Here is a 57,671-nt window from a genome sequence, read left to right as displayed (position 1 = left end):
CTTCACCCGGGCCGACTTCCTCTCCGCCGTCGGCAAGCGCACCGAGACGTTCATCCGGTTCTCGACGGTCGCCGACTCGCTCGGCGGCGCCGACGCCGTGCGCGACCCGCGCGGCTTCGCCCTCAAGTTCTACACGGACGAGGGCAATTACGACCTGGTCGGCAACAACACCCCGGTCTTCTTCATCAAGGACCCGATCAAGTTCCCCGACTTCATCCACTCGCAGAAGCGCGACCCGTTCACCGGCCGCCAGGAGCCTGACAACGTCTGGGACTTCTGGGCACACGCCCCCGAGGCGACGCACCAGGTGACCTGGCTGATGGGCGACCGGGGCATCCCTGCCTCGTACCGCCACATGAACGGCTACGGCTCGCACACCTACCAGTGGACGAACGCCGAGGGCGAGGCCTTCTTCGTCAAGTACCACTTCAAGACGAACCAGGGTGTGCGCTCCCTCTCCAGCGAGCAGGCCGCCGAGCTCGCGGGCAAGGACAGCACCTCGCACCAGACGGACCTGCTGCAGGCCATCGAGCGGGGCGTGAACCCGTCCTGGACCCTGTACGTGCAAGTCATGCCGGCTGCCGAGGCCGCCGACTACCGCTTCAACCCGTTCGACCTCACCAAAGTGTGGCCGCACAGTGACTACCCGCTGCAGCGCGTGGGCCGGCTGGTCCTGGACCGCAACCCGGACAATGTGTTCGCCGAGGTCGAGCAGGCCGCGTTCTCCCCGAACAACTTCGTGCCCGGCATCGGCCCCTCCCCGGACAAGATGCTCCAGGGCCGCCTGTTCGCCTACGCCGACGCGCACCGCTACCGGTTGGGCGTCAACCACACCCAGCTCCCGGTGAATGCCCCGCGGACCGCCGTCGTCGACAACTACGGCCGCGACGGACTGCACGCCACCCGCAACGGCGCGCGCCACGACAAGAACTACGAGCCCAACTCGTACGCCGGCCCCGCCCAGACCGGCGCGGCACTCTCCGCCCCGCTGGCGATCCACGGCTGGACCGGCACCCACGCGGCGCCCGCCCACACCAAGGACGACGACTTCTTCCAGGCGGGCGAGCTCTACCGGCTGATGTCCGAGGACGAGAAGGGCCGCCTGGTCGCCAACATCGCCGGAGGCCTCTCCCAGGTCACCCGCGACGACGTGATCGAGAAGAACCTCGCGCACTTCCACGCCGCCGACGCCGACTACGGCAAGCGCGTCGAGGAAGCTGTCCGCGCCCTGCGCGAGGACTAGGGCGTGTTTCGAAAGTAGCGTCGTCCGCCCGTAGGGCGGGCCTGGCGGCGTCTGGTGCGTGCGATCGCCAGGCGGAGGGTCGCCCCGATACCGGGCGTATCGGGGCGAGCCCGACAACGCAGCGAGCGTGCGTGCCAGACGCCGCCAGGCAGGCGGAACTTTCGAAACACGCCCCAGCAGGGGGTTGCCCGGCGGATCGGGCCGGACAGCCCCCCATATCACCGAGACCGCGCAAGGAGTATGACGGGAGGTCATATCCCCTGCGCTGTCCGTCCAGCCGTCCCTGAGGGGTGTCGGCAGGACGGACGCGACCCAGGACCGCGGCGGCGTGCGAGCCAGTGCGGTGGTGAAGGCAGCCGACGGCCGCTCTCGACCTGAGAGAGCGGACCCGGCCGCCCATCGCGCGCCGCCGCGGTCCCGGCTCAACCACCCTCTCAGCCTGCGGAACTCCGCCCGGCGGCGCGAACGAAACGGTCGCGCCGGCCTCCCGCCGTCGGGCGGTCACCACCCTGGGGCGGGGGCGCGGACGGTTCCGCGCTCCCGCCCTTCGTGTACGTCAGTAGCCGGTCGGGCGCACCAGGCCCGTCTCGTAGGCGAAGACCGCGGCCTGCGTCCGGTCGCGCAGCCCCAGTTTGGCCAGGATCCGGCTCACATGGGTCTTCGCGGTCTGCTCCGCCACCACCAGCAACTGGGCTATCTCCGCGTTCGACAGCCCCTGCGCGATCAGGGACAGCACCTCTGTCTCGCGTTCCGTCAGATGACCGACGCGGTCCTTCAGCGGCGCTCGGGGGGCGGCGGTCATCCGGGAGAACTCGGCGATCAGCCGCTTGGTGATGTTCGGGGCGAGCAGCGCGTCACCGGACGCCACGACCCTGACCGCATGGGCCAGTTCCTCGACCGATGCATCCTTGAGGAGAAAGCCGGACGCGCCCGCGCGGAGCGCCTCGTACACGTACTCGTCGAGATCGAAGGTGGTCAGGATGAGCACCTTGACCCGGGCGCCGGGCGGTGACGTGATGCGGCGGGTTGCCTCGATGCCGCCGAGCACCGGCATCCTGACGTCCATCAGCACGACGTCCGGGGCGAGTTCGGCGACCTTGGCGACCGCGTCGAGGCCGTCCACCGCCTGGCCGACGACCTCGATGCCGGGTTCCGCGTCGAGCAGCACCGTGAAGCCCTGACGAACCATCATCTGGTCGTCGGCGATGAGTACGCGAATGGTCGTCACGGGGTGTCCTCGGCAGATTCGGTGGCCAGGGCAGGGGGTCTCACCGGCAGGATAGCCGTGACCTCGTAGCCGCCGTCCGGGGTCGCCCCGGTCGCGAGTTCGCCGCCCAGCATGGCAGTGCGTTCGCGCATCCCCAGCAGCCCGTGCCCCATGGACTGCGAGGGCGCGGCCGGCGCGTCGGGCGCGTTGTTGGTGATCCGGACGGTCAGCCCGGTCGCCCCGTAGGCCGTCTCCACCCGCACCTGTGAGCCGGGGGCATGTCTCATCGCGTTGCTGAGCGCCTCCTGGACGATCCGGAAGGCCGACAACTCGACACCGGGCGGCAGCGCGCGCGGCGCACCGGTGGTGACGGTGGTGACCGTGAGCCCGGCGCCGCGCACATTGGCGACCAGTTCGTCGAGCCGCTCGAGGGTGGGCTGCGGGGTGTGCCTCACCCCTTGCGACAAGGCGTCCTCGGAGCGGAGTACGCCGAGCACATGGCGCAGTTCGGTGAGCGCCTCGACGGCATTCTGCCGGATGCCCGCGAGGTTCTCCCGGAGCTCGTCGGACGGGTTCTCGACCAGGTGCGGGGCGACCTGCGCCTGGATGGAGATCACCGACATGTGGTGGGCGACCACGTCGTGCAGCTCGCGGGCGATGCGGTTGCGCTCCTCCAGGAGGGTGCGCCGGGCCCGCTCCCCGGCGGTGAGCTCCTCCTGGACGACGAGCTGGGTGCGGGCCACCCGCAGGCCGCGCAGCGCGGCGCCGAGTACCACGGCGGCGATCAGGACCGGAGCGGAGCGGTCGATGTCGTAGTTGTGCGGCGTGGTGGTGAAAAGGGCGCAGGCGAGTCCGGCGAGGAGAGTGATCACCAGCGCGCCGGCCGCGCGGCGGGGCGGGACCCGCAGCGCCAGCAGGAAGAGCACTCCGCACTGAAGCGCGAGCCCGGAAATGCTCCATGGGAACAACTGGTCCCCGCTCATATCGGGCTCGTTGAGCAGCACGGTGACGACCATGAGGACGGTCGACACCCACCAGGCCGACACCGGGCGGAACATCGCGGCGACGAGCGCCGCCCCGTGGGCGATGCCCAGCAACCCGTACTTGGGGAAGCCGCCGCCGTCGACCGGACTCATCTCGTTCAGATGGAACACGGTGAGGAAGGCCGTGTAGATGACCAGCAGCATCGCGAACACCGGCCGCCAGAGCGGCCATCCGGGCTGTCCCATGTCCGGCAGCGGGTCGGCGGGCTTCGTCAGATCCTCGAACAGGACACGCGGCGCCCTCCGCAGGGCAGCCTTCCACCGCCCCTTGCCCTCCACTGATTTCCATGTCATCCGGACCACCTTAGACACGGTCCATCACCGAGGGCCTGGTGGGACGGTTCTCGCGGACGATCCGCCCCTTCCCGCGTCGCGACCGCCCCTCCTCGTACTTACGGAACGCCGCCCAGCAGACCAGCAGCGCCACGGCGAACGCCGGCAGCCACGCCAGACGGGCGAGCACCCAGCCCGAATCCCTGGGCACGGTGTGCAGTCCCGGCAGTGCCTCTCCCGCGAGCAGCCCGATGGCGGTGACCGCCATCATCGCGGTCTGGTGCCAGAGGAAGACCGTCATCGCGGAGAGGTTGACCAGCGCCACCGCCGCCCACGCCGCGGGGCGGCGCAGGACCCGCCGCAGCGGGCCGAGCAGCAGCCGGGCCGCGCCACACTGGGCGAGACCGAAGGTGACGGCCGCGAGGGTGGGCGGGTCGAGGTTGGAGATCCTGCTGCCCGGCACCCCGACCATGGACGCGGGGTAGCCGGCCCACAGAACGAGGCCGGCGGTGACCGCGGCGCCGACCAGCAGCAGCGCCCATCCGGTGGCCCGGCTGTGCAGGCCGCCGCGGGCCCAGGTCGCGCCCAGGCAGTACGGGACCAGCCAGCCGGCCGCCACATTGATCCATCCGAGCCAGGCGGGCCCGCCCAGTCCGAACCGGATCAGGTCGACATGGAGCACGACGGCGAGCGGCCAGAGCGGATGGAGCCTGGAGACCAGCGGGGTGACCGCGGTCAGTGCCGTGAAGACGAGCAGGAACCACAGCGGTGACAGCACCAGCTTGAGCAGCGCGTGCACGGTCTCCGTGCCCACCCCGGCGGCAAGCAGCGTGCCCGCTATCACGGTCCACACCACCAGCACGGCGGCGACCGGCCGGAACAGCCGGAGCATACGGGCGCCGAGCCACTGCCCGTACGTGGTGCCGCGGGCGCGGGCGGAGGCGTAGCTCTTCGCGGCCATCTGTCCGCCGACGAGGAAGAAGACCGCAAGGGTCTGGAACAGCCAGGAGACCGGAGTCAGTTCGGGCATGTGCTGGAGGGGGCTGGCGGCGCGCACCGTGCCGGTGTCGGCGATCAGTGCGGTGACCAGCCAGTGGCCGAGCACCACGCCCAGGATGGCGAGGGCGCGCAGGGCGTCCGCGGCCCGGTCGCGTTCGGGCGGGGTGGCGGCGTCGATCCGCCGGACGAGTTCACGCATGACGGCCCTCCTCGACAGGGGTCCGGCCGGAGACGATCCGGGCGAGGTTCTTCAGGGACAAGGAGCCGCGCTTCAGGTAGTCGCTGTGGCCGCAGTCGCCCGCCGCGAAGTGCCGGGCACCGAACCCGGGCGAGACCGGGTCGGTCCCGAACCCAACGGTGACGAACGGAAGTCGGAGCTGTTCGTGCGGTACGTCGGCGATCCAGTCGCTGCCGCCCCGGCCCGCCCAGACGGTGGCCCGGGTGTGCAGCGCGGCGACGCTCCGCGCGCCGGTGCCGGGGCTGCCATACAGGACGATGCCCGCGACCTCCAGTCCGGACGCGGCCTTGGCGCAGACGACGGATCCGTAGGAGTGGCAAAGCAGCGTGATCCGGGCGGAGGGTTTGGACGTCTTCAACTCGTCCAGGAAAGAGCGCAGTTCGGGGGCGGAATGCTCAGCCAGGCCGGACGTCACCGCTTCCGGGCTCACCGTGGCAGGCGTTGCGTACCCGAGCCAGCCGATGACTGCCGATCCCTCGCCGAGCTTCCGCTGGAGCGCGACACCACCGGCCCTCAGCCGCCAGTACTTGTCGACATTGATGCCCGCGCCTGGAACCAGCACGGCGATCCGGCGCGCCGTGGACAGATCACCGAAGACCTCGGCGCCGCGGCCGCCTTCGCGGCCGTCGAAGGAGAGGAAGTGGCGCGCCGGGTCGGCCAGTTCGCGCAGCGCGGCCGCCCGCTTCCGGTCGCCGTGGTCGGTGGCCATCCGTTCGGCCGCCCGGATGGAACCGCGGTTGACGGCGTACCGCTCGTCCAGGGCGGCGGGGGTCGCACGCAGCGGGGCGAGAGCGGCGGGGGCGGGCGCCGGGACGGCGGAGGGGCGGGCCGCGCCCGAGAAGGGCACGGTGACCGCGGCGATGACGAGGGCTGCGAGGAGGGTACGGGCGCCGCGCGGGCTCGTGAAGAGGCGGCGGGTGCGGGGGCGGCTCCTGGGCTGACGGGGCGCCATAAGTGGACGGTCCTTCCGTACCGGATGTGGGTCGTGCTTCCGGTACAGAAGCTAGGGAGCGGACCGTGTCGTCGGCGTCCACCCGTGGAGGGCACCTTCCGCGTAGCTCTGAAGTACTACGGGTAGGGGTGTCGGCCGTGTTCGGCCTGGCCGGGACGGGCAGGTGGGGGGGGGGGGCGGGCGGGGGGGGGGGCCCCCCCCCCCCCCCCCCCCCCCCCCCCCCCCCCCCCCCCACCGGGGAGACGTACCGAGGAGTGGTGCGTCAGCTCGCGACGAACGGGCGGATCGCCGTCGGGGCGTGGCCCGGCTCGGTGGCAATGTCCTCCCACTCGTTGACGGCGTCGATCCCGGCGCCACTCATCGAGATGTTGGTGATGCGCTCCAGGATCGCCTCGACGACCACCGGGACGCGGAATTCGGCGGCCAGCTTCTTGGCCTCCTCGAACGCGGGCAGCAGCCGGTCCGGCCCAGTGACCCGGATCGCCTTGCAGCCCAGCCCCTCGACGACCTTGACGTGGTCGACGCCGTAGACGCCCAGTTCCGGGGAGTTGATGTTCTCGAACTCCAGGTTGACCTGGAAGTTGATGTCCAGGTTGCGCTGCGCCTGGCGGATCAGCCCCAGGTAGGAGTTGTTCACCAGGACATGGACGTACGGGATGTTGTGCTGCGCACCGACCGCCAGTTCCTCCAGCATGAACTGGAAGTCGTAGTCCCCGGAGAGCGCGACGACCTGGCCCTCGGGGTCGGCGGTGGCGACACCCAGCGCGGCCGGGATGGTCCAGCCGAGCGGGCCGGCCTGGCCGCAGTTGATCCAGTGGCGCGGCCGGTAGACGTGCAGCATCTGCGCGCCGGCGATCTGGGAGAGGCCGATCGTGGTGACGTAACGGGTCTCCGGCCCGAAGGCCCGGTTCATCTCCTCGTACACCCGCTGCGGCTTCAGCGGCACTTGGTCGAAGTGGGTGCGGCGCTGCAGCTTCGCCCTGCGCTCCTGGGTGGAGGCGGCCCAGGCGCTGCGGTCCGGCAGCTTGCCCGCGGCCTTGAGCTCCTTGGCCACCTCGACGAAGAGCTCCAGCGCGGCCCGGGCGTCCGAGGCGATACCAAGGTCGGGCGGGAAGATCTTGCCGAGCTGAGTGGGCTCGATGTCGACATGGACGAACTTCCGGCCCTTGGTGTAGACGGCCAGGTCGCCGGTGTGCCGGTTGGCCCAGCGGTTGCCGATGCCGAGGACGAAGTCCGACTCCAGGAAGTTCGCGTTGCCGTAGCGGTGCGAGGTCTGGAGGCCGACCATCCCGGCGTTGAGCTCGTGGTCGTCGGCGAGGATGCCCCAGCCCATCAGCGTCGGGATGACCGGGGTGCCGGTCAGCTCGGCGAACTCGACGAGAAGTTCGGAGGCGTCGGCGTTGATGATGCCGCCACCGGCGACGATCACCGGGCGCTCGGCGGCCAGCAGGAAACCGATCGCCTTCTCGATCTGGGCACGGGACGCGGCCGGCTTGTAGACGGGCAGCGGCTGGTACGTCTCCGGGTCGAACTCGATCTCGGTCAGCTGGATGTCGATGGGCAGGTCGATGAGGACCGGACCCGGGCGGCCCGAGCGCATCAGGTGAAAGGCCTGCTGGAAGACGCCGGGCACCTGCGCGGCCTCCAGGACGGTCGTCGCGGCCTTTGTCACGGGCGTGGCGATCGACGCGATGTCGACGGCCTGGAAGTCCTCCTTGTGGAGCTTGGCCACCGGCGCCTGGCCGGTGATGCAGAGAATCGGGACGGAGTCGGCGATCGCCGAGTAGAGCCCGGTGATCATGTCCGTGCCGGCGGGTCCCGACGTACCGATGCAGACGCCGATGTTGCCGGCCCTGCTCCGGGTGTAGCCCTCGGCCATGTGGGACGCGCCCTCGACATGGCGGGCCAGGGTGTGGTCGATGCCACCGCCGGCCTTGAGCGCCGCGTAGAAGGGATTGATCGCCGCTCCCGGCACGCCGAACGCGTGACTGACGCCTTCCAGCTTGAGGATCTCAACTGCCGCTCGGGCAGCGGTCATTCGAGGCATGTGAGTGCTCCTGCTCGGACCTGGTGGAGTCGGGCTCTGTCGCGCCACCTGAGAGCACCAATTCCGCATTACGGAAGCTTATTTCTGCTATACGGAAGCAATCTAAATGGCGGCCCGGCGGCCGTCAAGGGAGGGCGCCGGGCCGCCGCCACGCGGTGCCGGAAGAGCCGCGAATCCTCCAAGTCGCTCCCCTCGCGCCCCGCTCGTGGTGGACCATGGGGGCACGGGGCGCGGTCGGACGGTGACGGTCACGGAGCGCCGACGCGCCCGAAGGCAGGCACCGGCGGCGGCAGCGGTGCCGGAGGGAGGCCATGGGGGAGTCCGTGCCGGTACGCTGCCCGGCCTGCCGCCGCGAGCACGCGTACCTCGCACCGGTCTACCCGTGCCCGTGCGGGTCCCCCACCGCCGCCCCGATGCTGCGCGGCGCCGCGCCCGAGCCGATCACGCACCGCACCTGGAACGACGACTGGGTGACCGTGCGCTGCCGCGCCTGCGGGCGCCACGACCAGTGGCCGCAGCCGGAGCTCTGCTGCCCGTGCGGGACGGTGCTGCGGATCCCGGTCAGACCGGTCACGGCGGCCGGCGCCGACCCGGCGGACGGGGTCCGGCCGTCCCACATCCCGCTGCCGCGCACGGTGCCCGCGCCGCGCCCGCCGTTCCGGCCGCTGACGATCCGCACCGGCCGCGACGCGGTCACCGCCGCCGCCATGTATCTGCGGTGGCTGGGCTACCGCGACGTCGTCATACCGGCGGAGCGGCCCTCGTCCCGGATCGATCTGCGCGCCGCCGGACTGATCGCCCAGGTCGACTCGGCCACCCGGCCGAGCACCCTGCGCGACGTCGAATGTCTCTGGCTGAACGCCCTCAACGCATCGGTGACCAGCGTCTTCTTCTCGCTGACGGGGTATACGCAGGACGCCAGGGGGCGCGCCGACGGGCTCGGTATCCCGCTTTTCGTGATGGACCTCACCGGGACCCCGCAGCCGGTGAACAGCCCGGCGGACGAGCTGCTCTCCACGGGGGGCTGAGGGTGTCTGCGGAGTATCGCCGTCCGCCCGAGGGACGGCACCCGCGGCGACCGGTGCGGTGCATCGCAATGCGCCGGACCGTCCCGACAACGCCGCCGGCGCAGTCGCAGGGCATCGGGAGCCCACTCCCTGTCGCGGGAGTGGCCCTCAGTGGAGCACGCTGCCGCGGACACTCGGCCGGGTCACAGCCGCACGACGACCAGGGCGGTGTCGTCGGTGACACCGCCGAGCGGGAGCAGGTCGGCCAGCAGGGCGTCCGCGAGGGTTTCGGGGTCGGCTGTCCGGTGGCCCGCCAGGGAGCGGGCGAGCCGTGCGAGACCGGCGTCGATGTCTTCGCGGCGGCGCTCGATCAGGCCGTCGGTGTACAGCACGAGGACGGACCCCTCGGCGAAGGACGCGGTGGCCTGGGGCCGGGGAGCGGGTTCGGGGCGGGCACCGAGCGGGGGGTCGGTGGCCCGGTCCAGGAACTCGACGGTTCCGTCCCCGTGCAGGAGGGCCGGCGGGGGGTGGCCCGCGCTGCTGTAGGTGATGGTGTGGGTGTTCCAGTCGATGAACGTGTTGGCCACGGTGGTGTTCTCGGCGCCGTCGACCGAGCGGGCGTACAGCCCGAGGACTTCCAGGGCAAGGGCGGGGCCTTCAGTGACGCGGGAGGCGGCACTGAGCGCGCTGCGCAGTTGCCCCATCACCTGGGCCGCAGGCAGGCCGTGGCCGACGACGTCACCGACGGCGACCGCAATGCGGTCGCCGGACAGTTCGACCAGGTCGTACCAGTCACCGCATACGTCCAGCGCGTCGATGGCGGGCCGGTAGCGCGCGGCCGCCGGGTGGCGCCCGGCCGGGCGGAGGGCGGGCAGCATCGCCTCCTGAAGGCTCAGCGCCACCACGCGGGCGCGGATGAGTTCGGTGACCTCCTCCACGCGGTGCATCAGCAGCGCCACCCGCCCGTCCGAACCGAGGACGGGAATATTGATCATGGTCCAGTAGCGCTCGCCCAGCACCCCGGGCCGGTCGGGATCCTCAATGTCGTAGCGCTGCAGCTCCATGGTGTCGCGCTCACCGGTTTCCGCCGCCCGGCTGAGTGACGCCTCGATGTTGCGCACCACGGCCGCGCCGGCGTCGTTCGGTTTATGGGCAAAATCGTCGCGCAGGTAGCGGCCGATGACTTGGCTGCGGGTGCGGCCCATCACGCGCAAGAACTCTTCGTTGACGTCCGCGTAGACCAGCTGCGGGGTCAGCAGCGCCACCGCACCGGGCAGGGCCTGGAACACTGCCGCGTAATCGATCTCCGGTTCCATCACGTCTGCCCTGCCTCGACGTCGCCGCTGGTGTGTCTTTTCACGATAGGCACGGCGAGCCGAGGCAGCGGCACTCCTCTTCCCGTGGAGACGGGCAGGTCACACAGTTGGCTCTCGGCCCTGCCCGCGAAGGCAGGGAGGGCCGGATCGGCAGCCTGGCGGGCACGTCACAGAGGAGCAGCCGGTACGCGGTCGCCTGCGGCGCCCCGCCGGCCGCCCGGCGGATCGATCTGTGCGACCAGCGGCGTGCCAGATCTTCACACTGTCCGTCGTCCGCCGTGCACGACCGAACGTGGCTGGGTCCCCCGAAGGGGAGCCCAGCCACACGGTGTCAACGCCTGCCCCACGGACTCCCGCGAGGACTCAGAGGTCGTTGGGCTCCCAGACGGGCAGCCAGACGTCGTTGGTCGCGCCCTCAGCGGTGCAGTCGTACTGGATGAGGGGACGTCCAGCGCCTACTCCCCCTGCGACGTTGAGGCACTTGTTGCTGGACTTGGCGACGATCTGGTAACCGATGCCCTTGGGCACGAGCCTCCACAGCTCGTTGTCGGCGTTGCCACAGGTGTACTGGATGATCTGGGCTCCGTTGGCGTTACCGCCGCCGTTGACGTTGAGGCATTTGCCACTGCTGACGGACCTGAACCGGTAGTAGGCGCCCCGGACCGCATTCGCTTCCCAGCGCTCGTTGGGCGCGTCGGTCCACGGGTACTGGATGATCGGGACGCCGTTGCCCAGGGCCGCTCCCCGTACGTTGGCAAGCTGGCCCGGAGCGGCGGCCAGTCTCAGGGTCAGCTGCTTGGCGACGACGGACCGTGGCGCTGCCCCCGCGGAGTCGCTGGCGACGGCCGGGCTGAATGAGCCCGACATCAGCGCGCCACTGATCGCGACGGCTCCCAGGCCCACAGCCCACCGCTTGCAAGTTTTCACGTTCATTTCTCCGATCCCGCTGCTGCACACGCCAACCCCTATGTCGCCGTGTGCAATCAGCTCGCTACAGAAGGTAGCCAATCGGCTGCATGCGCCACAGATGGCATTGGGGTCGCACGGGAATCGACAAACGCCTCCACACGCCCCCTCGGTACCAGCGGCATCACCCTTGGCAGGCGTTTGGCGTGCTTGACAGCCCGCCAAGGTGCCCTACGCGGTCCGGCCCGTCCACGACGGAACCGGGCCGTGCGAGACCGAGCCCGATCCCCGGCTCCACCACGAAGACCCGGCTTTCCGGATTGCGCGGTCCCTGATGCCCGTCGCCCACTCCCCCTGACGCGCGGCGCGCGGCAGGCGCGACGCGTGCCGGGCCGGGCGGACACCAAGTGACGCGGGGGACAGCGCTCGAACGGGCGCCCGCGGGTCGGCAGTCCAGGGCCTCCGCCCCCGCGCACCGGCCGCCGGCGCCATACTGGCGGCATGCGTATCCGTCCCGCCCGCCGCTCCGATCTCCCGCTGCTCCAGGACATCGAACGCGCCGCCGGCGAACCGTTCCGCACCCTCGGCATGTCCGCCGTCTCGGACGACGACCCGCCACCCCTCGACCTGCTGGACGACTACCGCAGGGCCGGCCGCGCCTGGGTGGCCGCCGAATCCGACGACCGTCCCGTCGGCTATCTGATCGCCGACGAGGTCGACGGCGCGGCCCATGTCGAGCAGGTCTCGGTCCATCCGTCCGCCGCCCGGCGCGGTGTGGGCCGCGCGCTCATCGACCACGTGGCCGACTGGGCGGGCGACCGGCGGCTCGCCGCCCTCACTCTGACGACGTTCTCCCATGTCCCGTGGAACGCGCCGTACTACACGCGCCTCGGCTTCCGTACGCTCGCGGAGGCCGAACTCACCGACGGGCTGCGGAAGATCAGAGCGGAGGAGGCGGAACACGGCCTGGACCGCTGGCCGAGGGTCTGCATGCGACGCGAACTCTGACCGGGCGTCAACCCCCTGCCCTCGGAGCGGAACCGGTCGGCGACAGCGAGTGCAATCGGTCACGTTCACGCCAGGGGGCCACAATTGTTCGGGCTGTGTCAGTGGGCGGCCGTAAGATAGCGCCCATGGTCTTAATTCCACGGCACTCCCCTTCTTCCGACCCGCTGCACACCGCACAGCCGACGCGCCCGTCCGCCGCCGCGGCGAACGAGGCGATCCGTGCGCTGGTGGACGCGCGAGCCGGGCAGGACTGGTCGTCCGTGGAGTCCGCGGCGTACGAGGTACTGCTCATCGAGTGGGCGGCGGCGACCCGCGGCGCTGCCGGCGACATCATCGAAGCCGCCTGACCGCGCCCCGGGCGCCGCCCCCCGCGTCACCGACTATCCGTAGTTCTCCCGCAGTTCGATCTTCCGGACCTTCCCGCTGACCGTCATCGGGAAGGCCTCCAGGATCTGCAGCCTCCGCGGGATCTTGTAGTGCGCAAGCTGCTCGCGGCAGTACTCCGTCACCTCGTCCAGGCTCGGCGGGTCCGCCGGGTCCCTGGGGATGACACAGGCCAGGATCTCCTCGCCGCGCGTGGCGTCCGGTACGCCCACCACCTGCACATCCGCGACCTTCGGGTGGCCGTAGAGGAATTCCTCGATCTCCCGCGGATACACGTTCTCGCCACCCCGGATGATCATGTCCTTGATCCGGCCGACAATCTGTACGTAGCCGTCCTCGCGCATCACCGCGAGGTCGCCGGTGTGCATCCAGCGCCCCGCGTCGATCACCTCGGCGGTCCGATCGGGCTGCTCCCAGTAGCCGAGCATCACGCTGTAGCCACGGGTGCAGAGCTCGCCCGCCTCCCCGCGCTCCACGGTCACGCCGGTCGCCGGGTCGACGACCTTCACCTCGATGTGCGGCATGACGCGGCCGACCGTGCCGGTGCGGCGCTCCAGGTCGTCGTCGCGGCGGGTCTGGGTGGAGACCGGAGAGGTCTCCGTCATGCCGTAACAGATGGACACCTCCTCCATGTGCATCTCGGCGACGACCCGCTTCATCACCTCGACCGGGCAGGGCGATCCGGCCATGATCCCGGTGCGCAGCGAGGAGAGATCATACGAGGCGAAGTCGGGAAGGTTGAGCTCGGCGATGAACATGGTGGGAACGCCGTAGAGGGAGGTGCAGCGCTCCTGCTGGACGGCGGCGAGGACAGCGGCGGGATCGAAGGCGGGAGCCGGAATCACGATGCAGGCGCCGTGCGAGGTGATGCCGAGGTTGCCCATCACCATGCCGAAGCAGTGGTAGAAGGGGACGGGCAGACAAACCCGGTCCTGCTCGGTGTAGGCGATCAGCTCCCCGACGAAGTAGCCATTGTTGAGAATGTTGTGGTGGGAGAGAGTGGCTCCCTTGGGGAAGCCGGTCGTGCCCGAGGTGAACTGGATGTTGATCGGGTCGTCACAGGACAACTCGGCTTCCCGTGCTGCCAGTTGTTCGGCCGTGACCGATCCGGCCGCTGCCGTCAGCTCGTCCCAGGACGGATCGCCTATGTAGTGCACGGACCGCAGGGCGGGGCACTCCGCCCGGACCTGGCCGACGAGGGCGCGGTAGTCGCTGGTGCGGTGGGCGAGCGACGAGATCAGGATCGAGATCCCCGCCTGGCCGAGCACGTACTGCAGCTCGTGCGCCCGGTAGGCCGGGTTGATGTTGACCATGATGGCGCCGATGCGGGCGGTGGCGTACTGGACGAGCACCCACTCGGGGCAGTTGATCGCCCAGATTCCGACGCGGTCGCCCCTGGCCACCCCGGAACCCATCAGTCCGCGCGCCAACTCGTCGACCGCCGCGCCGAATTCGGCGTACGTCCAGCGCCGCCCCGAAGCGACGTCGACCAGCGCCTCACGTTCCGGGTACGCCTCGACCGCCCGGTCGAGATTGCGCCCGATCGTGTCGCCGAGCAGAGCGGTGGTGCCGGTGCCGTGCGCGTACGACAGCCCGGTCCGTCCGGTCATCGCAGGTCCCCCTCGTCGTATTCGGTGCCGGTGCCCTGGGCCGTGCGCTCGCGCAGCTCGATCCGGCGGATCTTTCCGGAGACGGTCTTCGGCAGCTCGGCGAACTCCAGCCGGCGGATCCGCTTGTACGGGGCGAGGACCGCCCGCGAGTGCGCGAACAGCACCTTCGCCGTGTCCGGTCCGGGCTCCCAGCCCTCCGCCAGGACGACATACGCCTTCGGTACGGCAAGCCGGACCGGGTCGGGCGCGGGCACGACCGCGGCCTCGGCGACCGCTTCGTGCTCCAGCAGCGCGCTCTCCAGCTCGAACGGCGAGATCTTGTAGTCGGACGCCTTGAACACATCATCGGCGCGACCGACATAGGTGATGTAGCCGTCCTCGTCGCGGGAGCCGATGTCGCCGGTGCGGTAGTAGCCGCCGGCCATCGCCTCGGCGGTACGGTCCGGGTCGCCGTGGTAGCCGGCCATCAGGCCAACCGGGTGGTACGACAGGTCGAGGGAGATCTCGCCCTCGATCGCACCGGGCTCACCGGTGACCGGGTCGAGGAGCTCGACCTTGAATCCGGGACTGGGCCGTCCCATCGAACCGGCCTTCAGTACCTGGCCGGGGGTGTTGGCGACCTGGACGGCGGTCTCGGTCTGGCCGAAGCCGTCCCGGATCGTGACGCCCCACTCGCGCCGGACCGTTTCGATGACCTCGGGGTTCAGTGGCTCTCCGGCGGCGACGACCTCGCGCGGCGGGGTGTTCAGCTGGGAGAGGTCGGCCTGGATCAGCATCCGCCAGACGGTGGGCGGCGCGCAGAAGCTGGTGACGCCCGAGCGGTCCATTTCGGTCATCAGGCGGCCGGCGTCGAACCGGGTGTAGTTGAAGATGAAGACGGTCGCCTCGGCACTCCACGGCGCGAAGAGGTTCGACCAGGCGTGCTTGGCCCAGCCCGGTGACGAGATGTTGAGGTGGACGTCCCCGGGCTTGAGACCGATCCAGTACATCGTCGCCAAGTGACCCACGGGGTAGGAGACATGGGTGTGCTCGACCAGCTTGGGGCTGGCGGTCGTGCCGGAGGTGAAGTACAGCATCAGTGGCTCGTCGGCGTCGGTCTCCCGGTCCGCCTCGAAGCTCTCCGGCTGCTCACCGGCGCCGGTGTAGGGGAGCCAGCCCGGTACGTCCTCGCCGACGGCGATCCGGGTGTAGTCGCCGGGCACCTCGTCGAACTTGGCGACGTCGGCGTCCCGCACGATCACATGCCGGACCCGGCCGCGCTCCACCCGGTCGCGCAGGTCGACGGGGCCGAGGAGCGGCGTGGCGGGGATGACGACGGCGCGCAGTTTCATCGCGGCGAGGGCCGTCTCCCACAGTTCGACCTGGTTGCCGAGCATGACGAGGATCCGGTCGCCGGCGCGCACCCCTTGGGCGCGGAGCCAGTTCGCGGCTCGGTTGGAGCGGGAGGACATCGCGGCGAAGGACACCTCGGTGCGACGGCCGTCCTCCTCCACGATGTGCAGGGCGGTGCGGTCGTTGTTCTCCGCTATGACGTCGAACCAGTCCAGCGCCCAGTTGAAATGATCGGTCCGGGGCCAGCGGAAGCCCTCGTACGCCGTCGCGTAGTCCTCGCGATGCTGCAGCAGAAAGTCCCGGGCGGCCCGGAACGTTTCCGTTGCGCTGGTTGCCGACATGTGCCCTCCTTTTTGCGGACCGGACCGGTCCTTTAGCATCATGTAAACAGTGACCCAGGTCTCACCACCCCCGAACAGGGGTACCGCAGGCGGGCAGAGAGGCGACAGCGTGCCGGAACCGGTCGATGCGGTCGAGATGCAGGCGGCCCTGCTGCGGTTGCGCCGGGCAAGCGGGCTGCCCGTGGCGTTCGGCGGGCTGCTGTCGGATGCGCGTCACGCCAGGATCGCGGAGCTCAACGGGGCACAGACCACGGCGCTGCGCGGCCTTGTCATCACTGCGGGCAGCGGACTCGGCGGCAAGTCGATCGCCCTGTCCCGGCCGTGCGCGGTGACCGACTACCCGTCGTCGCGCCACATCAGCCACGAGTACGACACCGCGGTCGCCGCGGAGGGGCTGCGTTCGGTGGTCGCGGTGCCCGTCGTCGTGCGCCGCAAGGTACGGGGCGTGCTGTACGGGGCGCTGCGCGAACCCCTCACCCTCGGGGACCGTACGTTCGACGCGGCCGTCGCGGCGGCCCGCGACGTGGAACAGACGCTCGCCGTGCGCGACGAGGTGCAGCAGCTCCTGGCCTTCACCCGGGACCAGGTGACGGACCCGCGGGCGGCGCCGGGTGCTTGGGAGGACGTCCGCGAGGCGCACCGCGAGCTGCGCGCGCTGGTCCCGAGGGTGACCGACCCGGCACTTCGCGAGGAACTCCTCTCGGTGTGCGGGCGGCTGGCCTCCGCGTCCGGGACGACGCTGCCGAGCGCCCACGGGGTGCAGCTGGCGCCGCGCGAGATCGATGTCCTCGCCTGCGTGGCCGCGGGCTCGACGAACGCGGTGGCGGCCGAACGGCTGGGGCTTCAGCCGGAGACGGTGAAGGGGTATCTGCGCGCGGCGATGCGGAAGTTGGGGGCGCACACCCGGCTGGAAGCGGTCGTGGCAGCGCGCCGGGCTGGGCTGCTGCCGTAGGTGCGCGCCGGGCGTTCACTCCGGTCGCACGCCTGACGTCCGCCGGGGGTCTGTGCCGTACGGTCGGGGCCAGGGGGTGACGGACATGGTGTCCACGCATCAATATCTTTCCTTCGCGGCGATGTCCCTGCTGGTGATCGTGATCCCGGGGCCGAGCGTCCTCTTCGTGATCGGCCGGGCGCTGGCCCACGGCCGCCGCACCGCGCTGACCACAGTGCTGGGCAATGTCGCCGGTTCGTATGTCCTGGTGGTGGCGGTCGCGCTGGGCATCGGCTCGCTGGTCGAACGCTCGATGATGGTCTTCATGGCGGTGAAGCTGGCGGGTGCGGCGTATCTGGTCCTCCTGGGGGTGCAGGCCTTCCGGCACCGCAAGGAGCTGAGGCTGGGGGCTGTCGAGGCGTCGCCGGGGCAGCCCGCGCGCGGTGATCTGCGGACGGTGGTGGACGGCGTGGTCGTCGGCGTCACCAACCCCAAGGGCATCGTCTTCTTCGCCGCGATACTCCCCCAGTTCGTGGACCCCTCGAACGGCCATCTCCCGGTGCAGATGCTGCTGTTGGGGCTGGTGCCGATCGCGATCGGGCTGGTGACGGACACACTCTGGGGGCTCGGCGCGTCGGCGGCCCGGAGCTGGTTCGCCCGGTCGGACAGGCGGCTGTCAATGATCGGCGGGGCGGGTGGCTTCGCGATGATCGGTCTGGGCGTGACGGTGGCGGCGACGGGCCGAGCCGACTAGGGCGTGTTTGCCCCGCGACGGGGCAAGCATTGCCGGGAGGCCAGGTCCTGGTCAGTCCCCGAAGTCGACGAAGGGGGCGAACCGGATGTCGTGTGCGGCCGGGTCCGCGGGTCCCATCGTGGCGAGCATCCGCAGCCCCTCCTCGGTGACGGCTTCACGCTCCGCCGCGCTCAGCCTCCCCAGCGCCTGCACGGTGACGGTCCCCTCGCCGCCGGGCTTCTGCCCGGGCGCGCCGAACCGCCAGATCGCCGCGAGGAAGCCGTCGACGAGCACGGCTCCGTACGCCTGATTGCCGTTCCCGTTGCGTCCTTTGAACCGTGGCGGGATGACGCGCGTACGGTCCGCATGGCCGAGCAGGACGTTGTCGAACTCGGGCAGGAAGCGCGGCGGGGCGGGGGTGTCCGGGTCGGGACGCGGGGCGTCCGGCAGGTCGAAGAGTTCCACACCGTGCTCGTCGCGGAAGGTGACCAGCCGCGGCCGCAGCCGCTCGAAGGCCTCCCGCAGCCGGGTCAGTCCGGCCCACATCTGCATGTCCTTCACGGAGGCGGGTCCAAAGGCGCCGAGGTAGCGCAGCACGGTTGCGTCGGGCATGGGTGTCGGCTCCGACGGCCGGCCGAGCCAGTGCTCGGCGGTGGTCAGCGCGACCTGTCCGCTCCGTCCCCAGAGCCCGCGCGGGGTGACCTGGACCAGGGGCAGGGTGCAGCGGACGGCCATGGTCAGGGCCTGCGGGTCGGCGGCCGGCCACCGCGCGAGCAGTGCCTCACGGAGTTCCTTCGGGGTGCGCGGGCGCTCCTCGACGAGTTCTCTGCCGATCGCCGCGAGCCGGTCCAGGTCCACCTCGCCGAGCCCCTGCCGGAACATCTTCAGCTCCCGACTGCGGGCCGGCTGGACCAGCGGACGCAGGGTCAGCGCGTCGTCGGCGGTGTGGGTGTGGATGGTGGAGCGGAGGGTGACGATGCGGACCACCTCACGGGACCCCATCAGCGCGGAGAGCTCGGCCGGGTCGAAGCCTTCGAGTCGGGCGAAGAGCTGGTAGTACGGCGGCTTGGTGTTCTGCGCCTGTAGCCCGACGAGATGCCCGACGGCTTCCTTCGCGGACATCGGGGTCCGGCGCAGGAGCAGTTGGCGCTCCAGGGTGGCCCGGCCCAGTGCGCGGGGCGTGAGCAGCGGAGGCTGGGCGGATGCGGTCCGTGCGGCGGGATTCGTCTTCGCGGCCATGAACGGCACGGTACGGGGATGTGCGGACAACTCCCGTCCGCAATCGCACCGTCTCGGTCCTTCCCGCGGCCGCCGCAGCGCGGCAGGACCCCGCACTGCGCGCGGGCCGCCCGCATCATGGTCGGGTGATCAGCGTCCTGTTCGCCATCCTGACCGCACTCAGCAACGGCGCCGCGTCCGTACTGCAACGCCGTGCCGCCCTCGCCGTACCCGATACGAAGGCGATGCGCCTGTCGCTGATCGGCCATCTGCTGCGCCAGAAGATGTGGCTGGCCGGAATCGGGCTGGTGATCGTCGCCGCCGTCTGCCAGGCCGTCGCGCTGGCCACCGGACCGATCGCGGTGGTCCAGCCGATCTTCGTCATCGAACTCCCGGCGGCGCTGCTGCTGGCCGGTTTCGTGATTCGGGTCCGGGTACCGGGCGGAGTCTGGTACGGCGTGGCTGCCGTGACCGTCGGGCTGGCCCTCGGCATGGCCTCCGCCGCTCCGGGCGGCGGCGGCACGTCGGTGCGGGGCGCGGTCTGGGTCCCGGCGCTGATCCTGACGGGGATCTTCGAGGCCGCGCTGATCACCGGCGCGATGAAGACCCGCGGGAACCCCCGGGCGGCGCTGCTCGGGCTCGCCGCCGCGTGTGGTTACTCGCTCACCGCCGCCCTGATGAAGGACGCCATGGGGCGTCTCAGTGACGACGGAGTGACCGCGCTCATGACATCCTGGCAGCTGTACGCCACCGCCGCCGCCGGGGTGGGCGCGCTGTTCCTCCTTCAGAACGCGCTCCAGGCGGGCACTCTGGTCGCCGTCCAGCCGATGCTGACCCTGGGCGACGCGCTGATCAGCGTCCTGTACGGGGTGACGCTGTTCGGCGAGGAGCTGCGCACGGGCTGGTGGCTGTTGCCGGAGCTGGTCGCGATCGCTCTCATCGCGCTGGGCTGTATCGAACTGTCCCGTTCGCCGCTGGCGTCCGGGAACGCCGTACCGCCGCGGCGCAGCACCCGCGTGACGTGACGGTCCGTACCCGGGCCCCGGGGTCGGGTGTCCGGGTTGCGGTGCGCCGGCGAGGTCCGCGTCGGGGCGACCGGCGAACAGCACGACGGGGCGATCAGGCCGACGAGGTGGCAGACGGTGCACGCGGTGGCGGCGTGCACCTGCTCCGTACTCACCTGTTCGGCGGAAAGCCCGCTGAGTCCGGCGCGGCGGGGAGAGTGCGAGTTCCGGATGGTCCCGGACGACGCCCGTCCGGCCTCGCCCGCCCGTGGGTGCATACGCGGTCGGTCAGCGCAGGGAGACGACATCGAGAGCGGGGTCCCATGACGGCATCCTGCCTACCGCCGCCGGCCCCTGCGTCGCCCGCCCGACGCGCGGAAGCGGCCCACGGGAAGGAATCCCGCGGGCCGGTTCCCGCCGAGTCTCTTCAGGCGGTCTGCCCGGATCCCGAGCCGGTCACGGCCGCCGCCTTGATCCCCTTGGTGATCTCGTCCATCACCGAGAGCGGGGGCGCCTTGGGGCCGGCGTCGAAGCCGGACCGTACGACCACCAACATGTCCGCGGAGTGCGGGGAGGCAAAGGCCAGCGACTGGACGTAGCCGTCGTCGCCTTCCTTCGTGGCCACCTTCCAGCGCACCAGATAGCCCTTGCGGCCCGCGACGGTGACCGCCTCGGACTTGAGCTGCTCGTGCGAGGTGATGGCGCCGTAGGCCTTGCCGCCGTACGACGATGTGGCATTGACGGAGATGTCCGCCTTCGCCGCCGCCTCCGGCGTCTTCGCCGTGATCTTCAGCGCCTGGGCCGGGGCGACGAACGCTCCTCCGCGCTCGCACTTCTGCGAGGCGTCGGCCGGGCAGGTATACGATCCCGTGCTCACCGAAGCACCGATCAGCGCCGACTGGCCGGTCCAGCCGTCGGGCACCGGCAGGCTGATACCCGTGCTGGCGTCCGTGGCATACCCCTTCTCGGACGGCGGTTGCCGCTGGTCGGGCGCCGGACTCCGGCCACCGGGACCGCCCTGGCCGTTCGGTCCCCCGGGAGGACTGGGCGCAGGCGACTCGGCACCGCGGGAGGTGTTCCCGGAACTGTGGGATCCACCAGTCAGCAGGACGGCGCCACCCGCGATCGCGGCCAGCACCACCACACCAGCGGTGACGCCGACGCCGATCCGGATCCGACGGCGTCGGACGGCCGCGGGCGGCATCCGGAGCTGATCCGTCCACTGACTCCCGTCCCACCAGCGTTCCTGGACAGGGCCTGTTCCTGTATACCCGGGGTCCGTATGCCAGCCGGGAGGGCTCATCTCGGTCACGACGCCCACCGTAGAGGCGCTCCGTGAAAATCGCATGAAACAGTGCCGGCAACCCGGTCAGGGCCGCCGGCAGTGCGCGGGCCACCGAATGGGGGCGTAATGGGCTAGGACCTCTCTTTTCGGAACAGGTTGCGACCCAGGGCCTCCCCGCAATAGGGAGTGGATCAGCGAGCGGCGTCATGCGGCTCCGATGGCAAGGCGGAGGAAGGAGTCGACGCGGAGCGTCGGCGACTGACGACAACGCCGCCGGCGGAGTTGTAAGGCGTCGGGAGCCCACTCCCTATCGCGGGGGAGGCCGCAAGAGTACGGGCAGGGCCCGGCGAGCCGCGCACGCTTCGAAGAGAGGCCCCAGGAGCCCGGACCACGACGGGACCGGGCCGTGCGATGGGAGAGCCATGCCGTACATCACCGTTGGCGAGGAGAACTCCGCCGGCATCCATGTGTACTACGAGGACCACGGGATGGGGCAGCCCGTCGTCCTGATCCACGGGTTCCCGCTGAGCGGCGCGTCCTGGGAGAAGCAGCTCCCGGTCCTGCTGCGCGCCGGGTACCGGGTGATCACGTACGACCGGCGCGGCTTCGGCCGGTCCTCGCAGCCCACCACGGGGTACGACTACGACACGCTCGCCACGGATCTCAACGCCGTCATGGAGAAGCTCGACCTGCAGAACACCATCCTGGTCGGGTTCTCCATGGGCACCGGCGAGGTCGTCCGTTACCTGGGCAATTACGGATCCGCGCGGGTCGACCGGGCGGCACTGATCGCCCCGATCCCGCCGTTCCTCCTGAAAACCGGGGACAACCCGGAGGGGGTCGACCAGAGCGTCTTCGACGGCACCATGAGTGCCATCGCCTCGGACCGTCCCGCGTATCTGACGACCTTCCTCCATGACTTCAACAACGTCGACAAGCTCGGTGGCACCCGGATCAGTGAGCAGGCGCTGCAACTCCAGTGGACGGTGGCCGCCGGTGCGTCGGCCCATGCCACGCTGGCCTGCGTGCCGGCCTGGCTGACGGACTTCCGCGACGACCTGCCCAGGATCGACGTGGAGACGCTGATCGTCCAGGGCGACGAGGACCGCATCCTGCCCATCGACTCCTGCGCGCGGCGGCTGCCCGGCCTGATCAAGAACAGCCGTCTCGTCGAGATCCCGGGCGGCCCGCACAACATCGGCTGGACCCACGCCGAAGAACTCAACGCCATTCTCATGGGGTTCCTCAACCGGACAGTCTCCTGAGCGCCGCGCGCCGCCGGGGCGTCCGGTCATGACCCGGGAGGTAATCGACGCTTCTTCCCCAGTCGGACATCGTGTTCCTCACGAGCCGCACAGGAGCCCGGCCGCAGGTCCGGGACCGTGACCGAGAGGACAGCACGATGACCGCATACGAGGACGCCGTTCAGCGCTACTTCACCGCCTGGAACGCGGCCACCCCCGAGGATCTGGCGAAGGCCGTCACCGCCGCCTTCACCGAGGGCGCCACGTACACCGACCCGCTGGCCTCGGTGCGGGGCCACGACGAGCTGGTGGCCGTGATCAGCGGTGCCCATCAGCAGTTCCCCGGCTTCGAGTTCAAGCTGACCGGCGCCCCCGAAGGACACCACGACATCGTCCGCTTCAGCTGGGACCTGGTCTCCGCCTCCGACGGCTCGGCGCCCGTGGCCGGGTCCGACGTCGTCACCCTCGACGAGGACGGGCGCATCACCTCGGTCAGTGGCTTCCTGGACCGGGTCCCCGGAGCGTGACCGGCGCGGATTTCCGGTGCGCCCGGTAGTCGGGCAGTTCGATGTTCGTCACCTTCCTGCCCTCTTCCAGCATCCAGTTGAGGACGAACGTGCGGCCGAGCATCCAGTTGCGCATGCGCAGCGTGAACGCGGAGCCGGGGGCCAGGAAGGGGCCGGTCCGGTCACCGCTTTTCTGGCAGCCCTGCGCGTAGGCACGCAGCAGGCTCTCGTAGCGGGCGAAGGCGGCGGCGTGGTCGCCGCGGTGGGCGGCCAGCTCCCCCGCGAGCACGTACGCGGCGACGATCGCGGTCCCGGTACCCATGCCGCCGATGGTGGCCCCGCAGGCGGCGTCACCGAGGAGGGCGACGCGGCCCCGGGACCAGGTGTCCACGTCGGCGCGGCTGATGGAGTCGAAGTACAGGTCGTCGGCGTCGTCCAGGGTGGCGAGCAGCCGGGGCACGTCCCAGCCGATTCCGGCGAACGCCTCGGCGATGAGGGCCTTCTGCGTCCGCTGGTCGTGCCGGTCGTGGTCCAGCCGGTCGGCGGCGAAGACAAAGAAGGCGCGGGCGGTGCCGGGGTTGCGGTTGTCGGTGCCGACGGAGGCGAGGCGGCCCGGGGTGTTGCACCCGATGGAGCCCTCACCGAAGCCGAAGCCGGCGTAGTCGGGCAGGCTCCAGGTGGCGGCGTAGTGGCCGAGGTGGCGCACGTACGCGTCCTCGGGGCCGAAGGCGAGGCGCCTGACGTTGGAGTGCAGCCCGGGGATCTTCGATCCACATTAATTGCGTCCCATAGACGCTGTTTCTTGTTGTGTACGATAGACACAGTTTCTGGTTCCGGCAAGGAGACAGCGGTGACGGACGACCCGACGAACCTGATGCGTCTGCTCTGGGGACCCGGACCACAGCCCCGGCGCGGACCCAAGCCCGCACTCACCCTCGACGGCATCGCCCGCACCGGCACCGAGATCGCGGCCGCGGAAGGCCTCGGAGCCGTGTCCATGCAGCGCGTTGCGGAGCGGCTCGGTAAGACGAAGATGTCGCTCTACCGATACCTGCCCGGCAAGGCGGAACTGATCGCCGTCATGGTGGAAACGGCGCTGGATGACACACCGGAGGTCGGGGAGGGTGACTGGCGGACGCGCCTGACGGCCTGGTCGCACGGCATGGCCGAGGTGCTCCGCCGTCACCCCTGGCTACTGGAGGCGACGGTCGGCCCGCGTCTGATGGGCCCGAAGGAACTCGGCTGGATGGAGCGGGCCCTCTCCGCGCTGGACGGCACCGGGCTCACGGGAGCGGAGCGCATGGACGCGGTGGTGCTGCTCACCAGCCATGTTCGGGGTATCACGCTCCACAGCCGCGCGGCCGCCCCCTCCGGCGCACCGGAGGCCCAGCTCCTGGCCGCGCTCGGCACGGTACTGCGGGAGCACGGTGCGGACTACCCGAACCTGGCCGCGGCGACGGCCTCCTCGGTCCGCTCCGGGCCCCGGGGACAGGACCAGGCCCTGGAGTTCGGCCTTGACCGCATCCTGGACGGCCTGGAGGTCCTGATCGCCGAGCGCGCCCGGAGGTGATCCACGCGAGGGCCCGCAGCGACGCGGCTGCCGCAGGGCCGTGACGGGCGGATGTCCTCCATACGGCCTCCGACCACCGCGGCCCCGAGCCCGGCACCGACGGGAACGCCGCGTTCCCCACCGTCCTCAGTCACATCGGGACCGGTGACTTCAAGGTCAGCGAACCCACGGTCCGGCCGTAGTTGGCGTGCGCGCCCGGGGATCGTCGGAGCGTTTTCTGGAATTAACCTCTGATGCCTTGTCACAGACGGGTCTACGCGCATAGCTTGTGGCCCCTCATCACACTTCGAGGGGCAGCTCACCGTGCACATATCCCGACCTCGTTCCATCCTGCTGGCCGGCGCGGTCGCCGTGACCCTCTCGGCGACCGCGCTGCCTGCCGCCTTCGCGGCCCCGTCCTCGACCGCCGTGATCTCCGAGGTGTACGGGGGCGGGGGCAACTCGGGTGCGACGCTCACCCGCGACTTTGTCGAACTGGCCAATGCCGGCTCGGCCGCGTACGACCTCTCGGGCTTCAGCGTCCAGTACCTGCCCGGCACACCGTCCGCAGGTTCGCTCTGGCAGGTCTCCGCGCTGACCGGGTCCGTCGCGCCCGGCGGCCGCTACCTGGTCGCCCAGGCCGCGGGCACGGGCGGCACCGTTGCCCTGCCCACCCCGGACGCGACCGGCACCGTGGCGATGTCCGCGACCAGCGGCACCGTCGCCCTTGTCGCCGGAACCACCCCGCTGACCTGCAAGACCGCGGCCGACTGCGCCGCCGACACCCGCATCGTGGACCTCGTCGGCTACGGGTCCGCGGTCGTACGGGAGGGCAGTGGCCCGGCTGCCGGTGCCTCCGCCACTGCCTCCGTGGCGCGCGGTACGTCGCTCGCCGACACCGACAACAACGCCGCCGACCTGGCCGCGGGCGCCCCGACACCGGTCAACGCGGCCGGTGAGACGTCCGGCGGAGCGGGACCCGGCGACCCCGGGAACCCGACCGAGCCCGGCACCGTGCGGGTGCACGACATCCAGGGCACCACCCGTGTCTCGCCGCTGAACGGCCAGTCGGTGACCGGGGTCCCCGGCGTCGTCACCGGCGTGCGGACCACCGGTTCGCGCGGCTTCTGGATCCAGGACACCACGCCGGACGCGGACGCCCGTACCAGCGAGGGTGTCTTCGTCTACACCGGCTCCACCGCACCCACCGTCGCGGTCGGCGATTCCGTGCTGGTCAGCGGCAAGGTGGACGAGTACTACCCGTCGGCCACCACCCAGTCGATCACCGAGATCACCGCCCCCAGGGTCACGGTCCTGTCGTCGGGCAACGCGCTGCCCGCGCCGGTCGTGCTCGACGCCGCGTCCGTGCCCGACGCATACGTCCCCTCGGCAGGCGGCGGTTCGGTCGACAGGCTGGCCCTCGCCCCGGCGGCGTACGCCCTCGACCTGTACGAGTCGCTCGAAGGCGCCCGCGTACAGATCGCCGACACCCGGGTCACGGGTGCGACGACCGCGTACAACGAGGTCTGGGTGACGGTCAAGCCGAACGAGAACCCGACGGGGCGCGGCGGCACGCTCTACTCCTCGTACACCGACCAGAACACCGGTCGCATCAAGGTGATGTCGCTGGACACCACCCGCCCCTTCCCCGTGGCGAACGTGGGCGATGAGCTGTCCGGCACCACCACCGGTGTCATGGATTACGCCTCCTTCGGCGGCTACAACCTGCAGGCGACCGAGCTGGGCACGCTCACCGACCACCACCTGCGGCGCGAGGTCACCCGGAAACAGAGGGACAAGGAGCTCGCGGTCGCCACGTACAACGTGGAGAACCTGGACGCGCTCGACGAGCAGGCCAAGTTCGACACGCTCGCCGCGGGCGTCGCGGTCAACCTTTCCTCCCCCGACATCGTGTCGCTGGAGGAGATCCAGGACGACAACGGTGCGGTGAACGACGGCACGGTCGGCTCCGAGGCGACGCTCAAGCGGTTCACCGACGCGATCGTCGCGGCGGGCGGTCCGCAGTACGCATGGCGCTACATCGCCCCCGTGGACGGCAAGGACGGCGGCGAGCCCGGCGGCAACATCCGCAACGTCTTCCTCTTCAACCCCGAGCGCGTCGAGTTCGTGGACCGCGCGGGCGGCGATGCGACCACCGCCGTGACCGCCGTCAAGACAAAGAAGGGCGTCGCTCTCTCGGCGTCGCCCGGCCGTATCACCCCCACCAACGACGCGTGGGCGGACAGCCGCAAGCCCCTGGTCGGCGAGTTCCGCTTCCACGGGAAGCCGGTGTTCGTCATCGGCAACCACTTCACCTCCAAGGGCGGTGACCAGCCCCTGCACGGCCGCTACCAGGAGCCGACGCGCAGCTCGGAGAAGAAGCGCGTCAAGCAGGCGACGGAGGTCAACACCTTCGTGACGTCGCTGCTGGCGGCGGACAAGTCGGCGCAGGTCATCACCCTCGGGGACCTCAACGACTTCGCGTTCTCGCCGACGATGGACGCGCTGACCGACGGCCAGGTACTCAAGCCGCTGATCACCACGCTGCCTACGAGCGAGCAGTACAGCTATGTGTACGAGGGCAACTCGCAGACACTGGACCACATCCTGACCAGCCCCGGCGTGATCCGCTTCGACTACGACGTGGTGCACATCAACGCGGAGTTCGCCGACCAGGCGAGCGATCACGACCCGCAGATCGTGCGCGTGGACGTGAACGCACAGCGCTGATCCCGTACAGCCGGAGGGGGCCGCCCGGTCGACGGGCGGCCCCCTCTGTTCGACCGGTCGCATCGCTGAGGACGAGTGCGGCGTTGTGGCCGCCGAAGCCGAGCGAGGTCGTGACGGCGGCCTCGAAGGCGCCGTTGCCGGCCTCCTTGTTCACCACGTCGACGGTGACGCCCGGGGCGGGTGCGTCGAGGTCGTCCCAGTGCACGACACCCCGTCCGGATGCCCGAGCAGCTCGGGCATCCGGACGCGGCACTTACAAACTGTCGCGTGTTGATCGCGAACTCACCGCGCTGGAGCGTCAGCGACCGTGGCCACCACCACCGCCGCCGTGGTCACCACCACCGCCGCCGTGGTCACCACCGAAGCCGTGGTCACCACCGAAGCCGTGGTCACCACCGAAACCATGGCCGAAACCGAAGCCGTGGTCACCGCCGAAACCATGGTCGAAACGGAAGCCATGGTCGAAACGGAAGCCATGGTCGAAACCGAAGCCATGGTCGAAGTCGTGACAGCTGAATCCCCAGCCCCAGCCTTCATCGAACTGGCAACCGTGCCAACCCGAGCCGCCGTACTGGGACGGGACGGAGGCGACGGCGGACGACGGGGGAGAAGCGGCCGCGCTGACAGCGCCGGCTCCGGCCGCGATGGCGAGGATGGGTGCCGCGCATACCGCGGCGGCTATCCGCCGCATCCTGGTCGTATTCGCGCGCATGATATGTCCCCCCTTCTGGGGGGTCGAGAAAGAGATCTCGGGCGTTCGCTGGGGACGCCCATCCGCACCAGATCCCGCGCGCGGGTCTGGTGCGCGGTGATCCACCCACCGGGATTGCCGGCAGCGATTCTCCGGCGGGCTCCAGGATCCTACTATTGAGTACAAGAGGGATCATACGATACGAAACGCCTCGTATCGCCAAGATAGGGTCACTCATAGGGCAAAGTCAAAGGGCGCACCAGTGGCTCACAAAGGAGGCACACGGTGGTTACTCCCAGGCAGCAGAACGGCCGTCAGGACCCTTTGGCTCCTGAGTACGCCGCCCAGCGCAACCGCGTCGTGCCTCGCTACGGGCGGAGGCGCCGACAGTCTCACGAAGCCGTGCTCCGAGCCACGAAAGCCCTGCTCGGCGAGGTCGGATATCAGCGACTTTCTTTCGAAGGCGTCGCACGGCGAGCCGGCGTCAGCAAGGCGACGATCTATCGGTGGTGGCCGAACAAGGCCGCGCTGGTGATCGAGGCCCTCAGCGGGGACGTCCCACTCCCTCCCATCCATGAGACCGGCGACCTGGAAGCCGACCTGCGAACCGCCGTCCGGCTGACCATCGAGCTCGTCTCCGCCATGCCGACGTGCCTGATCCTCCCGGCGCTGCTCGCCGATGTGATCGAGGATCCCACCGGTACCGGAGCCTTCGCCGAGCTCATCGAACCCCGTCGCGCGTCGGTCGTGGAAATGCTGGAGCGAGCCCGACTCGAAGGCCGGTTGCAGCCCGACACCGATACCTCACTGATGGTCGACATCTACTCCGGAACCGTCGTCTACCTGGCTGCGGTAAGCCGCGAACCGCCGGGCGAGGCGGTGGTGGACCAGATCGTCAGTCTCCTCCTGCACGGTCACCTCCCAGCCCAGACCCCTCCGACGACAACGACGGGCTGAGCACGCGGGTGCGGTGGCGAATCGCCCGCGCCCCCGCCCTTCCGGTGGACGACGGTGCGGTGCGGACACGCTCTAGGAGGGCACGGAAGATCTTGGCCGGGCTCCCGGCGCCTTGCACGCACATCTGCGGCGTTGCCAAAACGGCCTGATAGCTCCGCTATGAGGCCGCTTCGGCGCCTTGCAGCCGCACGCACCAGACGCCGCTCGCTGATCCAGCCAAGATCTTCAGCCCCCGCCTAGGATTGCCCGGGTGAGCGACAAGCCGGTTCCCGACAAGGCCTCCTCCCGCACCACCGGGTCCCAGACCCTGGCCCGCGGCCTGACCGCGCTCGGGCTGGTCGCCGGGACGCCGCACGGGCTCGCGGTGCAGGACGTGGCGGACCGCTTGGGCGTGCATCGCACCATCGCGCACCGCATCCTGACCACCCTGGCGGAGTTCCGACTGGTCTTCCGGGGTGCGGACGGCCGCTTCCGGGCGGGGTCCGGCACGGCCGCGCTGGCGCGTGGCTATGCGGCCGGGATCCGGGAGGCGTCGTTGCCGGTGCTGCGACGGACCGCAGACGAACTGAGAGCCACGGTCGCGCTGATCGCCGCGGAGGGCGACGACGCGGTGGCGGTGGCGGTGGCGGAGCCGCAGTCGGTGGACTACCACCTCTCCTACCGGGTCGGCAGCCGCAACCCGATCGGAGTCGGCGCGGCCGGTCTGGCGCTGGCCTCGTTCCGGCCGCCGTCGCCGGACGATTCGGCCGAGCTCGCCGAGGTGCGCGAGCGCGGGTACGCGATGACGTTCGGGCGGGTGGAGCCGGGTGCCTTCGGGGTGGCCGTGCCACTGCGTTCGGTCGATCCGACGATGCAGCTGTGCATCAACCTGATCACCACCCGGGAAGAGGTGGCGCGCGCCTCGGTCAAGGGAATGCTGGCCGCCGCCGAGGAGCTCTCCCGTAGCGTCTGACCTGCCGCAGTGGGAGCAGGCTGCCGTCTTCAACGAGCTGGCACTCGGCTTCCTCGGGGAGCACAAGTGACCAGCGCCACGGCACCGGACGGCTCGCGGCGCGCGGAGGCCGCCCGGCTGCTCCTCGACTCCTGCCGCAGCGGAGCGCCCGTCGCCCCGCTCACCGCGTTGGAACCGGGACTGACGATGCGTACATCCAGCTTCGCCGGGTCCGCGCCCGCACCAAGGCCGGACACCGATCGCGGGCCACAAGGGGCTCACCGCCCGCCCGATGCAGCGTCAGCTCGGCATCGACGAGCCCGACTACGGACATGTGCTGGACAGCCGCTTCCACGCCAAGCACACCCCCGGGCGCTGGACGACGCCGGCGTCGAGGTACTGGAGGTCAGTCACGGCGACGACCTGGTCAACTCCTCGTTCAACTACGGATTCTCCAGCACCGACGAGATGAAGCTGATCGCCGCAACGACCGACGAGTCGGTACGGGCGAGGATCGCGGTCCCGCGGGGTATGCCGGTCAGGAGGACGTGGTCACCGACGTCGCGCGGCAGCTCGTCACGGAGCGGAAGCGCGGTACGGTACACATCTGACGCCTAGTCACGCCGTCGCCCGACGACCGGTCGCACCGCCGGGCTGCTTACTATCTCGCTTGTCAACTCTGCCGGAGTGACAGGGAGTTCGACACGCAGGCAAATGTTTTTCATGCCCTGGACGCATGGATAGCCTGAGCCCGCTTCGCGGCCCTCGACCCACCCCACTCGGTTCCGGGGGCCGTTCTTTCTCCCCCACAGAGCAGGAGCAGGTATGCCCAGACGCGCCGCAGCCCACACGAGGGGCCGCGCATCCGTGCTGGTGGCTCTCACCGCCACCGCGCTCGCCGCGACCGGCACGCCGGTTCTCGCCGCACCCCCTCCGGTCGCCGCCGGCTCCTCCATGAACCAGGCGTTGGAGCAGGCGGCACGGGAGTTCGACGTACCGCGCGACCTGCTCGCCGCCGTCGGCTATGGCGAAACGCACCTCGACGGCCACGCCGGGCGCCCCAGCCAGGCGAACGGGTACGGCGTGATGCACCTGGTCAGCAACCCCAGCAACCACACGCTGGAAACGGCGGCCGCGCTCACCGGCGCGCCGCTGTCGAAGCTCCGGTCGGACACCGCGGCCAATATCCTCGGCGGCGCGGCCGTGCTGCGCGCGTACGCGGACCGCATCGGCCTCGACGGCGACGAGCGCGATGACATCAACGCCTGGTACCCGGCCGTGGCGCGGTACAGCGGCACGACGGGCCGCGCCGCCGCCCTCTACGCCGACACGGTCTACACGTTCCTCGCGAACGGGATCGTCACCACCGTTCCCGGCGGCGAGCGGGTCTCGGTGACCGCCCGCCCGGTCGCCCCGGAGAAGGGCGCCTTCTCCGACCGCGGGTCACGCGCCCGGAGCGCCGACTACCCGTCGGCCCTGTGGGTCCCGGCCGACCCGAACAACTTCACCAAGGGCCGGTCGGCGCCGATCAACAAGGTGATCATCCATGTCACGCAGGGCTCGTACTCGGGCTCGATCAGCTGGTTCCAGGACCCCACGTCCGAGGTGAGCGCCCATTACGTGATCCGCTCCTCCGACGGGCAGATCACCCAGACGGTCCGCGACAGCGACACCGCTTACCACGCCCGGGGCGCGAACGCCTCGGCGCTCGGCATCGAGCACGAGGGATTCATCGACGACCCGTCCTGGTTCACGGACACGATGTACCGATCCTCAGCGGCCCTGACGAAGCATCTGTGCGACCGGTACGGGATTCCGAAGGACCGGGCACACATCATCGGGCACAGCGAGGCGCCGGGCAACGACCACACGGACCCGGGCCCGTACTGGGACTGGACGCGCTACATGCAATTGGTGGGCGGGGACACCCGTGGCGGCGCCAGCCGTGACGGGCTGAGCTTCACCACGTACGCGACCCAGCAGAGCGGCTCAACGGGAGCCCAGGTCAAGGCGGTTCAGCAGCTGCTGGGCGAGCAGGGCTACGTGATGGGCGCGGTGGACGGCAGCTTCGGCCCGGCCACACGGGATGCGGTGATCGCTTATCAGGCGGCCCATGGCCTGACGGCCGACGGCATCGTGGGAGACAGGACCTGGACCGCGCTGCTGTCGGCCGGTCCGACGGCGCCCCTCGAGCAGGGTGACGCGGGCGACGGAGTGAAGCGGCTCCAGCGCTCACTCACCGCGGCGCTCGGTTCGACGGTCGGTATCGACGGGAGGTTCGGCCGGGCGACGCTGACGGCGGTACGCAGCTACCAGGCGAGCCGGGGCCTGGCGGCCGACGGCATCGTGGGGCCGGACACCTGGGCGGCACTGCAGACGGGGCACTGACGAAGACCTCACGGGTGCGGGGCGGGGTGGTGCGGGCAGCGCACCGCCCCGCCCTTCGCATGCCGCGGGTGGCGCTCCGGTGGCTGTCACAGGCCACAGCGCTCTCCCCCGGCACCGTCAAGACCCGCGTCACATTTGAGTAACCTGCCGGAAACCCTTGACGTTTCTCCTGACTCGTTCTTAACCTCACTGCGTAGTTCGTACTTCTTGCAGTTCACGTGCTGCGGCGCTTTCCGCAGTGTTTTGACAGGCACAGACATAGACCACCTGTCGGTGGTTTCGTCATGCCTGTTTCTTTGTGCTCCCCGTGCCGCCGATGGGTCTTCCTCGAAGGCGGATTCATGGCACAACGTCCGAGCGTCAAAGGCGTCGCCGACGTCGTTGCGCTCATCGATGGGCTGGGAAAGATCACCGGCCGGGCGCAAGTCATCTGGTTCCTCGTGTTCGGCGGGCTGTTCCTCGACGCCTATTCGAATGCCGCGCTGAGCGCCGGTCTGGGGCCGATGACGACCCAGATGGAGCTGACCAGCACCCAGGTCTCGATCCTCACGGCCACCGCTCCGGCCCTGGCGATCATCTTCAATCCGGTCGGCGGCTGGCTCGCCACCCTGATCGGCCGCGTCCCCCCGCTGCTCATCGCCAAGGTGTTCGCCATCGCGGGCGCCCTGCTCGCCGCCTTCGCCGGTGACTTCACCGTCGTCTGGCTCGGCCGGGTCCTGGTGGGTGTCGCGTACGGCATCGACTTCGCGGTCGCCATGGCGCTGCTCGCCGAGTACACGCCCGCGAAGCTGGGCGGCCGGCTGAACCTGTGGCAGGCCGTCTGGTACGTCGCCACCACCAGCAACCTCGCCCTCGCCCTGCTCTTCTTCAACCTGGACGTCGGCGCGGACATCTGGCGCTGGTCGGTCGGCTCGGCCGCGGTCGTCGCAACCACGCTGCTCCTGGGCCAGTGGCTGATGCTCCGGGAGAGCCCCACCTGGCTGGCCGGCAAGGGCCGCCTGGACGAGGCCGTCGTCAACCTGGACAAGATCTACCGGATCAAGGCCGTCGCCGGTAAGCCCGACGAGGCGACCCGCGCCGCCACCGCGGCTCCCGCCATCGGATTCCGGCAGGTCGGACTGCTCTTCAAGGGCGAGTACCTGCCGCGCACGCTCCTCTCCTCGGTGATCTCGCTCGGGCAGTCGATGCAGTACTTCGCGGTCGGCTGGTATCTGCCGCTGATCAGCCTGACGATCTTCGGCGAGAGCTTCGAGAAGGCCACCGTCGGCTCGATGGTCTTCAACGCCTTCGGTATCGCGGGCGGGCTTCTGTCCGCGTACTTCGGCCGCCGGCTCGGGCTGCGGCTCAGCTCCGCCGCCGGATTCGCCGGAGTCTTCGTCGCGCTGCTGGCGATGGGGCTGACCTTCGAGAAGGTCCCCACGGCCGTGGCGTTCCTGCTGCCGGTCCTGTTCATCCTCTGCCACTCCGCTGGCCCCGGCGCCAACGGCAAGTCCATCGCCGCGCTCTCGTACAGCAGTGACGTCCGCGCGCTCGGCACCGGCGTCACCGGGATGGTCGGCAGCTTCGGCAGTGTCGCCGGGCTGTACGTCTTCCCGCAGATCAAGGAATCGCTCGGGCTCGCCGACACGTTCCTGGTGCTCTCCGTCGTGCCCCTGCTCGGCCTGATCACCTGTCTGGCGATCAAGTGGGACCCGACGAAGGCCGCTTCGCCCGACGAGGCAGCCGGACAGGACCGTGCCGCCATCGGTGCCCGGGCCGGCTCGACGGAATCCGCCGAGTCCGTCACCGCGCGCTGACCTGCCGCCGGGCCTGCCGCACCACACGATGGTCCCCTCCCCTCCGTACCCCTCCGCACAGCGCGATGCTCGCAATGAAAGGGCTGCAATGACCCAGACGTTCCCCGGCGCCGCCCCACGGCGCGGCGTGCTGTCCATCGACGAGGGCACCACGGGCACCCGGGCCGGAGTCGTCCTCGACTCGGGCGCCGCCCACGAGGTGTTCTACCGGTCGATCGAGGTCAGCCATCCGGACGACCTCTCGGTCGAGCAGGACCCGATGGAGATCTGGACCGCCACCGTCGAGGTGGCGCGCCGGGCCGTCCGCCGGGCCCGCGAGGAAGGAATCGAGATCACCGCGGTCGCGCTCTCCACCCAGCGGGCCACCGTGTTGCTGTGGGACCGGGTCACCGGGCGGCCGTTGCTGCCCGCGGTGGTGTGGCAGGACCGGCGGTACGCGACCGAGCTCACCGCGTACGAAGGCGAGTGGGACGCCGCCCTGCTGGCCCGTCAGGGCCGGCCGGTCGGCGCCCGCGCCCCGTTCCTCTGGGCCGCCCGGCAGATCGCCGCGCACCCGGAGGTGGCCGCCGCCCACCGCGAGGGCCGGCTCCTCTTCGGCACCGTCGACACCTGGCTGATCTGGCGCCTCAGCGGCGGCGCCGTGCACGCCACCACCCCGACCAACGCCGCGTCCACCGGCGGCTATCTCCTGGAGCGGCACGCCTGGGACGAGGAGTGGATCAGCCACCTCGGCTTCCCCCTCGACCTGCTGCCGGAACTCCGCTCCGACGACGCCGGATTCGGTACGACCGCCCCTGGCGCACTCGGGATCGCCGTCCCGCTGACCGCCTCCATGGGCGACCAGCACGCCGCTCTCGTCGCGCTCGGCGGCCTCGCCGCCGGGCAAGGCATGTGCGTGTACGGAACCGGCGCCTTCGTCGACGCGGCGACCGGCACCACGCCCGCCCTGCCCCGGCCGGACATCTCCGGGGTACTCGCCCAGCCCGGCCGGCGGCAGGGCGACATCAGCCACTACAGCCTGGAGGCCTACACCTCCACGGCGGGTTCGGCGCTGCGCTGGCTCTGCGACGACCTGGGCCTGTTCGCATCGCCGAAGGAGCTCGGTGAGGAAGCGGGCCGGGTCCCCACCCGGCCGGGCCGCACCCCGCGTTTCGTCCCGGCACTCGCCGGGGTCCGTACGCCGGTCTGGCACCCGGAAGCCACGGCATCCCTCACCGGGCTCACCCTCGCCACCACCCGCGCGGATCTCGCGCGCGCCGTGCTGGACGGGATCGCGCACTCGGTGTGCGACCTGATCGACGGGGTCGCCGACACCATGGGCACGCCGTTCACCCGGCTGCGGGTCGGCGGCGGCGTCTCCGGAAGCGACCCGCTCATGCAGATCCAGGCCGACCTGACCGGCCTGCCGCTGGAGCGGGTCTCCGACTCCGCAACCGCCAGCCTGCGCGGCACCGCCTATCTGGCCGGTGTCGCCCAGGGCCTGTGGTCCTCGCTGGAAGAGGTCGTCGAGGCGCAGCCGCACGGCCGGATCTTCGAACCTGCGATCACCGCGGCCGAACGCACCGCGCAGCGGTCCGCCTGGCGCGACGTGCTGATCGCCCACCTCGACGACCCCGCACTGCTCCCTCTGAAGGACCCCGAATCCCACACCCCCCACTGACGGCTTCCGACCGTCGCACTGGCGGCCCGTACCCGACCACGCGGCCGCCGCACCGAAACACCAGGAGTTGATGTTGTGATCACCATGCCCGCCCGGAAACCGCGGCGCAGCGCCGCGGCGACCCGCCGAACGCCCCTGCTGCTCGACCGGGCAGCCCTCAAGCGCCGGCTGGCCGACGACACGTACGACGTGCTCGTCATCGGCGGCGGCATCACCGGGGCGTACGCCGTGCTCGACGCCGCCTCGCGCGGGCTGCGCGCGGCACTGGTCGAGAAGGACGACTTCGCCTCCGGCACGTCGTCGAAGTCCTCGAAGATGGTGCACGGCGGCCTGCGTTACATCGAGCAGGGCAACGTCAACCTGGTCCGCCACTCGCTCCTGGAGCGTCACCGCTTCCGCAAGAACGCCCCGCATCTGGTGCACCGGCTGCCGTTCCTCTTCCCGATCCTGGAGAAGGAGGGCATCTTCGACGCCCGCCTCGCCAAGGGCTTCGAGGGTCTGCTGTGGACGTACGACCTGGTCGGCGGCTGGCGGATCGGCAAGCTCCACCAGCGGCTCACCGTCCCCGAGGTCCTCGCGCAGGCGCCGACGCTGCGCGCCGAGAACCTCAAGGGCGGGCTGATGTACTTCGACGCCCGTACCGATGACGCCCGGCTCGTCCTCACCATCATCCGCACCGCCGCCGCGCTCGGCGCGACGGTCCTCAACGGCGCCAGGGCCGAGGGTCTGCTGATGCAGATGGGCAAGGTGGCCGGTGCCCGGGTCTCGGCGGACGGCGACACCATCGACATCCGCTCACGGGCCGTCGTCAACGCCACCGGGGTGTGGACCGACGAACTCGACGCGAAGGCGGACGCCGGTCACCAGCCGCAGGTACGGCCCGCCAAGGGTGTCCACATCGTGGTTCCGTGGGACAAGGTGCGGATCAACTGCACGGTCACCGTGCCGATCCCCGGCCGGGCGCGCCGAGCGACCTGCACCCGCTGGGGCAACAGCGTCGTGCTGGGCACGACGGACGAGGATTACCAGGGTTCCCCCGACGATGTGCACTGCACCCGTGCGGAGATGGACTTCCTGCTGGAGGGCGCCAACACCGCCTTCGAGGGGAAGCTCACCCCGGACGACGTGGTCGGTTCCATCGGCGGTCTTCGTCCGCTGGTCGGCGGCAAGGAAGGCGCGACGCTCGACATGCGCCGCGACCATCACATCACGGTAGGCCGCACCGGCATGGTGACGGTGACCGGCGGCAAGCTCACCACCAGCAGGCACATGGGTGAACTCGTCATCGACAAGGTGATGACGGTCCTCGGCCGCAAGGGGAGGAGCCGCACCACCGACCTCCCGCTGCTCGGCGGCGCCGGATACGACGCCGAGGCCGTAGCCGCATCCGGTGGCATCGCCGCCCATCTCGGCGAACGCTTCGGTACCGAGGCCCGGTTCGTCGGTGACCTGATCCAGGACGACCCCGCGCTGGCCGAGCCGATCGTCGCGGGACTCCCGTACACCAAGGCGGAGGTCGTGTACGCGGCCCGTGCCGAACTGGCCCGCTCGGTCGACGACGTGCTCTCCCGCCGGCTGCGCGCCCGTCTGTTCGCCCGGGACGCCTCCATCGACGCCGCCGAGGCCGTCGGCGCGATCCTCGGCCAGGAACTGAACCTCTCGGAGGCCGATGTGGAGCGTTCGGTCTCCGAGTACCTCGCAGCCGTCCGCCACGAAAAGTCCGTACTCCTCGAAGGGGCAGCAGCATGATCAGCCGTCAGACCATCACCCATCCGTTCAACCGGGGCAACTACACGATCGGCGCCCCCAGCTTCGCCAAGTGGGCGCAGAACACCCCGATCGGGGACGGCGAGGCCGCCCTCCAGACCGACCCGGTCGAGGTCCCCGAGGCCGTGGTCGAGGCGCTGCGCGAGGCCGCGCACGCGGTGCACACCTCCCGCGACGAGGTCGTCACCCGGACCCGTGACTGGTGGGCCGGCTCGATGATCGGCGAGACCGAGGGCCGTCCCGCGACACCGAATGCCGTGATCGTCGAGGCGGCCGACGCCGACCAGGTCGCGGCCGTGCTGCGGATCTGCCACGGGGCCGGCATCCCGGTCACCCCGTCCGCGGGCCGCTCCAACGTCACGGGCGCGGCGCTCCCCGTCTTCGGCGGCGTCGTCCTGGATGTCTGCGGGCTGAACCGGATCACCGGCTTCGACGCCGAGTCGAACATCGTCGACGTCCAGGCCGGCATGTTCGGCGACCTCTTCGAGAAGCAGCTCCAGGAGGAGTACGGCGTCACCACCGGCCACTGGCCGTCCGCGTTCGCCGTCTCCACGGTCGGCGGCTGGATCGCCTGCCGCGGCGCCGGTCAGCTCTCCACCCGTTACGGCAAGATCGAGGACATGGTCGTCGGCGTGGATGTCGTGCACGCGGACGGTACGCGTGCCACGTACGGTGACTACGCCCGCGCCGCGGTCGGCCCGGACCTGCGCCAGCTGTTCGTCGGTTCCGAGGGCACCCTCGGTGTCATCGTCTCGGCGCGGCTGCGGGTCCACCCGCTGCCGGAGTACGCGAACGCCGTCGCGTTCGGCTTCAAGACCTTCGCCGAGGGCCTGGACGCCTGCCGCAGGATCATGCAGCGCGGTGCCACCCCGGCCGTCCTGCGGCTGTACGACACGCTGGAGTCGGGCACCCACTTCGGCCACCCGGAGACCAATCTCCTGCTCATCGCGGACGAGGGCGACCCTGCCATCGTCGACGCCTCGATCGGGGTGTCGAAGGAGGTCTGCCGGGAGTACGGCCCCGAGCTGGACAGCAAGGCCGTGTTCGAGCGCTGGCTGGACGAGCGGATGCTGGTCGGCAAGTCCGCCGACGGCTTCAAGCCTGGTCCGGGTTTCGTCGCCGACACCCTGGAGATGGCCGCATCGTGGACCGACCTCCCGGTGATCTACGCCGAGGTGGTGGCCGCGATCCAGTCGGTGGAGGGCACCCTGGCGGCCTCGGCCCACCAGTCCCACGCGTACACCGACGGGGCCTGCGTCTACTTCTCGCTGCGCGGCGACGTGGCGCCCGAGTCGCGCCGCGACTGGTACCGCTCGGTGTGGGATGCGGCCAACGCCGTACTCATCAAGCACGCGGCGGCGCTCAGCCACCACCACGGCTGCGGTCTGCTGCGTGGCCCCTACCTGGAGGAGTCCCTCGGGGCGGGCTTCGCGACGTTCGTCGCGGTCAAGAAGGCCCTGGACCCGGCGGGCATTCTCAACCCTGGCAAACTGGGCCTTCCCAGCCGATTCGGTACGTCCCCGCTGAACTGATCTCAGCAGCCGCGAACCCTCCTTCCCCAGGCAGGCCCCTTCCATGACCCCCTCCCCGTCCCGGTCCGGTGCCGCACTCGACCCCCGGCTCGCCTCGGCCTTCGCCGAGGTGCCGGTCGTGGCGTCGCTCGTCGGCACCCAGCCGCTGCGGCAGTTCCTGACCGCACCGGCGAAGGTGTGCATCCTCGCGTCGCTCACGGTGGGGCAGCTGCCCCAGGTCGTGCCGGTGCTGGGCCGGGCGGGGAAGACCGTGTTCGTGAACGTGGACAGCAGCCCCGGTCTGGCTCAGGACCGGGGCGCGCTGGAGTTCATCAAGAACATGGGCGCGCACGGCGTGGTCAGCACCCGGCTCTCCCTCATAGAGAAGGGCCGCCCGCTCGGCCTGCTGACGATGATGAAGGTGTTCGTCACCGACCGGTCCAACCTGCGCCGCTCCACGGACGCCATCTCGCGCGGGGCGCCGGACCTGGTCGAGATCATGCCCGCCCCGATCGTCGCCCGGATGAGCGCGCAGGCACAGCGCGCGATGTCCCCGTCGGTCGCTGCCGGCTTCGTGGAAACCGCCGCGGACGTGGCGCTCGCGCTGGCCCTCGGGTCGGCCGCGGCCGCCACCTCCGACCCCCGCCTCTGGCACCTGCGCCGGGACCAGTTGCCACCGGTCCCGCCCGCCGCCCTGAAGAGGCCCGCCGCACCTCAGGAGTAATCCCCCCATGACATATGTGGTCGTAGCCCGCTACCGCACGAAGGCCGGCGAGGAGGACAGCGTCCTCTCCCTGCTCGACGCGATGGCCGCCGCATCCCGCAAGGAGCCGGGCAATCTCGCCTACCGGGTCCACCAGGGCACCGAGGACCCGCGGGCGATAGTGCTGTACGAGGAGTACGTCTCCGAGGCCGACTTCATCACGCACTGCGCCACCCCGCACTTCCAGGAGATCGTGCTCGGCAAGGTCGTCCCGCTGCTGGAGAGCCGCGACGTGCTGCGCTGCGTGCCTCGTCCGGAGGTGCGGGCATGAAGACCCGTGCGGTGGTACTGCGCGGAATATCGACGGCCCGCCCCTACTCCGAGACCCGTCCGGTGGAGGTGGAGGAGCTGGAGCTGGGTGCCCCGCGCGAGGGCGAGGTGTTGGTCCGTATCGCGGCCGCCTCGCTCTGCCACTCGGACCTCTCGGTGGTCAACGGTGACCGGGTCCGCCCACTGCCGATGGCTCTGGGGCACGAGGCGGTGGGCGTCGTCCAGGACACCGGGCCGGGCGTCAGCCGGGTCCGTCCCGGGGACCATGTGGCTCTGGTCTTCGTGCCGAGCTGCGGTTTCTGCGCCGACTGTGCGGCGGGTCGGCCCGCCCTGTGTGCGCAGGCGGCCGCGGCGAACGGTTCGGGCGCGCTGCTGCACGGCCCTTCGCTCCTGACCGACGCCTCTGGCAGTCCGGTCCACCACCAGCTGGGCGTCTCCGCGTTCTCCGAATACGCGGTGCTGGCCCAGGAGTCCGTGGTGCCGATCCCCGAGGACATCCCGTTCACGGTCGCGTCGTTGTTCGGCTGCGCGGTCCTTACGGGCGCGGGCGCCGTCATCAACACGGCGGCCCTGCGCCCCGGCCAGTCGGCGGTGGTCTACGGCCTGGGCGGTGTGGGACTGTCCGCGGTGCTGGGCGCCCGGGCAGCGGGGGCGTACCCGATCATCGCGGTCGACCCGGTCCAGGAGAAGCGCGAGCTGGCTGTCCGGTTGGGTGCGACGCATGTGTACGCGCCCGGCGGGGCGGTCGGCACGATCCGTGAACTCACTTCCGCTGGAGCCGACTTGGCGATAGAGGCGGTGGGCAGTCCCAAGGTCATGGCGGAGTGCCTGACGGCCGTGGCCCGGGGCGGCAAGGTCGTCTCGGTGGGCCTCCCCGCCCCTGACCGGGTGCTGGAGGTCCCGGCGCTGGCGTTCGCGGGCGAGGGCAAATCCCTGCTGGGCTCGTACATGGGCGACGCGGTCCCGCGCCGCGACATTCCCAGGTTCCTGGACCTGTGGCGGGCGGGCCTGATGCCAGTGGAGCAGATGCACACGGGCACGCTGCCGCTGGCCGACATCAACGCGGCGATGGAGGAGCTGGCTTCGGGCCGGGCGATCCGCCAGGTCATCGACACGTCGGGGATGCTGAACGCCTGACGCGTCGCCCGGATCCGTCGACGGCGCCCCTGCGGGCTGCGGGGGCGCCGTCAGTATCCGCCTGCGGCATCCAGGGACATGTGACATGTCATTCGGGCCGCTTGTTCGCGTCATTCGCACCGGTGGGTGCGCAAAGCTACTCGACGCGCTGTCACACCTCACAGCAATTTTTGACCGATGCGGCCCTGAAGCGACCCTCCACAACACGCTTCTCACCCTGATAAGTTGGTCGGCATGTTCCTCTCCCGTGCGTAGGACCCCGCACTGACCGCACCCCGTCCCACCGGGTGCGGCCCTTCGGTGTCCCCGCACGCCCGCAGCGCCGCATGCCACGCTGCCCTCACGAGGAACGTCCTCATGCTCTCGCCTTCAACCGCGCCCTCGCGCACCCCTTCGTATGCCACCGTCCTGCGTACTCCTCACGCTTCCCGCACCTTCGGTGCCGCTCTGTTGGGGCGACTCTCGTACGGGATGGTCTCCCTCTCGCTGATGCTGGCGGTGAAGGACGCCACCGGCTCGTACTCCGTCGCGGGCGCCGTCATGGCTCTGTTCGGGGCGACCAGTGTCTTTCTCTCCCCCGCCCGTGCCGCGCTGATCGACCGGTACGGGCCGCGGCGGGCACTGCCGCCGATGGCCGGTGTCTACGCCACACTGCTCGCCACCCTGGCCTACGTCACCTGGCGACCGGGGGCTTCCTCGCTCTCGCTGGGGATGCTTGCCGTGACGGCAGGCGCCTGCACTCCGCCGCTGGGACCGGTGATGCGGACCCTGTGGAGCAGTCTCGTTCCCGACCGTGAGCTGTTGCGGCGCGCGTACAGCCTGGACGGTGTCGCCGAGGAACTGCTGTTCGTCACTGGACCGTTGCTCGTGGGTCTGGTCATGAGGTTCACCGTCCCCGCGGCAGGGGTCGCGATCAGTGCCGCGCTCGTTCTGGTGGGCGCGTCGGCACTGGCGTCCTCACCCGCGGTGCGCGGTCCCGGCGCGCCACCGTCGACGGAGAATGCCGCTGCGTCACGGGACACACCCCGCAGGCAGCGGTTGCTCGGCATCGTCGGGTTGCGGCACGCCGCGATCGTGGCAGCCGCCGTGGGGCTGTGTCTGGGGGCGCTGGAACTGCTGGTGGTGGCGTTCACCGAGCAGCATCACCGGGGCGCGGCGGTGGTGTGGGTGCTGGCCGCCCTCTCTGCCGGAAGCGCGGTCGGTGGGCTCGCCTATGGTGCCGTCTCATGGCGTGCGTCGAACCGGGCGCGGCTGCCGGTACCGGCCGCCGGTCTCGGTGTGGCGATGGTCGTGGCCGGGATGTCGCCCCATGTGTACGTGCTGGTCGCGGTGGTCACGGCCGCCGGGGTTTTCGTCGCCCCGGCCTTGACCACCGCGTATCTCGTCGCGGACGAGTCCGTCGGCGCGGACAGCCGCACACAGGCGGGTGCATGGGTCAACACCGCGGTCAACGCCGGGTCCTCGGCGGGCACCGCGGCGGTGGGCCTGCTGGTGGACCGTCTGCCGCCGACCGTCTGCTTCGCGGTCGCGGCGCTCCCTGCGCTGCTCTGTGCGGCTGCGGTGGCGCGCGGCGCGATCAGCCGTTCCTGACCATATGAAGCCGTTGGTGGTGGCCAGATCGATCTCGTGTTCGCTCGCCGGACAATCATGGCCGGACAATCGTGGTTCACGGGACGGTTCAGGCCACGGACGTGATCAATCCGGTCGGCGGCCGGCCGCCCTCGTGGTGGATCGGCGTGTGCGCGCCGGTGAGCGGGACGCCGCTGCCGCCGCGCCGGTCGGCGACGATCTCGGCGGCGATGGAGAGCGCGGTCTCCTCGGGGGTGCGTGCTCCGAGGTCGAGGCCGATCGGTGAGTGCAGCCGGGCCAGTTCGATCTCGGTGACGCCGACCGCGCGCAGCCGGTCGTTGCGTTCCAGATGGGTGCGGCGCGAGCCCATCGCGCCGACGTACGCGACCGGAAGCTTCAACGCCCTTTCCAGCAGCGGAACATCGAACTTGGCGTCATGGGTGAGCACGCAGAGCACGGTGCGCGCGTCGACGGCGGTCGCCGCAAGGTAGCGGTGCGGCCAGTCGACGACGATCTCGTCGGCGTCGGGAAAGCGGGCCGCCGTGGCGAAGACGGGGCGGGCGTCGCACACGGTGACGTGGTACCCGAGGAATTTGCCGGCCCTGACCAGGGCGGCGGCGAAGTCGATGGCCCCGAAGACGATCATCCGGGGCGGCGGAACGCTCGATTCGACGAGCAGGGCGAGGGGGCGGCCGCAGCGTGAGCCCTCGGCGCCGATGGTGACGGGGCCGGTGCGGCCCGCGTCCAGCATGGCGCGGGCCTCGGCCGCGGCGGTGCGGTCCAGCTCCGGATGTCCGCCGAGCCCACCCTCGTACGAGCCGTCGGGGTGGACGAGTTGGGGGCGGCCGAGGAGTTCGGCGGGGCCGTCGGTGATCCGTACCACCGCCGCCGCCTGCCCGGCCGCCGCGGCGGCGAGCGCGGCGGCGAACACCGGGCGTGCGGGGTCGTCCGCGCGGACCGGTGTCACCAGGATGCCGATGATGCCGCCGCAGGTCAGACCGACGGCGAAGGCGTCCTCGTCGCTGTAGCCGAACTGCTCCCGTACGGTGAGGCCGTCGTCGAGGGCCCGTTGGCACAGCTCGTACACCGCACCCTCCACACACCCGCCGGAGACCGAACCGATCGCGTTGCCGTCGCGGTCGACGGCGAGGGCGGCTCCGGGCTGCCGGGGCGCGCTCCCGCCGACCGCCACGACCGTGGCGACGGCGAACTCGCGTCCCTGCCCGACCCACCGGTGAAGCTCTTCGGCGATGTCCAGCATGGCGTGTCTCCTTAAGCGAGGTGTGGAGGGGCGGCGGGTCAGTTGACGCCCAGCCAGCTCTCGATCGGGTGCAGGGCGAAGTAGATGACGAAGATCACCGTGAGCCCCCACATGAAGCCGCCTGCCTCCCGGGCCCTGCCCTGGGCCGCCTTGATGGCCACATAGGAGATGACACCGGCTGCGACGCCGGTGGTGATGGTGTAGGTGAAGGGCATCAGGACCACGGTCAGGAAGACCGGGATCGCGACGGAACGATCGCTCCAGTCCACATGGCGGGCGTTCTGCATCATCATCGCTCCGATGACGACCAGAGCGGCGGAAGCCACCTCGGCGGGCACAATCGCGGTGAGCGGGGTGAAGAACAGACAGGCCGCGAAGAAGAGTCCGGTGACGACGGAGGCGAGGCCGGTACGGGCGCCTTCGCCGACGCCGGTCGCCGACTCGACGAACACGGTCTGGCCGGAGCCTCCGGCGACGCCGCCGATCGCACCGCCTGCGCCGTCGATGAACAGCGCCTTGGACAGGCCGGGCATCCTGCCCCTGTCGTCGGCGAGCCCGGCCTCCGTACCGACGCCGATGATGGTGGCCATCGCGTCGAAGAAGCCGGCCAGCACAAGGGTGAAGACGATGAAGCCGACAGTCATCGCGCCGACGTCGCCCCAGCCGCCGAAATCGACGTTTCCGAAGAGCGAGAAGTCCGGCGAGGAGACCGCGCTGCCCTTGAGCTCCGGCGCACCGCTGTACCAGGCCTTGGGGTCGATGTCGCCGAGCGTGTTGATGACCACGGCGATCACGGTGCCGACGACGATGCCGATGAGGATCGCACCGGGGATGTTGCGCGCCTGCAGCATGAAGATCAGCAGCAGGGTCACGCAGAAGATCAGCACTGGCCAGCCGGCCAGTTCACCGGTCAGGCCGAGAGAGACGGGACCGCCGCCGGGAGCCGGGTTCTCGTGCACGAATCCGGCCTTGACGAGGCCGATCAGGGCGATGAACAGGCCGATGCCCATCGTGATGCCGTGCTTCAGCGCGAGCGGGATCGCATTCATGATCAGCTCACGCAGGCCGGTGACCACCAGGAGGCAGATCACCAGGCCGTACATCACGCACATGCCCATGGCCTGCGGCCAGGTCATTTCGGGGGCGACCTGCGACGAAAGGACACCGGAGACACTGAGCCCGGCGGCGAGCGCCAAGGGCACCTTGCCGACGAAGCCCATCAGCAGGGTGGTCGCGGCCGCGGCGAGCGCGGTGGCGGTGATCAGTCCCGGCCGGCTGAGCAGCTGCCCTTCGACATCCTTGCCGCCGAGGATGAGCGGGTTGAGCAGAAGGATGTACGCCATGGCCATGAAGGTCGTGACGCCGCCGCGCACTTCGCGCGCAACCGTGGATCCACGCTCGGAAATGTGAAAGTACCGGTCGAGCCAGGATCTGCCGACGGGGATGCGCGAGCCGGGGCCCGCCTCCTCCGCGGTGGTCCTGTACTCCACTGACTGCTGGGTCATGATGCCTGACTCCCAAGGTTCACAGGGGCACCCGCGATGGAGACTCGTGCTGCGGGATTTGGGATGACTGCTTGGCTGCACGACCCGGGGGACGGCCCGAGACGAACTGTTCACGCAGAGTGGATCTGCGGGTACTGCGGGTGTTTCCGGCCGAGCGGTACCGCGGACGGGGTACCGCTCGGTGGTGCCGAGGACCGCGAGCGGTGCGGTGCATGAGTTCTCCGGGCGGTGCGGGCGGCGGATGGGTGACGTTCCTGGGAGGCCCGCACCGCCCGGAGAGTTCGGCGGGAGCTCTCGGTCAGGTGCCGGTGAGGTGCTCGGGGCGCACCGGCGTCCTGTTCAGCTCCAGACCCGTCGCGTTCCGGATCGCCGCGAGGACGGCCGGGGTCGACGACAGGGTCGGGGCCTCGCCGACGCCACGGAGCCCGTACGGGGCGTGGTCGTCGGCGAGTTCGAGCACATCGACCGGGATGGTCGGCGTGTCGAGGATGGTGGGGATCAGGTAGTCCGTGAAGGACGGGTTGCGTACCTTCGCGGTCTTCGGGTCGACGATGATCTCCTCCATGACAGCGACGCCCAGGCCCTGGGTGGTACCGCCCTGGATCTGTCCTTCGACGGACAGCGGGTTGAGGGCCTTGCCGACGTCCTGGGCGCAGGCCAGTTCGATGACCTTGACCAGGCCGAGTTCGGTGTCGACCTCGACGACCGCGCGGTGCGCGGCGAAGGAGTACTGGACGTGGCCGTTGCCCTGACCGGTGCGCAGGTCGAACGCCTCGGTGGGCCGGTGGCGCCACTCCAGCTCGATGTCGACGGCCTCGTCCTCCAGTACGTCGACCAGATCGGCGAGTACCTCGCCGCCGTCGGTGACGACCTTGCCGTCTTCGAGGAGCAGCTCGGCGTTGGCCCAGGCGGGGTGGTACGTACCGAACTTGCGGCGGCCGATCTCCAGGACCTTCTCGCGGACGGCCTCACAGGAGTGCTTCACGGCGCCACCGGTGACGTATGTCTGCCGGGAGGCCGAGGTGGATCCGGCCGAGCCGACCTGGGTGTCGGCCGGATGGATGGTGACCTGGGAGACACCGAGCTCGGTGCGGGCGATCTGGGCGTGGACGGTGACGCCGCCCTGCCCGACCTCCGCCATCGCGGTATGCACGGTGGCGACCGGTTCGCCGCCGACGACCTCCATGCGGACCCGGGCGGTCGAGTAGTCGTCGAAGCCCTCGGAGAAGCCGACGTTCTTGATGCCGACCGCGTAACCGATGCCGCGTACGACGCCTTCGCCGTGGGTGGTGTTGGACAGCCCGCCGGGCAGCGCCCGTACGTCGGCCTGCTCACCGGCGACCTCCCACTGGCGCTCGGGCGGCAGCGGCCTGGCCTTGACCCGGCGCAGCAGCTCGGCGACCGGGGCCGGTGAGTCGACGACCTGCCCGGTCGGCAGGAGGGTGCCCTGCTCCATGGCGTTGAGCTGCCTGAACTCGACCGGATCCATGCCCAGTTCGGCCGCGAGCTTGTCCATCTGCGCCTCGTACGCGAAGCACGCCTGGACCGCGCCGAAGCCGCGCATGGCGCCGCACGGCGGGTTGTTGGTGTAGAGCGCGATCGCTTCGATATCGACGTCGTCGATGACGTACGGGCCGACGGAGAGCGAGGAGGCGTTGCCGACGACGGCCGGGGAGGCGGAGGCGTAGGCGCCGCCGTCCAGTACGATGCGGCACTTCATGTGGGTGAGTTTGCCGTCGCGGGTCGCGCCGTGCTCGTACCAGAGCTTCGCGGGGTGGCGGTGGACGTGCCCGAAGAAGGACTCGAACCGGTTGTAGACGATCTTGACCGGCTTGCCGGTGCGGAGCGCCAGCAGGCAGGCGTGGATCTGCATCGACAGGTCCTCGCGGCCGCCGAAGGCACCGCCGACGCCGGAAAGCGTCATGCGGACCTTGTCCTCGGGCAGGCCGAGGACGGGGGCGATCTGCCGGAGGTCGGAGTGCAGCCACTGCGTGGCGACGTACAGATCGACACCGCCGTCCTCAGCGGGGACCGCCAGGCCGGACTCGGGGCCGAGGAAGGCCTGGTCCTGCATGCCGAAGACATACTCGCCGCTGACGATCACATCGGCGCGGGCCGCGGCGGCGTCCGCGTCACCGCGGACGATGGGCTGGCGGTGGAGGATGTTCGGGTGCGGGACGTGTCCTGCGTGGTGGTCGCGCCGGCCCTCGTGGACGAGGATCGCGTCGGGCGCCGTGGCGGAGGCCTCGTCGGTGATGACGGGCAGCTCGCGGTAGTCGATCCTGATCTTCGCGGCGGCGCGGCGGGCGGTCTCCGGGTGGTCGGCGGCGACGAGCGCCACCGGTTCGCCGTGGTGACGGACCTTGCCGTGGGCGAGGACGGGGGTGTCCTGGATCTCCAGGCCGTAGTTCTTCACCGAGGTCGGCAGGTCGTCGTAGGTGAGCACGGCGTAGACGCCGGAGGTGGCGAGCGCCTCGGAGGTGTCGATCGAGATGATCTCGGCGTGCGCGACCATGGAGCGCAGCGTGTGGCCCCAGAGCATGTCCTCGTGCCACATGTCCGAGGAGTACGCGAACTCGCCGGTGACCTTCAGGGTGCCGTCCGGGCGGAGCGTGGACTCGCCGATGCCGCCCTTGGTGCGGGTGCCCTGGTTGATGTTCGTGGGGGAGCCGGTAACGCCCATCGTCAGACCGTTTCTTCCGCGCGGGCGGCCGCGAGGCGGACCGCGTCGAGGATCTTCTCGTAGCCGGTGCAGCGGCAGAGGTTGCCGGAGAGCGCCTCGCGGATGTCCGCGTCGGACGGCTCCGGGTTGCGCTCCAGCAGCTCATCGGCGGCGACGAGCAGACCGGGGGTGCAGAAGCCGCACTGGACGGCGCCCGCGTCGATGAACGCCTGTTGGATCGGGGAGAGTTCACCGGCGTCGCGGGGCTGCTCACCGGTCGGCCTGGCCTCCCACCGGCGGGCCTGGTCAAGTGCGGTCCCGCAGGCGCCGGAGGCGCAGCCACTGCCGGGGTGCGCCTCGGAGCGGTGGGCGGCGAAGGCGGCGAGGCCCTCCACGGTGACGACCTCGCGGCCCTCCACCTGACCCGCGGCGACCAGACAGGCACAGACCAGGACGCCGTCCAGGCGGACCGTGCAGGAGCCGCATTCGCCCTGCTCGCAGGCGTTCTTGGAACCGGGCAGGCCCATCCGCTCGCGCAGCACGTAGAGGAGGGACTCGCCCTCCCAGACGTCGTCGGCCTCCTGCTTACGGCCGTTGACCGTGAAATTGACGCGCATGATCAGGCAGCTCCTTCGGTGCTGCGGCCGTTGCCGCGGTACGACTCCCAGGTCCAGCCGAGGGTGCGGCGGGCCATGATCCCCACCGCGTGCCTGCGGTAGTTGGCGGTGCCGCGCACATCGTCGATCGGGTTGCAGGCGCCGGCGGCGAGCGTGGCGAACTGAGCGGCGATGGACGGTGTGATGATCGTGCGGCTGTCCCAGAACCCGCCCTCTTCGAGCGCGGCGTTCAGAAATTCCTCGGCCTCCTTCGCACGGATGGGTGTCGGGGCGGCGGAACCGATGCCGGTACGGACCGTGCGGGTCTCCGGGTGCAGGGCCAGGCCGAAGGCACAGACTGCGATGACCATCGCGTTGCGGGTGCCGACCTTGGAGTACTGCTGCGGCCCGTCGGCCTTCTTGATGTGCACGGCCCGGATCAGCTCGTCCGGTTCGAGGGCGTTGCGCTTGACGCCGGTGTAGAAGGCGTCGATCGGGATCATCCGGGTTCCGCGTACGGACTCGGCCTCGACCTCGGCGCCCGCGGCGAGCAGGGCCGGGTGGGCGTCACCGGCGGGCGACGCGGTACCCAGGTTGCCACCGACGCCTCCGCGGTTGCGGATCTGCGGGGACGCGACGGTGTGCGAGGCGAGCGCCAGGCCGGGCAGCTCGGCCCGCAGGTGCTCCATGATGTGGCTGTACGGCACGGAGGCGCCGAGCCGCACGATCTCCTGGCCCACCTCCCACTCGGTCAGCTCACCGATGCGGTTCAGGTCCAGGAGGTACTCGGGCCGCCGGTGGTCGAAGTTGATCTCGACCATCACATCGGTGCCGCCCGCAATGGGCACAGCCGTCGGGTGCTCGGCCTTGGCGGCGAGCGCCTCCTCCCAGCTGGCGGGGCGAAGGAAGTCCATGAGTGGCTCTCTTCTTCTCATTCGGTCGTTCGCTGGGGCTGGGGACGGCCGGCCCTGGATCGGCTTGTTCATGTGCTGTGAGGACCGACCGGCACAGGGGAGGCGGCGTCGCGGGGCCGGGCACGAACATCTGCGGCGTTGTCGTCAGTCAACAACGCTCCGCGTTGCCTCCATCCTCCGCCTTGCAGCTGCACGCACCCAGCCCCGCTCCTTCTCCCACCCCCCACGTGCCGGCCGGTCCAAAGCGATGTGTGACCCAGTACACAACCGGGACTCCACACGGTGCAGTCACCGAAACCATGAAGGAGTTGGCTGGTCTCCGTCCTCATCTTGTAGATTCGAACGAATAGCGGGGATCAGTTACCTCACCGCAATACCCAGTTTTCACCCGCACCAACGAAAGAGATCGGCGGCAACGAGATGCGGCTGCGCGCACTGCTGGAAACCGATGCGCTGGGCCTGCGGCTGCTCGGTGGCGAGGACGAGCTCGACCGGTCCGTCCGCGGCGTCATGACCACCGACCTGCGGGACCCGAGCCGCTACCTGGCCGGCGGGGAGCTGGTCCTGACGGGCCTGGCGTGGCGCCGGGACGCGGCGGACTCGGAGCCGTTCGTACGAATCCTGGCGGGCGCCGGGGTCGCCGGACTCGCGGCCGGCGAGGCGGAGCTCGGTGACATCCCCGACGATCTGATCGAGGCGTGCGCGCGGCACCGGCTCCCCCTCTTCGCCGTCCATGAAGCCGTCGCGTTCGCAACGATCACCGAGCATGTGGTGCGCCAGGTGTCCGGCGAGCGGGCGGGCGATCTGGCGGCGGTCGTGGACCGGCACCGCAGGCTGATGACCTCGGGTCCGGCTGGCGGCGGCCCGGAGGTGGTCCTCGATCTGCTCGGCTCGGACCTCGATCTGCACGCCTGGGTGCTCTCCCCCACGGGCCGGCAGATCGCGGGCGCCGGTGCGCCGCTGCCCGGCCCGGTCGGCGCGGTGCTGGCCGGCCGGCATCTGGCCGCCACCCGCACCGGCCGCCGGGGTCCGCACCGGGCCACCGTTGACGGCACCACGTATTCGCTGTTCCCGATCCGGAACACCGGCAGGGGTGCCGCCCCCGCGCCCCGGGACGTCCGCGAGTCGTTCCTCTCCGACTGGCTGCTCGCGGTGGAGGCCGACGCGAGCGACTGGCCGGCTGCCCGGCTGGATCTGCTCCAGGGCGTCACCCAGCTGATCGCGGTCGAACGGGACCGGCGCGACGCGGCCCGCACGGTACGCCGCAGGCTCGCCCAGGAGGTCCTGGAGCTGCTCCAGACGGGTGCCGCGCCCATCGAGATCGCGGCCAGGCTGCGGGTCGCCGCCCCGGTCCTGCTGCCCGGCCTCGGCACCACCCCGCACTGGCAGGTCGTCGTCGCCCGGGTCGACTGGGACGTGGAGGGCGCGCCGGGGTCCACGGGCGGCGCGGGCACGTCCGGCATCGAGGGCGGCCCCGTCGCCCAGGCGCTGCTGGAGGAGCTCCTGGTCGACCCGGCGGTCACCGGCCCCGACTCCGCCGACCGGATCGCGGTCGCGCACACGGGCGACGAGGCGGTCGCCCTCGTACCGCTGCCCGCTGCCGCCGGACCGGTGCCGGACCTCACGGACGCCGGGGACGCCGCGGCCGGCGCCGGGGACGACCCGGCGCTGCACGCCGACGCGCTGCTCGCCGCCGTCAGCGAACCGCTCTCCGCAGGCCTCGCTGACGACGGCCGCCTGACACTGGGTGTCAGCGCCGCGGTGCACTCCCCCGAGGGACTGCGCGGCGCCCTGGAGGAGGCCCGGCACGCCCGCCGGGTGGCGGCGGCCCGTCCGGGCCGGGTCTGCGCGGCCGGCCACCACGAACTCGCTTCGCACGTCCTGCTGCTGCCGTTCGTCCCGGACGATGTGCGCCGCGCGTTCACGGCACGGCTGCTCGACCCGCTGCGCGGCTACGACCGGCGCCACCGGGCCGAACTGATCCCGACCCTGGAAGCGTTCCTGGACTGCGACGGTTCCTGGACCCGCTGCGCGGCCCGACTGCATCTGCACGTCAACACCTTGCGCTACCGGGTCGGGCGAATCGAGCAGTTGACGGGGCGTGACCTTTCGCGCCTCGAGGACAAGCTCGATTTCTTCCTCGCCCTGCGTATGAGCTGACTTCACGCGTCTACCACAGCCCTCCCCGCGACCGGCCGATTGTGAATTCATTCACCTGACCCCTTGGCCCGGCGTGCCATTCCGTGCTGAGATGCCGCCAGACTCAATGCCTGTCGTCGAACCGGGGTCGGGCCCCGGTTCGACGACAGGCCCTCAACAGCTCAATGGCGCGCTCGGGGAGGGCAATGTGGCGCATACCGCCATGTCTGGTTCCGGAACGACAGCAGATGACGATCCGCCGCTCCAGACAGCGGTATGGCGGCTGCGGTCACGCGCCTGCTGGACGGACGCCGCCGCTCTGCTCGAACGTGACGCCACGACCGATCCGGCCGCGGCACTCCAGCGGACGGCTCTGCTGATCGAACGCTGTCTGTACACCGGCGACGGCTGGACCGACGCCGAGGACGCCCTGCGCACGGCCGAGGCCCTCGCCCACGACGACGCCGAGCGCGGCGCCGCTGCCTGCGAACGCGGCCATCTGGCATACGCGTCGACCCTCCTCGGGGTACGGGACCGGGCCGACGAGTCCCGGGTGGCGCTGAGCCGGTCCGCCGCCCTGCTCTCCCCCGCGGCCCCGGGCCGCCCGCTGCTCGACTTCCGCCGCGGCCTGATCGCGCAGAACATCGCCGACTCGCCGCAGGCCGCCCGTGCCGCGTACCGCAGGGCGCACGCCGGCGCCACGGCCCAGGGCGACGAGCTGCTGCTCTCCTCGACCTGGCGTCACCTGGCGCTGCTGTCGCTGCGCGAGGGCGAACTGGCCGAGGCCCGGCACGGGTTCGCCGAATCACTGCGGATAAGGGAGGAGCTGGGCTTTCTGGTCGGCACGGCGCCGGCGCTGATCGCTCTGGCGGACACCGAACCGGAACCGGAGGCGGCGGCGCGGCTGCGCACCGAGGCGGGGCGCCTCTTCCGCCTCCTGGGCGGCGTACCGACCTGGCTGGCCCCGCACCTGGAGCCGTCGGCCCCCGGAACGGCCGAGGCGAACTGACGGCCTCCCCCGCGGAGGGCCGTGAGGTACGGTCCGCGACCGGATCACCGGGCTGCCGTCCCGCGTCGCTCCACTCGGGGATCGGCGTCGGAAGCGGCGGTGCGGGCGGCGGGTTCGGGCCACGGTTCGGGTTCTGCGGCACCGCGGCGGCGGGCTTTGCGTCCTGCCCCCTGCTGTCGCGCACGCCAGCCACAGCGGTCCGTGGAGGTGACGGCGGCCCCGGCCGTCGTGTCAGCGGTCCGCGCCCGCGAAGTGTTCGCGTACGAGCGACTGCACGACGGGGAGATCCTGGGCGATCAGCGCGTCGAGCAGCGCGGTGTGCTCCGCGGCGTCGGCGAGCAGATCGGCGCGGCGGGTGGCCGGGTTGTGCTCCAGGGGCCACTGGGAGCGCCGGTGCAGATCGTCGGCGACCATCACGAGTTGCTGGTTGCCGGAGAGCGCGAGGACCGCACGGTGGAAGGCGCGGTCGCACTCGGCGTAGCTCGCCCGGTCCCCCACCGCGGCGGCCGCGACCGTGGCCTCGGCCAGCGGACGCAGGGCGGCCCAGCGGGCCTGCTCCACGGTGCGGGCCAGCCGCAGCATGACGGGCACCTCGATCAGCGCGCGCACCTCGGCCAGCTCGGCGAGCTCCTGCGGGCCGCGCTCGGCGACCCGGAAGCCGCGGTTCGGCACGACCTCGACGGCGCCCTCGATCGCCAGCTGCTGCATCGCCTCACGGACCGGCGTCGCCGACACGCCGAAGCGGGCGCCGAGCACCGGGGCGGAGTAGACCTGCCCGGGCAACAGCTCGCCGTCGACGAGAGCGGCGCGCAGGGCGTCCAGGATCTGGCCGCGGACGGAGTGCCGCTGCACCACGACGCGGGGCACGGGCGGCTCGCTGTGGGTGTGCTCACCACGCACCCGGTCGGCACCGGCCCGCTCGGCACATGGCTGATTGCCGCGCGCCTGGTCCGGCATCCGGACGGACGGTACCGACGGCGGTGTGGCCGCGGACGAGGACGCGGCGGACATGTACAACGCTGGCGCCTGCTCACGCGCTCTGCCCTGCTCCACTCGGACCTCCTCGGCCGGCCACGGGCCGGCTCGCATGCGCCATGCCCGTTGTGCACGATAACGGCCTGGTGCACGATAGCGAGCGGGCTCCCGGCGTCATGCGACTCCGCCTTGGATTCGAAGCCGCATGATGCCGCTCGCTGATCCACTCTCTATCGTGCACCAGGCCGTAAGCGGACGAGGCCGCAGTTCAAACACCGATCAGTTCGGGTAAGGTAAGGCTTACCTGCAAACGATCGCGATTCGGTGGTCCCTGCATGACCCTCCCCACCCTGCTTCCCGGTGCCACCGCGTCTGCCGTGACGGGCGCGTACGCCCGCCTGACCGAGGTCTTCCCCGGGCTGCGTGCCGAGGTTCTCGGGGACGACGCGGCGACCCCGTCCGGCGCCGGCTGGGTGGGCGCGGACGAGCTCGCGGCCGGCGGCGCGGCCCTGGACACGTTTCTCGCCTGGGACAACGCGCAGGTGCTTCGGGACTACGGACAGCAGGCCCGCCCCGACGTGATTGCCGCCTTCGGACTGCACCGCTACGCCTGGCCCGCCTGCCTGTTGGTGACCGTGCCGTGGTTCCTGCACCGCAGGGTGCCGCGGATCCCCGTCGAGGACGTCGCGTTCCAGCGGGCCCTGGGCCATCTGACCGTACGCGTGAGGGAGTTCGCGTGCCTGCCGGACGATCCGGCGGCCGCACTGCCGGGCGCCCGGGTGGTGGCGGACGAAGCAGCTTTGCGGGCCGAGGCGCTTGCGGCGGTGGCCGAACACCTCGGCCCGGTGCTCGACGGCTTCGGGCCCCGGATGCGCCGCGGCAGGAGGGCGCTGTGGGGCATGGCGACGGACGAGATCGTCGAAGGCCTCTGGTACATCGCCCATCTGCTCGGCGAGGAGCGGCGCGCGATGACCGAACTGGAGGCGCTCCTGCCGGGCACCACGAAGCCGTACGTCGGCTCGGCGGGCTTCCGTGAACTGACCGGGCCGAACGGCGAGTCGCTGCCCACCCGCGACCGGGCGAGCTGCTGCCTCTTCTACACGCTGCGCCCCGAGGACACCTGCGTCACCTGCCCGCGCACCTGCGACACGGAGCGGGTGAGGAAACTGACGCCCACTCACTGATCCACGCGGCTCGTACGAGTAGTACTATTCGAACGCAGATCACTGGCCGTGTACGGATATTCGATCAGATCCCGGCTATCCGTATGCCCTGCCAACCCAATGGCGTTCTCTTGCCCCGAAACCCCCTGAGCGTGACGGCGTTTCGGCAATCATGGCGCCCGAAATGCCCTACGCGATGCAAGGGACCGCGCATGAGACTGACCGACATATCGCTGAATTGGCTGCTTCCGGGCGCCGTGCTGCTCGTGGGGGTCCTGGCAGCGGTGGCGGTGGTCGCACGCGGCAAGCGCGCCACTGACAATTCTGCGGCCGACGACAGCTGGGAACGCAGCGAGGAACGCCGCAGACGCAAGGAGGCGCTGTATGCCACCGCCTCGTACGTCCTGCTGTTCTGCTGCGCGGCGGTCGCCGCCGCCCTCTCCTTCCACGGACTCGTCGGCTTCGGCGAGCAGAACCTCGGTCTCTCCGGGGGCTGGGAGTATCTCGTTCCGTTCGGCCTCGACGGGGCCGCGATGTTCTGTTCCGTACTCGCAGTGCGCGAGGCCAGCCACGGTGACGCGGCGCTCGGATCACGGCTGCTCGTATGGACGTTCGCCGGCGCGGCCGCCTGGTTCAACTGGGTGCACGCACCCCGCGGAATCGACCACGCGGGCGCTCCGCACTTCTTCGCGGGGATGTCGCTCTCGGCAGCCGTGCTCTTCGACCGGGCGCTGAAACAGACCCGCCGGGCCGCACTGCGCGAGCAGGGCCTGGTGCCCCGTCCGCTGCCGCAGATCCGGATCGTACGGTGGCTGCGCGCCCCCCGTGAGACCTTCGGCGCCTGGTCACTGATGCTGCTGGAGGGCGTACGCACCCTGGACGAAGCGGTCGAGGAGGTACGTGAGGACCGGCGTGAGAAGGAGCAGCGCCGTCTCCGCAGGAAGGACCAGGAGAAGCTGGACCGGGCCCACATCAAGGCGCTGAACCGGCAGAACCGGGCCTGGCGCCGGGTCGGCCGGGGCGGCACCCAGGTGGACGTCCAGGCCATCGCCCCCTCGACGGTCTCTGCGCAGTCCGCCATGGAGCCCGCCCTATCCGAGCCGGGACAACTGCCCTTGCGCCCCCGGCCATCTCTGCAGGCCGTGACGGGTCCGGGCTCCAGCGCCTCGGACTGGAACTCCAATGAACTGGTCACCGTCGATCTCACCGCCGAGGACGACACTCAGGCACTGCCCCGCCTCGATTCGCTGGAGCGGAAACTGAAGGATCTGGAGCAGCAGTTCGGCTGATCCGTCACGAAAGGCCCTGACGGCCCGGTCCCTTCCGGGCTCTCAGGGCTTTTCGCCGTCCAGCTCGAACCAGACCACCTTGCCCAGCGCGTGCGCCGTCACTCCCCAGGCGTCCGCGAGAGCATGCACCAGGACCAGTCCCCTGCCGTGCGTACCGTCGTCGGCGTTCGGGACGTACGACATGGTCAGTCCGGTGACAAAGTCCCGGACCTCGACGCGTAGCGTCGCCGGTGCCACCTTCACGGTGACGACCGCTCCGTGATCCGTGTGGACCAGTGCGTTGGTCACCAGTTCGCTGAGCAAAAGCTCCGCCACTTCGGCAGAATCCTCCTGCCATCGATACCGTAGGAACTCCCGCAGAGCACACCGCACTTCGGCCACGGCCGACAGGTCGGTGCGAGCAAGTCTGCGGTGCAGCCGGACATCGTACTGACGCTCCATCGTCTCCCCCGCGTGCACAGTCGATCGCCCCCTTCTCGCCGAACATCCTCCCGGGATGCATGCCCCGCACAGGGGCTGTCACGCTTGTCGACTCATCAATATGCGCACAGGGGGGCGGCCGCACACCGGGCCTCCAGGACGAGGCCGGTAGTTCAGGCCTCTGCGACCGGCAGCGACACCCTTCTGATCCGGACACCTCCCGTGCCCGTGTCGTCGCCCTCCTCCTCGGCCCAGAGCGACCTGACATGTGACATATGGGCCAGCATGCAGGTCTCGGCCCGCTGGGCGTCACCGGCGATCAGAAGGTCGAGCAACTGCACATGCTCCTCGGCCGATGTGACCAACTGCCCCTGCGCGGCGAGTCGGTTCAGCCCGAAGAGACGCGATCGCTTGCGCAGGTTGCCGACTTCCTCCACCAGCCTGCGGTTGCCGGCCAGTCCGAGCAGTTCGAGATGGAAGCGACGATCGGCCTCCAGATAGCCGATGATGTCGTGCTCGGCAGCGGCGGCAACGATCGCCAGAGCGAGCGGCCGCAGCGCCTTCAGCTCCCTGGTCCTGCCCATCCGTGCGATGCGGCCGACGGTGGGGACCTCGATCATGGCCCGGAGTTCCGTGAAGTCGTCGAGGTCCTGTTCGGTCAGCTCGGTGATCCGAAAGCCCTTGTTGCGGACCGCTTCGACCAAGCCCTCACGCGCCAGGTCGAGCATGGCCTCACGGACCGGGGTGGCGGACACGCCGAATTCGGCGGCGAGCGCGGGAGCGGAGTAGATCATGCCCGGACGGAGGTCCCCGGCGATCAGGGCCGCTCTGAGGGCATTCGCCACTCGGTCGCGCAAGTGCTCTTGCGCCGAGATGGCGCCGAGCGTCGTCAGGCGGGCCATTTTGTTCCTCCAGCGCCGTACGGGCCCTCAGAATACAGCGGTGTGTTTCCGCTGAGGCCCGTCGTTCCCGGCCTGTGGACAACGTGGTCAGCGCGCCGAATTACGGTGCACCGCCACGGCGACCGCCAGCTCTTCCCAGCCCATTCCGACACTTTTGAAGAACAGGGAAGTTCGAAGGGAGCCGCTTTCGCGTCGGGGATCCGACCGGTCACCAGGTCGGCGAGGTTGCCGGTGATGTCCCCGGCGCTGAAGACTCGTTCCGCCATCGGGATCAGCAGATCGCCCGCCTC

At 70.6% G+C, this 57,671-nt stretch carries 49 protein-coding genes and 1 pseudogene (2 of these 50 running past the window's edge); 27 read left to right on the top strand and 23 right to left on the bottom strand.

The annotated features are described in order from the left end of the window. Positions 1 to 1,243, top strand: partial view of a catalase gene (locus tag ACIBB8_RS08195; protein WP_398949638.1) — the 3' portion only. 215 nt of this gene lie to the left of the window's left edge; 1,243 of the gene's 1,458 nt are visible here — the last part of the coding sequence; its start codon lies beyond the left edge, outside the window; it ends in the stop codon at positions 1,241 to 1,243. A gap of 556 nt (positions 1,244 to 1,799) precedes the next feature. Here ACIBB8_RS08195 and ACIBB8_RS08190 read toward each other — a convergent pair. From ACIBB8_RS08190 to gcl, 5 genes are all read right to left on the bottom strand, one after another. Next, on the bottom strand, positions 1,800 to 2,471 hold the full coding sequence (locus ACIBB8_RS08190) for a response regulator (protein ID WP_398949636.1): 672 nt from the start codon (positions 2,469 to 2,471) through the stop codon (positions 1,800 to 1,802). Continuing rightward, positions 2,468 to 3,787, bottom strand: coding sequence for a sensor histidine kinase (locus ACIBB8_RS08185; protein WP_398949634.1), 1,320 nt, complete (start codon positions 3,785 to 3,787; stop codon positions 2,468 to 2,470). Before ACIBB8_RS08185 ends, ACIBB8_RS08190 begins: the two co-directional genes overlap by 4 nt. Before the next feature lie 10 nt (positions 3,788 to 3,797). After that, the gene (locus ACIBB8_RS08180) at positions 3,798 to 4,964 is read right to left on the bottom strand and encodes an acyltransferase (protein ID WP_398949632.1); all 1,167 of its coding nucleotides are present in this window, start codon (positions 4,962 to 4,964) and stop codon (positions 3,798 to 3,800) included. Further along, a complete protein-coding gene (locus ACIBB8_RS08175) occupies positions 4,957 to 5,955 on the bottom strand; it encodes an alpha/beta hydrolase (protein WP_398949630.1) in 999 nt (332 codons plus the stop codon). Before ACIBB8_RS08175 ends, ACIBB8_RS08180 begins: the two co-directional genes overlap by 8 nt. A gap of 262 nt (positions 5,956 to 6,217) precedes the next feature. After that, complete coding sequence (gene gcl, locus ACIBB8_RS08170; protein ID WP_398949628.1) at positions 6,218 to 8,002, bottom strand: glyoxylate carboligase; 1,785 nt, start codon at positions 8,000 to 8,002, stop codon at positions 6,218 to 6,220. Positions 8,003 to 8,313: 311 nt separating this feature from the next. On the opposite strand from gcl, the gene ACIBB8_RS08165 reads away from it, so the two are divergent. Further along, positions 8,314 to 9,030, top strand: a complete 717-nt coding sequence (locus tag ACIBB8_RS08165; protein ID WP_398949626.1) for a hypothetical protein — start codon at positions 8,314 to 8,316, stop codon at positions 9,028 to 9,030. Positions 9,031 to 9,212: 182 nt separating this feature from the next. On the opposite strand, the gene ACIBB8_RS08160 is transcribed toward ACIBB8_RS08165, so the two are convergent. Beyond that, positions 9,213 to 10,328, bottom strand: coding sequence for a PP2C family protein-serine/threonine phosphatase (locus ACIBB8_RS08160; RefSeq protein WP_398949624.1), 1,116 nt, complete (start codon positions 10,326 to 10,328; stop codon positions 9,213 to 9,215). 360 nt (positions 10,329 to 10,688) lie between these two features. Beyond that, a complete protein-coding gene (locus tag ACIBB8_RS08155) occupies positions 10,689 to 11,258 on the bottom strand; it encodes an RICIN domain-containing protein (protein WP_398949622.1) in 570 nt (189 codons plus the stop codon). A 474-nt stretch (positions 11,259 to 11,732) separates the two neighbouring features. Here ACIBB8_RS08155 and ACIBB8_RS08150 point away from each other — a divergent pair, with 474 nt between their 5' ends. Continuing rightward, entirely contained in the window at positions 11,733 to 12,239 is a 507-nt protein-coding gene (locus ACIBB8_RS08150; protein ID WP_398949620.1) for a GNAT family N-acetyltransferase, read from the top strand. Positions 12,240 to 12,364: 125 nt separating this feature from the next. Continuing rightward, positions 12,365 to 12,586, top strand: a complete 222-nt coding sequence (locus tag ACIBB8_RS08145; RefSeq protein WP_398949618.1) for a hypothetical protein — start codon at positions 12,365 to 12,367, stop codon at positions 12,584 to 12,586. Positions 12,587 to 12,619: 33 nt separating this feature from the next. On the opposite strand, the gene ACIBB8_RS08140 is transcribed toward ACIBB8_RS08145, so the two are convergent. Together ACIBB8_RS08140 and ACIBB8_RS08135 are read right to left on the bottom strand one after the other, a co-directional pair. Beyond that, entirely contained in the window at positions 12,620 to 14,233 is a 1,614-nt protein-coding gene (locus ACIBB8_RS08140) for an AMP-binding protein (protein WP_398949616.1), read from the bottom strand. After that, positions 14,230 to 15,906 (bottom strand): AMP-binding protein, encoded by a 1,677-nt coding sequence (locus ACIBB8_RS08135; RefSeq protein WP_398949614.1) that lies wholly within the window; start codon positions 15,904 to 15,906, stop codon positions 14,230 to 14,232. The genes ACIBB8_RS08140 and ACIBB8_RS08135 overlap by 4 nt, the downstream gene beginning before the upstream one ends. Before the next feature lie 109 nt (positions 15,907 to 16,015). Here ACIBB8_RS08135 and ACIBB8_RS08130 point away from each other — a divergent pair, with 109 nt between their 5' ends. Next, a complete protein-coding gene (locus tag ACIBB8_RS08130; protein WP_398949612.1) occupies positions 16,016 to 16,858 on the top strand; it encodes a response regulator transcription factor in 843 nt (280 codons plus the stop codon). An 85-nt stretch (positions 16,859 to 16,943) separates the two neighbouring features. After that, positions 16,944 to 17,591, top strand: a complete 648-nt coding sequence (locus ACIBB8_RS08125) for a LysE family translocator (protein WP_398949610.1) — start codon at positions 16,944 to 16,946, stop codon at positions 17,589 to 17,591. Between the two features lie 51 nt (positions 17,592 to 17,642). On the opposite strand, the gene ACIBB8_RS08120 is transcribed toward ACIBB8_RS08125, so the two are convergent. Then, a complete protein-coding gene (locus ACIBB8_RS08120; protein WP_398949608.1) occupies positions 17,643 to 18,809 on the bottom strand; it encodes a winged helix DNA-binding domain-containing protein in 1,167 nt (388 codons plus the stop codon). 125 nt (positions 18,810 to 18,934) lie between these two features. Between ACIBB8_RS08120 and ACIBB8_RS08115 the strand changes: the two genes are divergently transcribed. After that, a complete protein-coding gene (locus tag ACIBB8_RS08115; RefSeq protein ID WP_398949606.1) occupies positions 18,935 to 19,813 on the top strand; it encodes a DMT family transporter in 879 nt (292 codons plus the stop codon). Between the two features lie 406 nt (positions 19,814 to 20,219). On the opposite strand, the gene ACIBB8_RS08110 is transcribed toward ACIBB8_RS08115, so the two are convergent. Next, positions 20,220 to 21,104, bottom strand: coding sequence for a DUF2510 domain-containing protein (locus tag ACIBB8_RS08110; protein WP_398949604.1), 885 nt, complete (start codon positions 21,102 to 21,104; stop codon positions 20,220 to 20,222). 395 nt (positions 21,105 to 21,499) lie between these two features. On the opposite strand from ACIBB8_RS08110, the gene ACIBB8_RS08105 reads away from it, so the two are divergent. Both ACIBB8_RS08105 and ACIBB8_RS08100 read left to right on the top strand, forming a co-directional pair. Beyond that, positions 21,500 to 22,342, top strand: a complete 843-nt coding sequence (locus ACIBB8_RS08105) for an alpha/beta fold hydrolase (RefSeq protein ID WP_398949602.1) — start codon at positions 21,500 to 21,502, stop codon at positions 22,340 to 22,342. Between the two features lie 137 nt (positions 22,343 to 22,479). Next, complete coding sequence (locus tag ACIBB8_RS08100) at positions 22,480 to 22,848, top strand: nuclear transport factor 2 family protein (RefSeq protein WP_398949600.1); 369 nt, start codon at positions 22,480 to 22,482, stop codon at positions 22,846 to 22,848. On the opposite strand, the gene ACIBB8_RS08095 is transcribed toward ACIBB8_RS08100, so the two are convergent. Beyond that, complete coding sequence (locus tag ACIBB8_RS08095; protein WP_398949598.1) at positions 22,814 to 23,533, bottom strand: FAD-dependent monooxygenase; 720 nt, start codon at positions 23,531 to 23,533, stop codon at positions 22,814 to 22,816. The genes ACIBB8_RS08100 and ACIBB8_RS08095 overlap by 35 nt on opposite strands. Positions 23,534 to 23,677: 144 nt before the next feature. Here ACIBB8_RS08095 and ACIBB8_RS08090 point away from each other — a divergent pair, with 144 nt between their 5' ends. Together ACIBB8_RS08090 and ACIBB8_RS08085 are read left to right on the top strand one after the other, a co-directional pair. Further along, complete coding sequence (locus tag ACIBB8_RS08090) at positions 23,678 to 24,397, top strand: TetR/AcrR family transcriptional regulator (RefSeq protein ID WP_398949596.1); 720 nt, start codon at positions 23,678 to 23,680, stop codon at positions 24,395 to 24,397. Positions 24,398 to 24,700: 303 nt separating this feature from the next. Then, entirely contained in the window at positions 24,701 to 27,106 is a 2,406-nt protein-coding gene (locus ACIBB8_RS08085; protein ID WP_398949594.1) for an endonuclease/exonuclease/phosphatase family protein, read from the top strand. Positions 27,107 to 27,164: 58 nt separating this feature from the next. Here the strand turns inward: ACIBB8_RS08085 and ACIBB8_RS08080 are convergent. Further along, a pseudogene (locus ACIBB8_RS08080) lies at positions 27,165 to 27,299 on the bottom strand (3-oxoacyl-ACP synthase); the annotation flags it as partial. Positions 27,300 to 27,413: 114 nt separating this feature from the next. On the opposite strand from ACIBB8_RS08080, the gene ACIBB8_RS08075 reads away from it, so the two are divergent. From ACIBB8_RS08075 to ACIBB8_RS08065, 3 genes are all read left to right on the top strand, one after another. Continuing rightward, entirely contained in the window at positions 27,414 to 27,977 is a 564-nt protein-coding gene (locus tag ACIBB8_RS08075; RefSeq protein ID WP_398949592.1) for a hypothetical protein, read from the top strand. Between the two features lie 105 nt (positions 27,978 to 28,082). Continuing rightward, complete coding sequence (locus tag ACIBB8_RS08070) at positions 28,083 to 28,754, top strand: TetR/AcrR family transcriptional regulator (RefSeq protein WP_398949590.1); 672 nt, start codon at positions 28,083 to 28,085, stop codon at positions 28,752 to 28,754. 250 nt (positions 28,755 to 29,004) lie between these two features. After that, positions 29,005 to 29,706 (top strand): IclR family transcriptional regulator, encoded by a 702-nt coding sequence (locus tag ACIBB8_RS08065; RefSeq protein WP_398949588.1) that lies wholly within the window; start codon positions 29,005 to 29,007, stop codon positions 29,704 to 29,706. Positions 29,707 to 30,128: 422 nt separating this feature from the next. On the opposite strand, the gene ACIBB8_RS08060 is transcribed toward ACIBB8_RS08065, so the two are convergent. Beyond that, complete coding sequence (locus ACIBB8_RS08060; protein ID WP_398949586.1) at positions 30,129 to 30,290, bottom strand: hypothetical protein; 162 nt, start codon at positions 30,288 to 30,290, stop codon at positions 30,129 to 30,131. Positions 30,291 to 30,510: 220 nt separating this feature from the next. On the opposite strand from ACIBB8_RS08060, the gene ACIBB8_RS08055 reads away from it, so the two are divergent. From ACIBB8_RS08055 to ACIBB8_RS08015, 9 genes are all read left to right on the top strand, one after another. Then, complete coding sequence (locus ACIBB8_RS08055; protein WP_398949584.1) at positions 30,511 to 32,073, top strand: peptidoglycan-binding protein; 1,563 nt, start codon at positions 30,511 to 30,513, stop codon at positions 32,071 to 32,073. 341 nt (positions 32,074 to 32,414) lie between these two features. Next, positions 32,415 to 33,869, top strand: a complete 1,455-nt coding sequence (locus ACIBB8_RS08050) for an MFS transporter (RefSeq protein WP_398949582.1) — start codon at positions 32,415 to 32,417, stop codon at positions 33,867 to 33,869. Positions 33,870 to 33,957: 88 nt separating this feature from the next. Continuing rightward, on the top strand, positions 33,958 to 35,529 hold the full coding sequence (locus ACIBB8_RS08045; RefSeq protein WP_398949581.1) for an FGGY family carbohydrate kinase: 1,572 nt from the start codon (positions 33,958 to 33,960) through the stop codon (positions 35,527 to 35,529). A gap of 75 nt (positions 35,530 to 35,604) precedes the next feature. Next, entirely contained in the window at positions 35,605 to 37,278 is a 1,674-nt protein-coding gene (locus ACIBB8_RS08040; protein WP_398949580.1) for an FAD-dependent oxidoreductase, read from the top strand. Continuing rightward, positions 37,275 to 38,828 (top strand): FAD-binding oxidoreductase, encoded by a 1,554-nt coding sequence (locus tag ACIBB8_RS08035; protein WP_398949579.1) that lies wholly within the window; start codon positions 37,275 to 37,277, stop codon positions 38,826 to 38,828. The genes ACIBB8_RS08040 and ACIBB8_RS08035 overlap by 4 nt, the downstream gene beginning before the upstream one ends. A gap of 43 nt (positions 38,829 to 38,871) precedes the next feature. Continuing rightward, positions 38,872 to 39,531, top strand: coding sequence for a glycerol-3-phosphate responsive antiterminator (locus tag ACIBB8_RS08030; RefSeq protein ID WP_398949578.1), 660 nt, complete (start codon positions 38,872 to 38,874; stop codon positions 39,529 to 39,531). A 7-nt stretch (positions 39,532 to 39,538) separates the two neighbouring features. Continuing rightward, positions 39,539 to 39,841, top strand: a complete 303-nt coding sequence (locus ACIBB8_RS08025) for a putative quinol monooxygenase (protein ID WP_398949577.1) — start codon at positions 39,539 to 39,541, stop codon at positions 39,839 to 39,841. Next, entirely contained in the window at positions 39,838 to 40,977 is a 1,140-nt protein-coding gene (locus ACIBB8_RS08020; protein ID WP_398949576.1) for a zinc-binding dehydrogenase, read from the top strand. Before ACIBB8_RS08025 ends, ACIBB8_RS08020 begins: the two co-directional genes overlap by 4 nt. A 357-nt stretch (positions 40,978 to 41,334) precedes the next feature. Then, a complete protein-coding gene (locus ACIBB8_RS08015; protein ID WP_398949575.1) occupies positions 41,335 to 42,567 on the top strand; it encodes an MFS transporter in 1,233 nt (410 codons plus the stop codon). 88 nt (positions 42,568 to 42,655) lie between these two features. Here ACIBB8_RS08015 and ACIBB8_RS08010 read toward each other — a convergent pair whose 3' ends face one another. The 5 genes from ACIBB8_RS08010 to ACIBB8_RS07990 all read right to left on the bottom strand — a co-directional run bounded on the left by ACIBB8_RS08010 (position 42,656) and on the right by ACIBB8_RS07990 (position 49,484). After that, positions 42,656 to 43,807, bottom strand: coding sequence for an XdhC family protein (locus ACIBB8_RS08010; protein WP_398949574.1), 1,152 nt, complete (start codon positions 43,805 to 43,807; stop codon positions 42,656 to 42,658). A gap of 38 nt (positions 43,808 to 43,845) precedes the next feature. Continuing rightward, positions 43,846 to 45,312, bottom strand: coding sequence for an NCS2 family permease (locus ACIBB8_RS08005; RefSeq protein WP_398949573.1), 1,467 nt, complete (start codon positions 45,310 to 45,312; stop codon positions 43,846 to 43,848). 298 nt (positions 45,313 to 45,610) lie between these two features. Then, positions 45,611 to 47,995 (bottom strand): xanthine dehydrogenase subunit D, encoded by a 2,385-nt coding sequence (pucD, locus tag ACIBB8_RS08000; RefSeq protein WP_398949572.1) that lies wholly within the window; start codon positions 47,993 to 47,995, stop codon positions 45,611 to 45,613. Positions 47,996 to 47,997: 2 nt separating this feature from the next. Next, entirely contained in the window at positions 47,998 to 48,591 is a 594-nt protein-coding gene (locus tag ACIBB8_RS07995; RefSeq protein WP_398949571.1) for a (2Fe-2S)-binding protein, read from the bottom strand. 2 nt (positions 48,592 to 48,593) lie between these two features. Beyond that, a complete protein-coding gene (locus ACIBB8_RS07990; RefSeq protein WP_398949570.1) occupies positions 48,594 to 49,484 on the bottom strand; it encodes an FAD binding domain-containing protein in 891 nt (296 codons plus the stop codon). Between the two features lie 420 nt (positions 49,485 to 49,904). Here ACIBB8_RS07990 and ACIBB8_RS07985 point away from each other — a divergent pair, with 420 nt between their 5' ends. Continuing rightward, positions 49,905 to 51,644: a PucR family transcriptional regulator gene (locus ACIBB8_RS07985; protein WP_398949569.1), complete on the top strand. Its 1,740-nt coding sequence runs from the start codon at positions 49,905 to 49,907 to the stop codon at positions 51,642 to 51,644. A gap of 202 nt (positions 51,645 to 51,846) precedes the next feature. After that, a complete protein-coding gene (locus ACIBB8_RS07980) occupies positions 51,847 to 52,632 on the top strand; it encodes a hypothetical protein (protein WP_398949567.1) in 786 nt (261 codons plus the stop codon). A 231-nt stretch (positions 52,633 to 52,863) separates the two neighbouring features. Here the strand turns inward: ACIBB8_RS07980 and ACIBB8_RS07975 are convergent, their stop codons facing one another. Continuing rightward, positions 52,864 to 53,685, bottom strand: a complete 822-nt coding sequence (locus tag ACIBB8_RS07975) for a GntR family transcriptional regulator (protein ID WP_398949566.1) — start codon at positions 53,683 to 53,685, stop codon at positions 52,864 to 52,866. A gap of 257 nt (positions 53,686 to 53,942) precedes the next feature. Here ACIBB8_RS07975 and ACIBB8_RS07970 point away from each other — a divergent pair, with 257 nt between their 5' ends. Beyond that, complete coding sequence (locus ACIBB8_RS07970) at positions 53,943 to 54,791, top strand: (2Fe-2S)-binding protein (protein WP_398949565.1); 849 nt, start codon at positions 53,943 to 53,945, stop codon at positions 54,789 to 54,791. Positions 54,792 to 54,982: 191 nt separating this feature from the next. Further along, a complete protein-coding gene (locus tag ACIBB8_RS07965) occupies positions 54,983 to 56,059 on the top strand; it encodes a DUF2637 domain-containing protein (protein WP_398949564.1) in 1,077 nt (358 codons plus the stop codon). A 42-nt stretch (positions 56,060 to 56,101) separates the two neighbouring features. On the opposite strand, the gene ACIBB8_RS07960 is transcribed toward ACIBB8_RS07965, so the two are convergent. The 3 genes from ACIBB8_RS07960 to ACIBB8_RS07950 all read right to left on the bottom strand — a co-directional run. Continuing rightward, a complete protein-coding gene (locus ACIBB8_RS07960; protein WP_398949563.1) occupies positions 56,102 to 56,500 on the bottom strand; it encodes an ATP-binding protein in 399 nt (132 codons plus the stop codon). Positions 56,501 to 56,652: 152 nt separating this feature from the next. Further along, complete coding sequence (locus ACIBB8_RS07955; protein WP_398949562.1) at positions 56,653 to 57,381, bottom strand: GntR family transcriptional regulator; 729 nt, start codon at positions 57,379 to 57,381, stop codon at positions 56,653 to 56,655. A gap of 271 nt (positions 57,382 to 57,652) precedes the next feature. Next, positions 57,653 to 57,671, bottom strand: the 3' portion of a protein-coding gene (locus ACIBB8_RS07950) for a hypothetical protein (protein ID WP_398949561.1). It continues 257 nt past the right edge of the window; only the last 19 of its 276 coding nucleotides appear in the window; its start codon lies off the right edge, out of view — the gene reads right to left on this strand; it ends in the stop codon at positions 57,653 to 57,655.

This window comes from Streptomyces sp. NPDC051286 (assembly GCF_044455345.1).
Lineage (GTDB): Bacteria > Actinomycetota > Actinomycetes > Streptomycetales > Streptomycetaceae > Streptomyces.
The sequence above is the reverse complement of the archived record's forward strand: the minus strand, read 5'-3'. Positions and strand labels throughout refer to the sequence as shown.

Bases quoted from the DNA above. Each gene is read 5' to 3' on its own strand.
- ACIBB8_RS08185 (WP_398949634.1), bottom strand. From the start codon at position 3,787: ATGACATGGAAATCAGTGGAGGGCAAGGGGCGGTGGAAGGCTGCCCTG.
- ACIBB8_RS08180 (WP_398949632.1), bottom strand. From the start codon at position 4,964: ATGCGTGAACTCGTCCGGCGGATCGACGCCGCCACCCCGCCCGAACGC.
- ACIBB8_RS08175 (WP_398949630.1), bottom strand. From the start codon at position 5,955: ATGGCGCCCCGTCAGCCCAGGAGCCGCCCCCGCACCCGCCGCCTCTTC.
- gcl (WP_398949628.1), bottom strand. From the start codon at position 8,002: ATGCCTCGAATGACCGCTGCCCGAGCGGCAGTTGAGATCCTCAAGCTG.
- ACIBB8_RS08165 (WP_398949626.1), top strand. From the start codon at position 8,314: ATGGGGGAGTCCGTGCCGGTACGCTGCCCGGCCTGCCGCCGCGAGCAC.
- ACIBB8_RS08155 (WP_398949622.1), bottom strand. From the start codon at position 11,258: ATGAACGTGAAAACTTGCAAGCGGTGGGCTGTGGGCCTGGGAGCCGTC.
- ACIBB8_RS08150 (WP_398949620.1), top strand. From the start codon at position 11,733: ATGCGTATCCGTCCCGCCCGCCGCTCCGATCTCCCGCTGCTCCAGGAC.
- ACIBB8_RS08145 (WP_398949618.1), top strand. From the start codon at position 12,365: ATGGTCTTAATTCCACGGCACTCCCCTTCTTCCGACCCGCTGCACACC.
- ACIBB8_RS08140 (WP_398949616.1), bottom strand. From the start codon at position 14,233: ATGACCGGACGGACCGGGCTGTCGTACGCGCACGGCACCGGCACCACC.
- ACIBB8_RS08135 (WP_398949614.1), bottom strand. From the start codon at position 15,906: ATGTCGGCAACCAGCGCAACGGAAACGTTCCGGGCCGCCCGGGACTTT.
- ACIBB8_RS08125 (WP_398949610.1), top strand. From the start codon at position 16,944: ATGGTGTCCACGCATCAATATCTTTCCTTCGCGGCGATGTCCCTGCTG.
- ACIBB8_RS08120 (WP_398949608.1), bottom strand. From the start codon at position 18,809: ATGGCCGCGAAGACGAATCCCGCCGCACGGACCGCATCCGCCCAGCCT.
- ACIBB8_RS08105 (WP_398949602.1), top strand. From the start codon at position 21,500: ATGCCGTACATCACCGTTGGCGAGGAGAACTCCGCCGGCATCCATGTG.
- ACIBB8_RS08100 (WP_398949600.1), top strand. From the start codon at position 22,480: ATGACCGCATACGAGGACGCCGTTCAGCGCTACTTCACCGCCTGGAAC.
- ACIBB8_RS08055 (WP_398949584.1), top strand. From the start codon at position 30,511: ATGCCCAGACGCGCCGCAGCCCACACGAGGGGCCGCGCATCCGTGCTG.
- ACIBB8_RS08050 (WP_398949582.1), top strand. From the start codon at position 32,415: ATGGCACAACGTCCGAGCGTCAAAGGCGTCGCCGACGTCGTTGCGCTC.
- ACIBB8_RS08045 (WP_398949581.1), top strand. From the start codon at position 33,958: ATGACCCAGACGTTCCCCGGCGCCGCCCCACGGCGCGGCGTGCTGTCC.
- ACIBB8_RS08035 (WP_398949579.1), top strand. From the start codon at position 37,275: ATGATCAGCCGTCAGACCATCACCCATCCGTTCAACCGGGGCAACTAC.
- ACIBB8_RS08030 (WP_398949578.1), top strand. From the start codon at position 38,872: ATGACCCCCTCCCCGTCCCGGTCCGGTGCCGCACTCGACCCCCGGCTC.
- ACIBB8_RS08025 (WP_398949577.1), top strand. From the start codon at position 39,539: ATGACATATGTGGTCGTAGCCCGCTACCGCACGAAGGCCGGCGAGGAG.
- ACIBB8_RS08020 (WP_398949576.1), top strand. From the start codon at position 39,838: ATGAAGACCCGTGCGGTGGTACTGCGCGGAATATCGACGGCCCGCCCC.
- ACIBB8_RS08015 (WP_398949575.1), top strand. From the start codon at position 41,335: ATGCTCTCGCCTTCAACCGCGCCCTCGCGCACCCCTTCGTATGCCACC.
- ACIBB8_RS08010 (WP_398949574.1), bottom strand. From the start codon at position 43,807: ATGCTGGACATCGCCGAAGAGCTTCACCGGTGGGTCGGGCAGGGACGC.
- ACIBB8_RS08005 (WP_398949573.1), bottom strand. From the start codon at position 45,312: ATGACCCAGCAGTCAGTGGAGTACAGGACCACCGCGGAGGAGGCGGGC.
- pucD (WP_398949572.1), bottom strand. From the start codon at position 47,995: ATGGGCGTTACCGGCTCCCCCACGAACATCAACCAGGGCACCCGCACC.
- ACIBB8_RS07995 (WP_398949571.1), bottom strand. From the start codon at position 48,591: ATGCGCGTCAATTTCACGGTCAACGGCCGTAAGCAGGAGGCCGACGAC.
- ACIBB8_RS07990 (WP_398949570.1), bottom strand. From the start codon at position 49,484: ATGGACTTCCTTCGCCCCGCCAGCTGGGAGGAGGCGCTCGCCGCCAAG.
- ACIBB8_RS07985 (WP_398949569.1), top strand. From the start codon at position 49,905: ATGCGGCTGCGCGCACTGCTGGAAACCGATGCGCTGGGCCTGCGGCTG.
- ACIBB8_RS07980 (WP_398949567.1), top strand. From the start codon at position 51,847: ATGTCTGGTTCCGGAACGACAGCAGATGACGATCCGCCGCTCCAGACA.
- ACIBB8_RS07970 (WP_398949565.1), top strand. From the start codon at position 53,943: ATGACCCTCCCCACCCTGCTTCCCGGTGCCACCGCGTCTGCCGTGACG.
- ACIBB8_RS07965 (WP_398949564.1), top strand. From the start codon at position 54,983: ATGAGACTGACCGACATATCGCTGAATTGGCTGCTTCCGGGCGCCGTG.
- ACIBB8_RS07960 (WP_398949563.1), bottom strand. From the start codon at position 56,500: ATGGAGCGTCAGTACGATGTCCGGCTGCACCGCAGACTTGCTCGCACC.
- ACIBB8_RS07955 (WP_398949562.1), bottom strand. From the start codon at position 57,381: ATGGCCCGCCTGACGACGCTCGGCGCCATCTCGGCGCAAGAGCACTTG.